Genomic DNA, 57,671 nt, shown 5'->3' on the forward strand with positions numbered 1-57,671 from the left:
TGAAAGCGTTATGAAATAAAGCTCTCCATTGGACCATCTAGATAAAAATGATTACACAAATTATATTTAAAAACTATTTCTTTTTTTAGTGGATTAAGAATTTAATCTCATACGAAAGCCGTTATAAGAAAATCCTAAAAAATATATTTTTAAATTATTGATCAATATTATATTTTAATATTGACAGGGAAGTCTTGTGATAAATTTAAGAGAAATATTTCTTATTTCCTATCTATTTTTAGGAGAAAACAAACAATTGTATGCCAACTAAATAAAATATATAATAATAAATTATTTTACAAAAAATCTCTTTACCAACTCTATGCTGTTGCAAAATGAATATTTCCATTGGAAATACAATTCACTTGGAGCTACAACCTATTAATAATTCAAATAATACATTACATTTATAAAAGACCCGATCTTTAGCTTGAATGATTATTTAATTAGGGTATAAAAAGATGGAGCCAAACACCATCTATCATTACATAAAAAAAGCTGTTTCCTATGAAACAGCCCTATACCTTTTAGTCTTCAATTTTCTATTTTCATTCTTCTTTTTTATCCGGAAAAATAATGGATAAAAGCACAGAAATAATCAATACTCCCCCAACAATACCTAATGAAATTGGCGAAGGAATATGAATCCAAGGAGCGATTAACATTTTCACACCTATAAAAGACAATATAATAGCCAAACCATAAGGAAGTTTACTAAACATATGAATAAAGTTTGCTAATAGGAAATACAACGATCTTAATCCTAAAATAGCAAAGATATTGGAGGTATAAAGAATAAACGGATCATTGGAAATAGCAAAAATTGCTGGAATAGAATCTACCGCGAAAAGAACATCTGTAAACTCAATCACTCCCACCACTACCAATAAAGGAGTAGCCATTTTGATTCCATTCTGAACCGTGAAGAATTTATCTCCATCATAATTATCAGAGACTTTCCAAAAGCTTTTAATAAGTCTTGCCCCCGCTGTATTACTATAATCTTCATCATCATCGTCATCTCCATCTCCCCAAGATTTGATACCGGCATATACAAGAAATAAACCGAAAAGAGCCATTACAATATTGATTTTAACAGGATGTCCAAAAATATTCATTTCCGGTAAATAGGTTAAATTAATTAACCCTACACCCGCAAAAATAAATATAGCTCTGAAAATCAATGCTCCAATAATTCCCCAAAAAAGAACTTTATGATGTAAATATTTCGGCACTTTGAAAAAACCAAAAACGAGAATAAATACAAATAAATTATCCACAGACAACGCCTTCTCAATCCAGTACGCAGCCTGATATTGGGTGAATTTTTCTATTGCTAACGCATGATTTTCAGGACTTCCGTCTGTATTAAAAACCCAATATACCACTCCGGAAAAAATCATGGATAAAGAAATCCATACAATAGACCAAATAGTAGCTTCTTTAGAAGAAACTTCGTGACTTTTTTTATTAAAAACCCCTAAGTCAAGGAGCAACATGATAACTACTGTTACCGCAAATCCCCATACCAAACCAGGATGAAGATCTAAAATACCTTGATGTTTATCCACTTTATATTACTTATTATACGATAAAAGCAATAGTTGTATGGTATACAATTATTGCTAATTTTAATTTATATTCCTAGGCCAAAGCCTATTTTATAATTGATCTGTAATTGTATTACAAATATTTTTGCTTAACTGTTTCTATTGTTTCTTGCAATTTTTTATCTGCCGTAGGATCTCCGATCGCATTAAATTTCCATTCCCCGTTTCTCTTATAAAAAACACCCATTACCATTGAAACATGCCCACTAAAAGATTTATCATTGGCAATATCATACTTAGCAAAAACTTCCTTTACCTGAGTAGCAGTTCCTTCATAAATACGAATTGACGCAAAAGGAATAGTACCAAAATCCTGACCTCTGTAACTATTGAGTACCATTGCTACATGCTCTACATTCGGTTCTAAATTATTAAAATCCACAGTAATAACCTCGTTATCAAGACCATCATCTCCATCCACATCACCTGTAAGATCATCACCACTATGCCTTACCGAGCCATTTCTAGATTTTAAATTACCAAAATACACGACTTCAGTGGCATTTTTATTGGCATCATATAAAATACAGCTTCCATCTAAGTCAACTGCTTCTTTTTTTGTTCCTCCGAAAAAACTTTTTTTCTCAATAGCTCCCCAGTTTATTCCCACACAAGCTTGCGCAAGAACTGCCCCATTTTCTTTTGTAAGATTAATTCTTTGACCTTTTTGTAAGTTAATAGCCATTTTTTAATGTTTATTTGTTTATTTTTTAGATAAAATGCGAAAATATAATTTTATTATTTCGGTTTTATTTAATTATTTAAGTTTAAATTCAACATCGCACGAAGTATATTCGTTTCTTCATTTACATCAAATATAGTGCTCATTATATCCATACTTTCTAAATTATGGAGGTAATCCTTTAAAACAGATCCGACACCATCAGGTAGAGTTCTCTTTTTTTCATGGATAGATTCTTCGAGTTCCTCATTTCGTCTATTCAATTGATTAATAATTGAGAGCTGATTAGATTCATTTTCAGAAATATCCAATTGTAATAGCAATTCATTATCCATCAGATACATTCTTCTCCCTTCAATATCAAAAATAAAATACTCATGGGTTTGAAAAATCTTAAAAAGCTCATATTCATCCCTTTCGAGACGATACCCACATACAAAACGAACCTTAAAATTTTGTATATTGAGTTTACCTAATAATTTCCTTTCGATCTGATAATCCTGATATTCATAAGAAGGAACTGCACCTCCTTTCAGTATATCCTCATGACTATCGGCTCTATAAAATTCCATAGCATACTTCTTCTGAAAATAAAGTACATCATTCCAATTTACATCGGACTTATCTTCTGTAAGATCTTTATATATACTTTTAAGATGTTCAGAAAAAATACCACTGTATAATTTTCTATCGGTTTCAAAGCTCTCAACTTTCTTTTCTTCAAAAGCTGATATATACTGATTGTTGATATTAATCTCATTGATAACAGCTAATAAATCGTTTTCTTTTTTCTTTTTGATTTTATTTAGCAGTTCTATCAGACTATCTGTATATTGAAGATGAAAAAGCTCAAGCTTATGACAATCTAATGTCTTATTTTCTTCAAATAGCTTGTGTATAATATCCGTTTTAATGAAAATTGATATAATATCAACATTTTCAAAAAAATTCGAAAGAAGTTTAAGCTTTGTTAATCTTCTTTTACTTTGAGACATTATATTTACAGCTTCATCATCCACCTTTATATTGTTTTATTACCCTCTAATGTTGGCTTTTAATTCATGCTCCAATGACTGTAAATCCTGATCCAGTTTTCTTCTGTTTTCTGCTCCTTGTTTTTGGATCTGCTTTACTTCATTCAATGTGTTGATCAACATACTTGTTGTTTCTCTCAATGTTTCTGCAGAAACTATAGTCTGCTCATTAGCTTTAGCTACATTTCTCGAATTTTGCCCAAGACGTTCAGCATTCTTTCTTAGAATCTCTTCTGTTGTAGAAGATACTTTTTGTTGAATTTCAATATTTTGTTGCTGTCTGTGCATTGCTACAGCCAATGAAAGCTGATTTTTCCATACGGGTAATGTAGTCGTAAGAATGGTCTGCGCTTTTTCTGCAATAGATACGTTATTATTCTGAACCAATCGGATTTGTGGTAAAGATTGCATCATAATCAAACGAACGACCTTAAGATCTGCCATTCTCCTATCTAACCTTGCAATAAAATCTCTTTTATCGGCTATTTGATAGTCTGCATAATTTTGCACATTCGCTTCCATTTCCGCCAGCTCTTGGCCTGCTCTTTCCATTCTTAGATTTCCGGCTACTACTAAATCTTCAATTTGTTTAATAGAGTTCACATTGCTATCAAAAATAGTTTGTAAAACAGCATTATCCTTAGATGAAGTAATAATTCCGGCATTGACTTTATGAGAAATCTGATCGATGTTATTGATAATCTTATCATATTTTGCGAAAAGATTTTCTACTTGCGTCATCACCTTTTTCATAAATGGTAATCGGCTCAAAAACCCTTTTACTTTGTTACTGTTATTCAACTCGTCTACATCCACATAATTGAGCTCAATTAACAAGTTATTGATCAGCTCTCCTACTTCTCCCGAATTTGATCTTCTTACATTTCCTAAAAAACTATCACTTTGATTCGCTAATGTTTTTTGAAGGTCAGCTCCAAAATTAACAATAGATCCAGGATTTGTTTCATCAATCGCGTTCGCCATCATCTCATATTTCTGGCGTTCTTCTACCTGAAGTTGGGTAAGATTGACATTCCCATCTCTATCCACTAGAGCAGGTGTTGCATTAGGTGTTGGTTGCGTATCCATACTAATTATTGATAAATTGATACAAATTTTTCTAATCCTTCTCTTTGCCCAGAACCTACTGCTTCAAATTTCCATTCCTCATTTCTATTATAGATTCTTCCAAACTCTACAGCAGTTTCAATAGAGAAATCTTCATCCAACTCATATTTTAAAAGCTCTTCATTAGTATCTGTATTGAAAATTCTAATAAACGAATTTCTTACTTGCCCAAAGTTTTGCTTCCTAGCTTCCGCTTCATGAATAGTGACTACCACTATAATTTCCTTAACTGCCGCATCTATTTTTGTCAGATCAATCTTAATTTGCTCATCATCTCCATCTCCATCTCCGGTAAGATTATCCCCGGAGTGAATTACCGCCTTATCCGGAGACTCAAGATTATTATAAAATATAAAATGATTATCTGAAATTAACTTTTTATTATCCGCTAATAAAAATAAAGAAGCATCCAAATCAAAAGCTGTTCCCGTGGAAGTACTATTAGTATCCCAACCTAAACCAACTGTGAATTTAGGAGCATTTATATTTTCTCTCTGTCCTTTTTGTAAGTTAATAGCCATAGTATAATTCGGTTTGTGTTAATATATTTATATTATTTTCGTATTCTTTTATTAAATGATAGTTGTTACTGATTGCTAATTCTAGCAAATCATCCATCTGATCTCGTTTTACTTTAGACGAAAGATACTCAAATTTACTTGATTCTAGGCCTAAAATATATTTCACAATTCTTGTATTAAATTGAAAATCAGATTTCGACATTACTTCAATAATATCTTCATGATTTTTAACGGCATAATAATTGAAAAAATTTTCAATGGTAGGGTCAAGATTGAAGTTGATCAGCTCAGCATAGTATAGAAAAATAAAATCAGCATCTACCTGATATTGCTCCAAAATTTTATTCACCGTATATTCATGGCTACCTGTAATTTTTATATCATCAATAAAAATACAGAGTTTACCTCTTAAAAAATCTTTATCGATATAATAAGTATCATTAGAAATCAAACTTTTACGTTCTTCAAAGTTCAAATTACCATAATCTGTTATGTAGGTATGGTTTCGATTGATTTTTGATAAAACGCTAGATTTTTTTCCTTTTTGGAATAAATAGAAATCCAAATACTTTTTAAAGTAAAAACACAAAAAATTCGAAGCTGTTGGAATGGCCATATACGGACTTGGCAAAACCACAATTTCTTTATTGAGATCTAAAAGTTGATTATTTTCAGCAATAAATCCCTCAAATAATTCTTTTGCAAACTTTTCTGCATAGGAGGTAGCGCCATATTTAAAATAGCTGTATTCTGAAGGTGAAAATGAGAGTTCATCCTCTGAATGAATGTGATGTAAACTATACCTTTTGTTCATACCAATTTAGTGTTTAATTAAGTGAGCATTAAAACCAAAATCTTTAGCACCCTTATAATCCGCAATTGGATTATCTCCTACATGCAAAATTTGATCCTTTTCTAGTTTTTTATGGTTAATTTTTTTATTTACTTCCTGAAAAATAAGTGGATTGGGTTTCGAACAGTGAGTTTCATCAGAATAAATATGAAAATCAATATACTGATCCAAGTTCTCTTCCATCAAAAACTTTCTCATTGTTTTTCCTTTGATAAATCCTGTATTACTGAGAATATTAATCGTTTTTCCTTGATCTTTTATTTCCTTAAAAAAGTCATGTAAATTTTTAAATATAATGATGGGTTTATATTCTAAAAACAATTCTTCACTCCGGATGTAAAAATCCTTTAAAGCCTCCTTATTCACCTCTTTTATATCTACTTGCAAAGAAGCCAAAATAAGTAAATACATTTCAAAAGTATCTATATTTCCTCCTGTCAACTCATTCATATTATTGCATAGATCATCATAATATTTCACCATTCTCGCGACCTCATCTATTGACTTTCTTATTTTGAAAAATGAAGAAAATAGCTCAACTCTTTTTGCTTTAAATTCAGGATGAGATTTGATTAAAGTAAGCCACAAATCAAAAGAAAAATGAGCGTGGTTGTGAATGTCGATATCTGTTTTCAAAATATTACCCTTTAAAAATTTTATTTAGCTCCTTCTTGAAAAAGATGGTAATTTCAGTCATCATTATATGCATTGAATAATTCAATTATTCCCAAAGATAAAATTTTTAAAATTAATGCATGAGTTTGGTTTTATGTTTTAAGATATTTTTATGATTTACTGTGATTTAAAAATAAAAAATCATAAAATTTAAAATTTTGTTTAAATAAAATTCATTAAAAAACTCTCTATTATTTACTATTCTTTGGATCGCATCTCTTCTATAATTCAATATATTAAAACCTAAAAATCAAGGACTGTAAAATAATATTACAGTCCTTGATTGATATTGATAAAGTATAATTTAAGCCCCTTTATTCTACCCTTCCCTCAATGCTATAAGGAATAGGAATCCAAATATATTGTTCACATTCAAACCTCAAATGGCCAAATCCAGGGAAAGAAATATGATTTGCCGCAATCAAATATTTCTCTTGAGCCGCTTTTTCATAAAACTCAAAACGTTTCTTTTTACCTTTATCTAGACTGACGTCAAAATGATCCTCCATCAACGGATCCATAAATTGTACACTTCCTACATGAACCAGATCACCCCAAAACATCATTTTTTCCTTTCCATTTTCTAAAAAATAAGCCGTATGTCCAGGTGTATGACCTGCAATTAAAATTGTATTAATACCTGGTAAGATTTCCATATCAGAATCGAACGTTTTTATTTTTTCGGCTTTAATATAAGGTGAAAGAATATTGATTGCATTTTGAAATGTTTTAGGATTATTACTTACTGCATGGACATCTGCATTTTGCTTATTCTTTTCACTCATCCAATACTCTAATTCTGATTTATTAACATGTATAGTAGCGTTTTCAAAAATTCTCTTTCCTTGTACCGTGAGACCTCCGGAATGATCGCCATGGATGTGAGTTAGCAAAATATCTGTAATTTGAGAAGGTGTGTATCCCGTAGACTTTAAACTTTCCACTATTTTTCCACTAAGCTTTCCTCCAAATAATTCCCCTGCTCCCGTATCTATTAAAATAATCTTAGAACCTGTTTTAATTAAGTAAGCATTGATACTAATCTCCACAGGATTTTTAATAAAAGATTGTTGTAAGAGCTTTGTTGCCTCTCCCTTTTCCTGGTTATAGAGTATATTTTCAACATCAAGACTTATAGTACCATCGAGTAATGCCGTTACTTCAAATTTCCCAAATAGAATTTTATAATTCATTTGTCCCTGAACATAGGAACTCCATAAAAGAAATATATTTAAAATAAATATTCTCGTAATCTGTGTCCGTTTTGTTTGATATTTTTTATTGTACATTATCTTGTAAATTATTTTTCAAAGTTACATGATAAGGCTTAAAAAAACACAGTTTAGTGAAATATTACAATCAATTTATTATGCTAAAAATAAAAAGAGTTAATCACCATTCATTACTCTATAGGTAGGATCCTCCTGAATATTTACCTCAATGAGAGCCTCCGCATTTTTCAGCATTTTTCGGCAATCATCACTTAGATAGCGTAAATGCAATGTTTTATTTTGTTGATTATATCGTTTAGAAAGTTTATCTAAAGCATCTATCGCACTCATATCTACCACTCTACTTTCGCTAAAATTAACAATCACTTCTTTGGGATCATTAATAGGATCAAATTTTTCAAGGAAGGACGTTACTGAACAAAAAAATAAAGGCCCCAATATATCGTAATGTTTTATCCCATTTTCATCCACATATTTCTTAGCCCTAATTCTTTTTGCATTATCCCACGCAAAGATCAATGCAGAAATAATAACTCCTATCAACACAGCTAATGCCAGATTATGCAAAAAAATGGTAATCAAGGCTACAATAATTCCTACAAAAATATCAGACTTAGGCATTTTATTAATAATTCGTATAGATACCCACTGAAACGTCCCTATCGAAACCATCATCATGACACCTACCAAAGCTGCCATAGGAATTCTTTCAATGAAGGGAGCTCCCACAAGAATGATCACTAGAATGGTAATTGCTGCAATAATACCTGATAATCTAGCTCTAGATCCGGCATTAATATTAACTAATGTTTGTGCTACCATTGCACATCCTCCCATTCCCCCAAAAAAACCATTCGCTATATTAGCCACTCCTTGAGCCACAGATTCCTTATTAGCATTTCCTTTAGAATTTGTAATCTCATCTACCATAGATAGCGTGAGAAGGGATTCAATGAGTCCAACTCCTGACATAATTAAAGCATAGGGAAAAATAATTTGTAATGTCTCCCACGAAAAAGGCAGTTTGGGAATATGAAAACGAGGAAGATTTCCACTAATATGTGCAATATCAGCAACCGTTTTAGTATTAATCTGAAAACCAACAACAATTGCAAAAACTACAAAAATAGCGACTAAAGAAGCCGGAATAGTTTTAGTGATTTTCGGAAAAAAATAAACAATTGATATCGTAATAATAACCAATTCTATCATAGTGTATAATGCAGTCCCTTGTAGCCAATTCATACTCCCATCCGTATTTATTATTTTAAACTGTTCAATTTGTGCCATAAAAATAATAACAGCTAATCCATTTAAAAAGCCATACATTACAGGTTGAGGAATCAACCGAATAAATTTACCCCATCTCAGCACTCCGACTCCTATCTGAAAAATACCCGCTAAAATGATCGTTGCAAAAAGATATTCTACACCATGAGTTTGTACTAAAGCAATCAATACCACAATCGTAGCTCCAGCTCCTCCAGAAACCATCCCAGGACGTCCTCCTAAAATAGCAGTTACTAACCCCATCAAAAAAGCAGCATATAAACCTATTAGTGGAGAAAGACCAGCTAAAATCGCAAAAGAAAGCGACTCCGGGATCATAGTCATAGCGACAGTAAACCCAGCCAGTAGCTCATTTTTATAATTCACTTTTTGCGGAAATTTAAATAAACCAATAGAATTTTTCATAGAACAACAAAGGTAAGCAGTTCATATGTCTCGTACAATTTTAATATAATACCATCTTTAATTTAAATGATACATAGATTATAGGCAGCACGGCATACCAAAATCAACAATTATATAAATATTTTACTAAATAAAACAATATTTAAAAAAATATTTAAACATAAAACTTTGTATTAATTTTCTTTTTTTCTAAATTTGAAAAAAATGAGGTAAGTTGACTTATTCATGACTCTCAATCTTTCACTAAAATTTGAAAACGATTTTCTATTTAAGATCAACTATCCTCCCTAAAAACACTCTTACTGAAAGTCCAAAGGGTAAATATTTATCATGGCCTGGCAAATGAAAAAGAATAGGAACAGAACAAAAAATGGATAAATATTTAAAAATGCAGGTACATCTTTAACAATCTTTGAAGTACACTAATAAATATTAAAGTTAGTTTTTAATATTCACATAATTATTGTGAATAATAAGTACAACCCTATTTTTGGTGGCTACACGAATTCAATTTTATGACTGCTCCATCATAGATAATAACAAATAAATAGAATAACGAATGCTATACAAAGAAATACATATCGGGCAATTTATAAAAGAAAGAGTAGAGGAAATGGGAATTACAATGGATAGAATCTGTAATTTCTTTGACAAAGATCCACAATTTATCGAAAGTAATTATAATAGTAAATCAATTGAAGTAGAAACCCTATTACGTTGGTCTAAACTATTAGAATATGATTTTTTCAGAATTTACAGCTCTCATCTCATTCTATACTCTCCTCCTTCCGCAGTCCATAAAAACAACAATGAGAAAACTCAAAAAATACCCTTTTTTAGGAAAAATATTTATACGCAGGAGATCAAGGATTTCATTATTAAAAGGATTCGTGATCAAGAAATGAGTGTTCCTGATATTGTAAATGAATACTCCATTCCTAAAAGTACTATTCATAGATGGCTGCAAAAAACCCAACCAATAAATAAAAACAAAAAATAATGCGTCCTAATTATCATAAGATCTACAAGGATATTATCGAAAAAGAATATCCTGAAAAACTCAATGATCCAAAAATCAAAAATCTCTTAAAAAAGCTCAATACAACAGATGATGTATTGAAAATTAACCATCTTATATTCAAGCAATCAAAAGATACTTTACGAGATAATCAAAAACTAAAAATATATGATAAAAAAACAATTATAAAGCTATTGAACTATCAAAAAAAGCATAATTTTTCCACACAATATATGTCCAGAAAATACAAAATAAGCAGAACAACCATCGCAAAATGGAGAAAAAATTTTCTTGAAGAAATCCATGAAAACAAAAATTAAAAACAAAATTATAGATGAGTCTTCCTTTTGAATGAAAAAGAGCCCATTTATACCTACTTATAATAATTTACCTTAGTAAAACATTACATATTTTTTTAAGACTTGAATGTTTTTTCAATACTTTAAGCTTTTCTTTAATTTGTATATCCATTTGGGATTGATTAAGAATCAAAATCTCATGGTAAATTTCCAACAGCTTATTAAGATTCGTAATAGGACTTTCTATTTGTAATAGCAAACATGCTATCAATTTTTCCAATGCAAAGTTATGATTGTCACTGATGTTGATCATACGGTTATGAATCACATCTACAAAATATCTAAGTGGCGTAAACTCAAATTTCTCGGAGGACCCCATAATTTCTCCTAATTTTGTATTATCAATTTGACCAAGAGAAACATGCTCTAGCCAAATTTCGGAAGCTATATTCCGGACACTTTTATCTTGATCAAGCAAAATAATTCCCAAGAATAAATACCCCATATTATCTAAAGGCCTTTTAATTTGAGCAAAAAGACGACTCATTTGCACAATTAGCTCTTTCTCAAATACTTTTCTCATCCCTGAATGAAATAAGCAACCTTTAATAATTTTTGCTAATATGAAAGATAAATGATTAGGAAAACTCCACGCAAATACATGAAATTCCGAAAATAATTCCTGCTCCGATATTAAATACTCTAAAAACAATGGATTTTTCCGATAACTGAAACGATAAAAGGGAATATCAATGACTAACTCAACGGGATAGTAAGCATCTTTTTTACTTTCAATTATTCTCCAACTATAATCACCGGTCAAAAATTCCTGCAAAATATCTTTATATTCCACAAGCTGATCAAAAGTTTTTGTAATCTTTGGAGAGCGTGTTAAGGATGCTGTTAACCACCAAGAAGGATGCATCCATTCTCCATTGGGATCTCTATTTTTATTAAACAAGAAAAACAATATTTCTTTATACTCGCCCTTTAGTTTTGTTTGTGCCAATTTCAATGCCTCTTCTACATCATCCAAAGCACAACGCTGTAACGCCAGTTGAAAATCTAAATCATAAGGTTCTACATTTTTATTTTGATACTTTTCTAACCTTTCAACCAATATAAGAGGATCAATCCAACAAGGCTCGTGAGTAATTGTTGAGAGCAAAGGATCTTTATTTCCTGATTTTACCTTATCAAAGACCATGGTCGCAATCCCCTGATAGGCCTTCATCGTAAAATTTTCAAAAGTTATATCTTTAACAGCAACAAGTTTCGGATGATAACTACCATATTTCGCTCTATCAATATCCTCTTTTAAAACCTTTTCATACTCTTTTTCAATAATTTTTAATTCAGCGGGAAATTTTTCCAAGAGTATCAATCCATAGTTTATCGTCAAATTACATATAATAACAGAAAAAGGTGAAACCTCCCATTTTGAAATAATTTTACATGCTTTTTGAAATACTGGTATCATGAGCTTTACAGAATCTGATTTTACATTATCTGAGAACTGAATGAAACCCACTAACGCGAGATCATACAAATAAGTATCGGTATGCTCAATAGCTTCTGAAAGAAAATGCATAAAATCTTCAAAATCTTTTAAATCACGAATTTTTGTTTCTTCACTAATCAACTTCCAATTCTTTACAACAATATTATCGACCACCCCCTTTTCTTTCCTTACATATTCTTCTAATTCTAATTGAGTAATGGTCAACATTTGATCTGAATACCCGGAAATTATATTTTTTGATAGGTCAGTTATTGGAATATTATTTTGAATAATTTTAGCTACCTTGATTTGAATACTTTCTTCTTTATTCACAAAAGCAGCACATAAAACCCGGCTTAAACTTTCAACATTAATTTCTTTCTCCTGTAAATAACTCTCTATTAATAGTAAACTAGCTTTAACAATTGTTTTAACTTGCGAACCTAATAATCTTGGGAGGAATTCTAAAAAATTACTAATTTTAAATTTTTCATGTAAAATAATGTTTCTCAAATGAGCTAAAATTGTGTTTACCGCTTTAGATTGCGCAGACCCCAGACCGGCTAATAGCTCATCCTGAAGTTCAATTAACTCTTCCGGAGATGGCTTCAATGCTGTAAAAGCATTCATAAACCACGATGTAACAATTTTATTAAAGTTACGATTAGAACTCAACAAACATTCTCTAAGGAAGCTTTTTCTATGTATTTTTTTTTCTTTGATTAATTTTTTAATGAGAGGAAACCATTCTTTATAATAAGGCAGAGATTTCGACGGAAATTCACAAAAATACCAAAAGTGTGTATTTAAAGCCTCAACATACTTTTTCAAATCAGAAGGACTATGAGTCAATTGATGCCCCCATAGTTGTGGAGTAGGCTTCAAGTAATTATTCTTTGTCCATTTTAAAATATCGCTATAACCAAACCATGTGGATTCAGCATATATAGAACTATTTATATAGTCCGAGAACCATTCCGGACACTTCCATTCTAATATTTCATCTATATATTCTATTTTTCCCGAAAAACTCCCGTAATTTTGTTTAAATTCTTTTTGATCCATACAAACAAAGGATGCAATATCAATAATAGCATGTTGATGTAAAGACCCCGTCGTACTATATGACTTTTTTGTCATTTTTAGTTTTTGGGCATCTTTATTTTGTTTTTTTATTAGAGGAACTAAAGCTTTTCTTTCTTCAGAATTAAGTTGCTTTAAAAAAGGAATTATTTCGTTAATTTGTTCGTCATTGAGAATCTTCTTAAACCTTTCTTTCATTGTTTTCTTAATTTGTTATTTAGTTTTTTACTGCCCGGAGAAAGAATTTTGAAATAAGTGATAGGTGATAAATTGACCACACAAACAATTTCAAAAACTCGAATTCTCACAAAACCCATTAAAAATACAAAAAATAACATCAAAAACAATTAAATAATACATCATAAATCAAAATTAAGTTTAAATTATAATATATTTATAATTATTTAACGATTTTATTTAATCAAAATATACAAAATACGCTTCTAAGCGCTATACTGAAACGTTTAGGGAGAGGAGGAAAAACAAAAAACCCGTTTTACACTTTATGAAAACGGACTTATCTTATATTACAATCATTTTTCTATTTTGCAAAAATTTCTTTTAACTGAGATACAATATTGGTATTTCCGGAAACGGTAATATCTCCAATTTTTTCTGCAATTTTTTCCATATATTCCATTTCTTTCAACTTCCATAGAACTTCATTTTCTTCCATCAATTTTGCCGTATTTAATAAACTTCTAGTAGAAGCGGTCTCTTCCCGACGCATAATGCTATTGGCCTGTGCTTTTTTCTCAGCAATTAAAACCTGGTTCATAATTTCCTTCATTTCTCCGGTCAAAATAACATCCCTAATTCCAGCATCAAACACCTTCAATCCAAGATCTTGAGTTTTATTACCTAAATTTTCCAAAATACCCTCTCCTACCGTATCTTTTTTTAACAACAATTCATCAAGAGTTAAAGCACCTACAAATTCACGTAAAGCCAGCTGCATGATGATGTATAATTGCTTCTCATATTCCTTATTTTCCAATAATGCTTTTTCGACATTTTCAACTTGAAAACGCACATAAAAATTAATACGAAGCATAGCTTTGTCTTTCGTTAAAAGCTCCTGACCTGCAATCTCCATTTGTTGTATACGCATGTCAACATATTTCACCTCCATAGAGACTTCATTATTCCAAAAATAATAAGTGCCCGCTTTTAGAATTTTCACCAATTCCCCATCCATTAGTAAAAGTCCATTATACTCACTCGTCACCACAAACTTTCTTATGAAATTTTTCAATTTTATACTCTCTAAAACGGTTCTGGATACTTCACTTATAAATTCAGTTTTCATCAAATCAATTTTTTGATATTTCCTATTTACCATTCCTTTCCAAAAAGCATATTGGCCTACATGTAACACCTCTTTGAAAATTTCATTTTCAAAAACCAACACCATCTCACCATCTTTTACTTCAACCACTTCAAGCATGGTATTCAGATGCTCATTTTTTAGCAGAAGCGTAAGATTTTCTCCTTCTTTAAATTGATCCTTCATATCATAAACCTCTACGGATTTATTTCCGAAAATCCAATAATTTCCTTCTTTCAAAACACGAATCAAGTTTCCATTTTTAAAAACTAAACCCACTTGATATATTCTAATTTGTATATTTTTTAACATCATTATTTATTTTTATTTGATAATACATTTAAATAAAAGAGGAAAGCTGATATTTACATTCTTAAAAACAGCGGAATTAAAACATTAAAAAACTCAACTCATTTTAAAACATTCGTGTTAAACATTATTTCGATCAGGGTTAGCTCTTTATATACAAATATTTTATTATTTTCTATAAAAAAGTTTCCATGAAAAGACATATCCAACCACGATATGTTTACCCAAAAAGTATTATTTTCTAAAAAGTCTTTTTTTACTGGCTTTTTCAATAGCCGAAAAAATCAAACTTTCCATTGAGAATATTTTTATTGAGAATATTCAAACTCTCCTAAAATAGATTATATACCTATTAAAAAGCTACATCCATAGTGTAGTGCGTCAACCATTCCGCCTTACCAAATAATTGGCAGTGGGATTCGAACCCACACTTTAAAAAACTATTACTCTAACCTAACTGAGTTATATTTCCCATGAGGAAATAGAAGGATTCGAACCTTCGACCCATAGCATGGTGAAATTTTGTGGAAAACTCCGAAACCTTCAGATCAGGCTGAACAGAATAAAATCATGTTTCTCAACAAATTTTTCTGCAATGGTGATATATAGAAACACTCAACATGACCTACCTAATATTTTTTCTAAAATCTTTTTTCTAAAATTTTAGCATTCTCTTATTTTATGATGACAAAATTAGGTACATACTACGCAGTATATTTGCGTAGATATTTTTACTTTTCATTTTTTGAGATAGCAGGATTCCAAATTCACTCCTTTCAATGATTTCTAAAATTTGTCAAAAGAGTTATAATATTCTCCTTTCCAATAGGATTCATTGAATGACAATAAAAATCAGGGAGCATTAATTCATAATCTAAACTATATTCTATTAACCATTTTGCACAGTCATATCCTGTTTTCTCACTAAAGCTATTTCTTACGCGATAATTCATATCTCCAAGATCATGATCAAAAGAAATCATTTCAGGAATCCCTTTTTCCAATATTCGATCAACAAACTGATCATAGCTTCGAACAATACACTAATCTGGACTAAGGAAGAGATCATTACGAGTATATTTATAAACTTCAATGGGATATCTTATATCATCTAAAAACAATAATTCTTTTTTCATATGCGATGCTTTATATTAAATCATTAAACCATCATATCCGCACAATTGGAACTTGCAAATGCAAAAGGTTTTGCCTTAAATACATAACCCATTCCTAAAATATAACCCATGGCATCTTTCATTGCTACATTGGATTTAAAATTAGGATCAGTATTAATATCTGCATGCACCTCCATCTCTACACCATAAGTATCTAAAATTGAACAAATAGTATACGCTATTTCAACGGATTTATTGACTTCATTTAACATTCGTTCTTTAATACTAATAGTTTGCAATTCTTTCTCTTTTCTAATAAATGTAAACGCACCTTTTCCCTCACGAATAAATACAACTGCTGTAGCATAATGAATCATATTACCATACACATGTGAATCTGAACCCACACAAACTTTCAGCCGATGACCATTTGCCTGTTCGCGAATGATGGCTTCTTCTACCAACTGGAGGAGAGAGTTTTGGAAAATTTTTCCATTCATATTTTGCCATACTTGTTGATACGTTTTCATTTTTCTACATTTTAAAATTTGTTTTTTACCCTAGTTTTCTTTACTAAATTTTCGAGAAAATAAAAATTTGCCTTTTTTGTTTGATATAAGAACTTCTGCGCTTGACAAACTTTTATTCTTCTCTTCACCTCATTTTATTTTGAGTTATTTGAGATGGTTATGGGATTCAAACCCACTCAGTTTTCACAATGGTTTTGCAGACCATCCCGACTCTTCCACTTCGGCGAACCATCAGATATATAATACAATCCCCCATCTTCTGCATCTTTCATTTTGTTTTTGGAGTAAAGAAAAAGTTCATCTCTTTTTTGTGTTTTAGTATAAAGATCTTCTGCTCTTGATTCACTTTTTCTTTATCTCTTTAAAAATTATTACTGCTTAATTTTTGTTTGGAAAGCAAGATTCGAACTTGCGACCTCCCACTTCCAAAGTGGGTAAACAACCACCGTTATCTTTCCAGTTTCATAAGTTCACGTATAAATTCTACCTCGAATAATAATCGGAGTTTCGTAAACCTTTGCGGTCTATGCAAGAATCGAACTTGCAGTTCCCAAGAGACAGTTGGGTAGGTTAGCCATTACCTCAATAGACCTTTTTAATGTAATTTATAATGTTGGGTTTTTCCCGGAATCAAACCTTATTCTTTGGTACCACAAAACAAAGCTTTACCCAATAAGCTAAAGAAACCATAAAAAAAGCACCTCTTGGGAAAGGTGCTGTATAATATTGTATATATGAATTAATCCCGTTAGAGATTGGTCATACGCAAACACCTTTTATCTAAAAATTCAATATCAAGAATACATGCACATCCTCTCGGTTGGCTTGTCTGTACCAGTAAACAATGATTAAATATTTTATGTAATTGTTTCATGTTAATTATTCTTGCTTTAAAAAGCTCTTCTATGGTTGAGAAGAACATATTGTTTTTAATTTCTGACTGCAAAGTAAAGATGTTTTTTTCAAATCCACAAACTAAAATAACATATAATAATTTGAAAACCAATAAGTTAAATTCAAAATTAAAAATAAGAATTTCCTGTCCGTAATATTTTACAGATACTCAATCTACCTAAATGACTGTCTCTCATCGGTTTATTTATCACTCTTATTTATTCTATTAGTTATTCATTATTAATTAAAAAAATTCAATTTTCTAGTTATTTTTTTTCATTCTAAATAATTTCTATCTAAAAAACACAAAAAACGCCTCGTTACTCGAGGCGTTTTTGTGTATATCTTGTCTAATTCTTTACTTATTTATAATAAGAAATTTTAAAACAAGCACATCGTACCTCATCAGATATCATACGTCCATATCTAGACGAATCCTTTATTGCTGGACAATAGGATAGAGTTATACTCGTATGTGCTTTTTGTATTTTCATAATTTTAATGCAGCAAAGATAGAAAAAAATAAAAATAGAGGTATTTTGCGCAGAACAGGTATCATAATATCTCTTAAATATAAAAAAGGTAGTTCATTACAACCACCTTTTATATTCTAAAATTAAAAATATACTAAAAAATTATTTTAAATCAAATCTATCTAAATTCATTATTTTAGTCCATACAGCAATAAAATCCTTCACAAATTTTCCTTGTGCATCCGCACTTGCATATACCTCTGCAATGGCTCTTAATTCAGAATTGGAACCAAAAACAAGATCAGCACGAGTAGCGGTCCATCTTTTTTCACCTGTTACACGATCAGTTCCTTCATATAGCTCATTATCATTTGATATTGACTTCCACTGAGTTCCCATATCCAAAAGATTAATAAAGAAATCATTAGTAAGAACTCCTGGTCTATTCGTGAAAATCCCGTGTTTAGAACCATCAAAATTAGTATCAAGAGCACGCATACCGCCTATCAATATGGTTAATTCAGGACCGGTAAGAGTTAATAGCTGTGCTTTATCAATCAGTAACGACTCCGTAGAAACGGTATATTTTCTTTTTAGATAATTACGGAATCCATCAGCAGCAGGCTCCAAATACCCCATAGACTCAACATCAGTCTGTTCTTGTGATGCATCCATTCTTCCCGAAGAAAATGGTACCACAATAGTATACCCTCCATCTTTTGCCGCTTTTTCTATGGCTACATTTCCTCCCAATACAATTAAATCCGCTAAAGAAATTTTCTTGCCACCTATCTGAGATCCATTAAATTCCTTTTGAATATTTTCTAAAACACTCAATACTTTCTGTAATTGAGTCGGGTTATTGACTGCCCAATACTTCTGAGGTGCTAAACGAATTCTAGCACCGTTTGCTCCACCTCTTTTATCACTTCCTCTAAATGTAGAAGCTGAAGCCCAGGCTGTTGACACCAACTCCGAAACACTTAATCCTGAACTTATTATTTTACTTTTTAAGGATTCAATATCTGCATCATTCACCAATTCGTGGTTAACTTCAGGAATAGGGTCTTGCCAAATTAATTCTTCTTTAGGAACATCAGAGCCTAAATATCTTGCCTTTGGTCCCATATCCCTATGAGTCAATTTAAACCAAGCTCTAGCAAAAGCATCGGCAAAAGCATCAGGGTTTTCATAAAAATGTCTTGATATTTTTTCATAAACAGGATCAAGTCTTAAGGAAAGATCCGTTGTTAACATTGTTGGCTTATGTTTCTTAGAAGAATCAAATGCATCCGGAATAATTTCTGCTCCGTTTTTTGCGACCCATTGATGAGCTCCGGCGGGACTTTTAGTCAATTCCCATTCATTCTCAAATAAATTTTTAAAGAAATAGTTACTCCATTGTGTAGGTGTCTCTGTCCAAGTAACCTCTAATCCACTGGATATTGCATCTTGTCCTTTTCCTGATTTATAGTTACTACTCCATCCTAATCCTTGCAATTCAATCCCTGCCGCTTCCGGCTCTTTACCTACATGATCAGCAGGGCCTGCTCCATGCGTTTTACCAAATGTATGACCACCGGCAATTAATGCCACCGTCTCTTCATCATTCATAGCCATACGCCCAAACGTATCACGAATATCTTTAGCCGCTGCAATGGGATCAGGATTTCCATCCGGCCCTTCAGGGTTTACATAGATGAGACCCATTTGTACGGCTGCAAGAGGCTTTTCAAGATCTCTTGAATGGATATCTCCATCCGCATTATCATCACTAGGAAGTACACCATGCTTATCCGGTACTCCATCAGAGCCATGCGCATAACGAAGGTCACCTCCCAGCCATGTTTTTTCTGATCCCCAATATACATCCATATCAGGCTCCCACACATCTTCACGTCCACCGGCAAATCCAAATGTCTTAAAGCCCATCGATTCCAAGGCCACATTCCCAGTAAGAATCAAAAGATCGGCCCAAGAAATGTTACGACCATATTTTTGTTTTATTGGCCATAATAGCCTTCTTGCTTTATCTAGACTCACATTATCCGGCCAACTATTCAATGGAGCAAAACGTTGTTGTCCAGCTCCGGCACCCCCTCTTCCATCTCCTACACGATAAGTTCCCGCACTATGCCATGCCATACGAACAAACAAAGGACCATAATGTCCAAAATCAGCAGGCCACCAATCTTGTGAATCTGTCATTAGTGCATGAAGATCTTTTTTTACGGCTTCCAGATCAAGACTTTTAAAAGCTTCAGCATAGTCAAAATCTTTATCCATAGGATTGGAAAGTAATGAATGTTGGCGTAGAATATCTACTCTTAGCTGGTTAGGCCACCAATCCTGATTTTGTGTACCTCCTCCGGCTACACTTTGCTTTTTCATGGTTCCATTATGAAATGGACACTTACTGATATCGTTCAAATCTTTTTCCATTGTTAATTTAAAATTTTATGTTGACTGATATTTTATATTCTCTATCACAAACTTACCAACCTTTATCAATAAATACAATCTATTAATAAAATTTTCATAATAGTAAAAAACTATAATTAGTAGGTAATTATAACGCTTATCCCATTTTTAATACATAATATATATATGCTGCAATTAAATTAATAAAATTTTAAACTCATTTAAATAAAATCCAATAAAAACAATCATATTTAGAACCATTCAACATAACATTTACATTTTCCTAAATCATAAAATTGGTAGTTAATAAAAATTTTATACCTTTATCAGTCATAAACATAAAGATGATACATATGAAAAAGATATTAGTTGTGATATTGGTAGCTTTTGTAATTATTCAGTTTTTTCCTATTGATAAAAACAACCCTGCCCCTACGCCAGGAATGGATTTTTTAAAAATAAAAAAAACGCCTCCGGAAGTAGCAAAAATCATTAATACATCATGCTATGATTGCCATTCCAATGAAACAAAATATCCATGGTATGCTAATATTGCTCCTGCATCTTGGTATGTAAAAACCCATATTAGTGATGCAAGAAAACATTTGAACTTCTCTACTTTTGCCGTATATGAACCTAAAGTACAAGCCGATAAATTACAAGGATGTGTAGAGTTAGTAGAATCTAAAGATATGCCTTTAGAATCTTATTATCTCGGACATCAAGACGCTAAATTGAGTGAAGAACAAAGACAAATATTAGTAAAATACTTTAAAAAGGTAAAAGAGGATACGGAAAGAGCTGGGGCTTTTTAAAAATTAAGTTATGCTAGAAAATTGGGAGAATAAACATATTGTTTTTTTTGATGGGGATTGCGGAGTCTGTAACTTTTGGGTTCAATGGATTCTTGAAAGAGATAGTAAAGATCAATTCATGTTCGCCTCCCTTCAATCCTCTTTCGGACAAAAATTCTTATCTGAAAGAGGGTTAGATACTAAGGAATTCAATACTATGTATCTTTGGAAACCTAATACATATTATCTGATAAAGTCCCGCGCTGTATTACAGATTGCCAGTTTATTGGGTGGTGCTTATCAACTTCTTTCCGGTATTGGCAAAATATTTCCTCGATTTTTAAATGATAAAATTTACGAGACCATCTCAAGAAACAGAATGAAACTCGCTAATCAGAAATGTTATCTGCCTACACCCCATCAAAGAAAAAAATTTATTGAGATTTAGCTTTTATTGATTTATCGACCAAATAGAATAACTATTTGGGGGACATTGTATCTTTACTCGTTTATCTGTTTCAGTAGTGGGATACCATGAAGAATGACCGGTAAAATCTTTAAGCTGCTTATTTTCCCAATGAGTATCGACCCACCTTTCTTGCCAATTTGAAGAACTATTGATATAAATTATCAATCCCGGATTTCCATTATATCCATTTCTTCTTGCAATATACTCATCCTGATCTACATGAAGAATTGACGTTGTTCCTGTTGCTTTATTATTATGAATCCAAATCAGGTTATTGAGCTTATCCTTATTGAGCCATTCTTCATAATCTCTATAAAAAATAGTAGGATAGCCTTCATGTGATAAGATATATGCATACGCTAACATTTTGTTATTAATAATGTCTGTATCATGATTGGCGACAAAAGTAACGGCTCTAAAAGGATTTCTTTTCCACATCATATCATCCTTCAACGCATTCAAATTTCCATTGTCAAAAGCCTCATCCATTTTATAAAACGCTGCAAAATCAAAAACAGAGCTATTCGCCTTGTTTGCCCACCATTCTAAAGTATCTACATTGGAATCCCATAGCTCTCCTACCGAAAATCCACCTACATTTTTATTCCATGCATTCACTACCCAAGGTCCAAAACCTTTCACATAATCAAATCTCCACCCATCAAATTTCATTACATTTTTATAGTATTTCCCCACAGAATCTTCTCTTCCCCAAAGCCAATCTTGAACATAAGGATTTGCATGGCATAAATCCGGAAAACCTCCAAAAGCTCCTTCATCATTCGTTCCGTGGCTATTTTTATAAAAATCATTATAATTTCGAGGAAACTTCCCAGACGCAATTCCTGAAAAATTAGTCCAAGTATCCGTTCCAGTAAAAGGATTTTTTTCTAATTGCCCTCCACTATTATGATTAATCACTATATCAGCATACACTTTTATTTTTTCCGCATGTGCTTTTGTAATTAAAGCTTCCAATTCAACTCTTGAACCAAAACGAGTTTCTATATTCCCATTCTGATTGTAGTCTCCAAAATCATAATAATCAGTTGGATCATATCCCATGGAAAGGGCACCATTTTGTGCTTTGGAAACCGGCGGTAGCCAGACTGCTCCTATGCCTGCTTTAGACCAATCTGTCAATTTTCCCTTCAATATATTCCACCAATTTCCACCAGCAGGAACATCCCAATAAAAACCTTGCATTAAAACTCCCTCTGTAGAGGCAGCAAAAGAATTTTCATTGCCCAATATATTACCGTCACCAAAAGATCTTCCATCATGAAAAGTAACATCAGTAACTGTATTAATAGTGTTATCTGATTTTAATTTATCCGGAAGAGGCTGAATACAATCATCATTCCCTTGACAAGAGCTTAAAGCCCAAAACATTAAAAAAGTGGTTATAGTATATATATTCTTCATATAATAACAATAGCTAGTAGTCGATCAACAAAAATACAATTTCAATATAAAAAATATCACATATTAGTGATATAATTTAATATTTTAGAATAATCTGAAGTATAAGGAAATGAAAACATCATTAAAAAATCATAAACTTTTAATATTTTCGATACAATTTTCTATTATTCCATATATTTGCACATTATGGAATATAACACCCAAAAAACTCAGCTTCATATGCCAGAGTATGGCAGAATTATACAGCAATTGGTTGAACGTTGCAAAGAACTCCCTTCCAAAGAGGAAAGGAATGAAATGTCGAGGGCGATTATTGATTTTATGGGGCAGAGAAATCCTCAGCTTAGGGATGAAGAAAACTACAATCATAAACTGTGGGATCATCTTTTTATTCTGGCTAATTATGATTTGGATGTAGATTCACCTTTTCCATTTCCTACTATAGAGCAATTATCGGAAAAACCAAAAAGAATGGAGTATCCGAAACTACAGGGTGATTTCAAATTTTATGGGAAAAGTATTCTTCAATTAATTGAAAAAGCGATCGAGCTGGAAACCGGAGATGAGAAAGAGGCTTTGATTGAGGTTATTGCTAATAATATGAAAAAATCATATAATGTATATAATAAAGAACATGTTACTGATGATGTGATTTTTCGCCACTTGAAAGAACTTTCAGAAAACAGACTGGATCTTACAGGAATTGAGACCCTGGAAAAAAGTAAAATTTATTACACCAGCAACAACAACAGAAATAACAATAATAACAATAAGAATAATAACAAAAACAATAACCAGTCTAATAAGAAGCGGCATAATTATAAAAATAGAAAATAATGAGCGGGACATTTCAAATAAGAGGAGGAAAAAAACTACATGGTGAGATCACTCCACAAGGAGCAAAAAATGAAGCTCTACAAATTTTATGCGCTGTTTTATTAACTAGTGAAGAGGTTAGAATTAAAAATATCCCTGATATTCATGATGTAAACAGACTTATTGAAATTTTAGGTGATTTTGGAGTGAAAGTCACTAAAAATAGCCATGGTGATTATACTTTTAAAGCTGATGAAGTTAATTTTGACTACATAAAATCAAAAGAATTTAAGAAAGATGGAGCAAAATTAAGAGGTTCCATCATGCTTTTAGGCCCTATGTTAGCAAAATATGGTGAAGCATATATGCCAACTCCAGGAGGAGATAAAATTGGAAGAAGAAGACTGGATACTCATTTCCAAGGTCTGGTAGAACTAGGTGCTGAGTTCAAATATGATGAAGAGGAATGTTTTTATTCATTAAAAGCCAAAGAATTAAGAGGTAAATTTATTTTATTAGAAGAGGCTTCTGTAACCGGAACGGCCAATATAGTAATGGCAGCAGCTTTAGCAAAAGGTAAAACAAGGATTTACAATGCAGCATGTGAGCCCTATCTTCAGCAACTTTGTAAAATGTTGAATAGAATGGGTGCTAATATTTCTGGTATTGGTTCAAATCTTTTAACTATTGAGGGAGTAGATTATCTTCGCGGAACAGAACATACAATGCTGCCTGACATGGTAGAGATTGGTTCATGGATCGGCTTAGCGGCGATGACAAAATCTGAAATGACCATCAAAAATGTAAATTGGAATCAATTAGGGGTTATACCTAATACTTTTAGAAAATTAGGAATTCAGCTGGAACAAAGCAATGACGACATTTACATTCCAGCTCAAGAGCATTATAGAATACAAAAATTTATTGACGGATCAATTCTTACCGTTTCCGATGCTCCATGGCCAGGATTCACTCCCGATTTATTATCCATTATTTTAGTAGTAGCGACGCAGGCAAAAGGAAGTTTATTGATTCACCAAAAAATGTTTGAATCAAGATTGTTTTTTGTAGATAAATTAATAGACATGGGAGCTCAAATCATTTTATGTGATCCACACCGAGCTACTGTTATTGGTTTAAATCATGAAACTCCATTAAGAGGGACTACATTAACCTCTCCAGATATTAGAGCAGGAAATGCCCTACTTATTGCAGCATTATCCGCTGAAGGTAAATCAATAATTCATAACATTGAACAGATAGACCGAGGATATGAAAATATTGACGGTAGATTGAAAGCTCTTGGAGCTGATATTCAAAGAATTTAAATTCCAATATATGATATTCAAAAAGCGTTCAAAATTTTGAACGCTTTTATTTTATTTTTCATAAAACGGAATTACCAACCACCGCCTCCGCCGCCGCCTCCGCCGCCTCCAGAGAATCCTCCACCACCAGATCCACTTCCGGAACTAGATGGCTGGGTAGAAGCCGTTTGAATAGAATTGGTAAGACTTGAATTCAAAGTATTGGTAAAAGAATAATAGTTCATGGACGTCCCATGATACCATGTATTATTATATTCCGTTGACATTTTCTTTACTATCTCATCAAATTTCTTTCCCCAAATTTCATCAACACCAAGAACCATAGCAAAAGGCAAAAGAGCTTCAAAAATCTGAGGTGTCATTTGAGGAGGGTTATGAAATTTCAACTGTTCATTTTCAGCAGCTCCCATATACATTTTAAACCCTTCAATCAACGATTGTTTTTTTAATTTTTCCTCTGAAGGCCTTTTTATCAAATATTGATAAATAATTAAAGAAACAAACCCAATTACAATAAAAATATAACAAATATTGAAATTATTGCTCACCACTGCATCGTGACCGAAATTGATCATATTACCCATACCAAAAAGCAAAAGGAAAGGTAATGGTATTAGAAATTTCCAGGATAAATTTTTGACTAAAAGGGCAATCACGATAAAGACAACTAAAAAAACAATATATAAAAATCCGCCAACAATTAGTTTTTCAACCTCAGGGTACATCCTGTAACTTAAAAATAATCCAATTATATACACGACAGTAACAAGAAGAAAGGGAAATACAATTTTGCTTCCATTATTACCTTCATTTAAAAATTCATCATGCTGCAATTTTAGTGTTTCCTTGAAATTGTTTACAGCGGTTTCTATTTTTTCGTCATACTTACCATCAAACCTCACTATATCATTTCCCCCTTTGAATAAAGAATTCATTAAATTATGTTCTTCTTTTGGTAAAGATTCACCTGGTTGTTTCAACTTTTTTAAAGTAAAAATCTTCTTATGAAAAAAACCTAAAATACCGGTTTCCTCACTTTCAACAATTTTAATATATCCCTTTACTGCCAAACTAATAATCGATGCCGTAATATATTTATTTTTAAAATTTTCGGTTTTGATATATCCTAAAGAAGCGGGAGATAAATTTTCCGGAATACTGAACTGAGGATACACGATAGGTTTTACAGGATCAACCCCATATTTTCTCCAGGTAGAATAATAATAAAATACCAAAGCTGATAAAACAATAAATCCTCCTATTAGAATCCCATATATTTCAAGAAAAGTAGGAGGTGGAGGTGGTATCATAATTCCTTTCTGAAATCCTGCAGCAATACTTAAACCCTCATTAATCCCTAAATTATAAGCCGACCATTCTATAGAGTTATCAGATAAAATTTTTGAAGTACAATCTCGAGAAGTGCTTCCATATGCTCCTTTATAGCAAGAGTTCTGAACTATTTTAGAGCCTTCGGGAAGTATCACCTTTGCTGAGAGAGAATCAATAGGAAAATCCCAAGCTGTCCCATTTACATTCCAATATAATTCATCATATTTTTCGAAAAAACCTATTTGATGATCTGTTTTGTATTGTATTTCATAGTCGTAATCTCCAGGATCTAAAATAACATCTTTATTTCCTACATAAATTTTCAAAAAACCGTCTTCAATTTTTTCATGATATTCCTCATCAACTCCATTTTTCTTTACAGAAATTATTTCATATTTTACTTTCTGAGTTCTATTATTTAAGTTTCTTGATAAGGGCAATACCCTATAAATTCCTCTTTTAATATACTCACCCAAAGAATGAACTTTAATATTTTCCGTAACGGTGACTGCTGAGTTTTTATCAATGACAAGATCCGAATGAAAATACAAAATCTTTTCGACCTCTATTTTGTCTTGTTCTTGTGCAAAAGTTGTTGCATAAAAAAGAAGATGGAAAAATAACAAAACCTTCTTCATAACCCTAGAATTTCACCGTTGGAACTTCTCGCTCTGCGATATTCTGCAATTCAAAAAATGGAGATTTTTCAAATTTATACATATTGGCTACCACATTACTTGGAAAAGATTCAACTAATGTATTATTCTCACGTACTGTTCCATTATAATATCTTCTGGACTTCTCTATATCATTCTCTATAGAAGTCAACTCATTTTGTAATTGTTGAAAGTTAGTATTCGCTTTCAGATCAGGATATTGTTCTGCTACTGCAAATAAGTTCATCATAGCCTGATTGAGGTTTTTCTCAGCTACTTCTTTAGACTCTACAGAGCTCGCTCCCACAGCTTGGGCTCTGGCTCTGGTTACGCTATCTAAAGTATCTCTTTCATGAACTGCATATCCTTTTACTGTTTCTACTAAATTAGGAATTAAATCATGGCGTTTTTTAAGCATGACATCAATACTGCTCCATGCTTCTTGTACCAGATTTTTCAATTTTACCAAACGATTATATACAGACACACCGTACATAATAAATAATATCGCTAAACCAATTACAATAATTAAAGGTATCATAGTGTTAAAATTTAAATACATCTAAAAATAGTTTTTTTTTCAATACAATCTAAAAAAGGATAACCAAAAATCAGCTATCCCTTTTATAATTAAAACTATATGAATCTCTCTCAAGAGTATTTCCTACAAATGTATTCCACAGTGGTACTCAAAAGTTTATTTTTGGTTAAATAAAGCTCCAGCTCTTGATAGTCGTCTGAATTGGCACTAATATACAACTGTACCGACCCAAAGCTTCTCCCATTTATATATTCCACATTAACTGACAACACCCTATTGCAAATACCAAATTGATGATAAATTGTATTCATTAATTGTTCGAACTTCATTTTTCCATTCAGTTCAATTTCTATTATTAATTCTCTTTTTGGCTGATTCAGTTTATTCAGTAAAATCTGCAAATTCGGATTAGGAGTAATCATAGCTAAACATTTTTGGTTACGTGTATTTTTTCTTCATTTAATTTGATATATTAAATTCTATTTGACAAAAATAAAAAAAATATTAGTCTACAAAATTAATAGACTAATATTTTTTTATTTCTATTTTAATAAATGAAGTAGATAAAAAAATAATTAATCCACTATAACATCAACCTCACCTATATTTCATAATCATTTCAAGCTTATCTGAACCTGCCAAACCATTAGGATTACATCCAAGTTTTCCTTCGGGAATGGGTATATTTTTCTTTTTATAAAAACCCTCCCAAAAACTATTGATCTGCCCTGTCATCGGATCTTTAAAAGTCATAGGCTCAAGCTTAAATATATGCGCATCTCTAAAAGCTCTTTCAACAAAATCCGAACAATAATAAGAGTCTTCATTCAGGATATAAATATCATTATAAGGCTTTCCTAACATAGACTCTGCATTTTTAATCGCTTCAGGAATTATTTTTTCATATCCTTTTTTTAATCTATACACTATAATTTTTTGATTATCACCTTTTTGATTTTTCACAAACTCTTTCAAAGATTGTCTTTGGGAGCCTCCTATAGGAGATGCATGTAAAACAAAGAAATCATTATCTACAATTTCCAAAATACCTATATGATCAAAAGATATATTTCTTTGTCTTTGCGTAACTTTATTAATCGCTCCCGACAAACCAGATTCTTTAGCAGTAACAAAAAGCAAATCTCCGTTTTTTAAATAATTGTTTTTTAGCCCCGTGCATTGAACAACGATTTGCAAGAGAATAAATAATATCCCTATTTTTGAAAGAAAATTATTTCTTAAGATTTGCTTCATAACAATTGATCCAATCTTCAACACTCATTTTTTTACTGATCTCAGCAATTAACTCCAAAGGAATATCATCTATTTTTTTAAAACGGACACATGATTTTCCCATATCCAATTTTCTTGTGGAATATTTCGGGTATTCTGAAACAAACCATTCTAACAATTGAGGTTTCATATACATTCCCATGTGATAAAAGGCAATAAAGTTTTTCTGAGAAGCTAGCGCCATAAAAGGTAACGGAGTATTGGGTGAACAATGATATCCTGCAGGATAGGTTTCTAATGGAACTGCCCAACCTATCATTCCGTAACTTATATTTTCTTTAAAACCTTTGGGTAAATTATCATTAATTGTGTTAACAAGTTTTCTAAATATATCCCTTCTCTCCTCAGGAATTTTTGAGATATAATCGTCCACAGATATCGCAGCAATTTGCATCTTATTTTAATTTTAGTTTCCTAAAATAATCATTTTTTCAGATAATAAATGTTAAAATATTGGGTATTCATAATAAAAACTACCCATACACAAGCCCATATATGACAATAATATCGATTACCCACAAAGAACACTTTCTCTACTCACTCACTATGTAACACATTAAATTTCTGCAAAATAAGAGACATATCCAAAAGGAATCAAAGGACAGTTTAAATAATAATTCCCGATATTTGTCTTTTCAGCAAAAAAATAAGTGTAAAAATTGACTTATCGTCTTTATTTTATTTTTGAAAAATTAAATGTTATTTTTGCCATACAAATTTTTAAACAATGCCGAATATTTCAAACAGAGCCCAGCATATGCCACCGTCGCCGGTAAGAAAACTAGTTCCTTTTGCCCTAAAAGCAAAACAAAAAGGAATTAAAGTATATCATCTTAATATTGGACAACCCGATATTGAAACTCCGGAAACGGCTTTAAATGCATTAAAAAATATAGATTTAAAAGTATTGGAATATGCTCTTTCTGAAGGAAATTTCGAATATAGAAAAGCTCTTACAGATTATTATCACTCATTAGATTTTAAAGATCTTACTCCTGATAATTTCATTGTTACCAACGGGGGATCGGAAGCTCTCAATTTTGCTATTTCTACTTTGTGTGATGATGGAGATGAAGTAATTATTCCCGAGCCTTATTATGCCAATTACAATGGATTCACCAGTACTTTTAATGTAAATGTAGTGGCCGTTCCATCAACGATCGATACCGGATTTGCTTTACCACCTATTGAGGAGTTTGAGAAAAAAATCACAGAAAAAACAAGAGCCATTATTATATGTAATCCCGGTAATCCTACTGGATATCTTTATACACGTGAAGAACTTCAAAAGCTCGCGGAGATTGCTTTAAAATATGATATTGTTGTTATTTCAGATGAAGTATATAGAGAGTATGTATATGATGGTAAGCAACAGGTATCTATGCTTTCATTCCCGGAACTAAGCGAGAATTGTATTATTATTGATTCCGAATCAAAACGATACTCAATGTGTGGGGTAAGAATAGGATGCATGCTTACTCGTTCTAAAAAAATCCATGATGCAGCGATGCTTTTTGCACAAGCAAGACTAAGTCCGGTTCTTTTGGGACAAATTGCAGCAACAGCCGCTCATCAGAATGATGGAGCATATATCCGCTCAGTAAGAGAAGAATATACACATCGAAGAAATATTCTAGTAGATCTACTCAACGCTATTCCTGGGGTGATTTGCCCAAAACCTAAAGGTGCTTTTTATTGCGTAGCAGAACTTCCCGTAGATGATAGTGAAAAATTTGCTCAATGGTTACTTGAAAAATATTCCAATAACAACGAAACTATCATGGTGGCCCCTGCAGGTGGTTTTTACAGTAATCCAGAATTAGGAAAAAAACAAGTAAGGATCGCCTACGTTTTAAAAGAAGAAGATCTAAAAAGAAGTGCAGAACTTTTAAAAGATGCTCTTACACAATACAAATTAGAGTTCAATCTATAAATTACATTCAAAATGTCAGTAATAAGAAATAGTAATCCGAAAACATTTTTTACGGCATTTTTATTACTGACATTTTTTTCTTGTACCCAAAAAAAGAAAACAACGACCAATGGAGCTGAAGAGAAAATAATATCCGTTAGTTTTTCAAATGTCGGAGGAAATGCAGGAAGCTACAGAAAAGTTAAAGTAAACCAAGATTCCCTATATTTAGAAAAAGGAACTGTAAGCAGTAAAGAGCATACAGTATGGAAATCTGCAATCACAGCTGAGGATTGGCATCAACTTACTTCCCATTTTGATATAAAAACATTCAGTACGATTAAAAGCTCGGAAAGCATCCAGGCCCTCAACGGAATAGATGAAACTTTTCAGATTAAAACCTCAAAAACGTCTCATGTCTATGTCAATGCATATACCGATACTATTCACTATAAGCAATTACAAAAATTCAAAGATCAATTAAGCCAAATAATTCCGAAGGAATATCAATAAACCAATGAACGAAAATTTTTCTCTTAAACCTTACAATACTTTTGGAGTAGAAGCCTATGCTAAATACTTTACGGAGGTAACCTCTCTTGACCAGTTACAAGAAGCAATTAACTTCTCACACTCCCATCATGTGCCACTCTTAATTCTTGGAGGTGGGAGCAATATTTTATTTACAAAAGATTTTGAAGGATTGGTAATTAAATTAAATTTAAAAGGAATTACCGAACAAATTTTAGATCAAAATCATGTTCTCGTGTATGCAAAAGCAGGTGAAAACTGGCATGAATTTGTCACCTATTGCCTTAACAAAAATTATGGCGGACTTGAAAACCTTTCCTTAATTCCTGGAAACGTAGGAACCTCACCCATGCAAAATATTGGAGCATATGGTACAGAAATAAAAGATACTTTTGTAAGTTGCACGGTATTAAATAATGAAAGTAAAGAAATCGAAACATTTAATCTTGAACAATGTAAATTCGGATATAGAGATTCTATTTTTAAGCAAGAAGCAAAAGGAAAATATATCATTCTGGAAGTTGTCTTTAGACTCACTACCGCTCACCATACCATAAAAACAGAATATGGAGCGATACAATCCGAATTAGAAAATTTAGGAATTCAAAATCCCACCATTCAGGAGGTTTCAAAAGCAGTAATTAATATTAGGCAAAGTAAGTTACCCAACCCAAAAGAAATAGGAAATGCCGGTAGCTTCTTTAAAAATCCGTCTATATCTTTAAAACAATTTGAAGAGATAAAACAGAAATTTGAAAACATCCCGGGATACTCAAATAGAGAAATGGTAAAGATTCCCGCGGGATGGCTTATTGAACAATGTGGATGGAAAGGCAAACAAATAGAAAATGTAGCTTCACACAAACTCCAAGCTTTAGTCATTGTCAACGCAACGGGCCTTGCTACCGGTAAAGAAATTTTTGATTTTTCTACCCAAATCATTGATTCAGTAAAAGAAAAATTTGGAATTAACCTGGAAAGAGAAGTAAACATTATATAAACTCTTTATCTTCAATATTTTTCTTAATCATTTAATTTCTACCATAATAAATAGAACATGAAAAAATCAAAATTTATTTTAAAACAAAATTTAATTATTTCTTTAGTGAAAATATCACACTAAATATTCATCAATAATAACTCAACTAAATCCATAATATGAAAATTGCAATTCTCGGAGCTGGTAATATGGGACTATCTTTTTCAAAATCCTTTTTGAAATATGAATTGATAAAACCTGAAAATCTACATCTTATTACAAGGAATAAATCCAAAATTTCCAAAATATCAGAAGAGTTTCCGAAATCCAAAATTTCAACTTTTGAAGAGATTGAAGATCTGGATGCCAACTTAGTGATTATAGCGGTAAAGCCACAGGATTTCTCTTATGTTGCTAAAAACATTTATTTTCCTTTCCGAGAAAATCAAATGATACTCTCTATTATGGCCGGAATTAAAATTGAAAAAATTCAGACCTTATTAAACCATCCCTTGGTCGTGAGGGCAATGCCCAACTCTCCTACTCTTTTAGGAATGGGAATTACAGGATATACTGCTGCAGAAGGAATTTCTTTCAGCCAACTTATTAACATTGAAAGATTATTGAATTCAACAGGTAGATCCGTATATCTCGAAGACGAAAATCTATTAGACGGTGTTACAGCCCTTTCTGGTAGTGGACCGGCTTACTTCTACTACATTATCGATGCTATGATTAAAGCCGGTATTGAAATGGGTATTGAGGAAAATCTTTCTCAACTCTTCGTTAAGCAAACAATGTTGGGTGCTTATCATTTAATCAATAATTCTGATAAAAGCCTTGAAGAATTAATAAATGATGTAGCCTCAAAAGGAGGTACAACCGAAGCTGCCCTAAAAATGTTTGAAGAGAACTCTCTCAAAGAGATTTTGAAAAAAGGGATTTTAAAAGCGGAAGAAAGGGCCAAAGAACTCAATGGTTAAAGTTACGTTCAATATACTGCTTAAGATTCCATCCAATATATACTCCAAAAGTATTTAGGATAATATCATCTACTTCAAAAACTCCCATCCTTGTAAAATACTGCATTGCTTCGACTACAACGATGGCAGAAATAAAACTGTAGAGAAGAGTTTTTACCTCTTTAAGGCCAGTAAAAATCCATCCCAGAAAACCAAAAGGAATGAACATTATTACATTTCCTAAAACGATCTTAACAATATCACTCCAAAGAATGGTATTTTGAATAAACCAAACTGTTGAAAAAATAGGTTCTAACCTCACTAAGTTATCTTCATATTGAAATCTGCCCATCCCTAAAAACATAAGGTACAACAAAAATAGAGTATAGGGAAAAATAATTATTTGGTAAAATCTCTTTAACATCAACTGCAAATTTATTCATTTCAAAAACATTAAATTTGTAAACTAAAATATTTTAATGAAATACGTTTTACTTACGCTCATTTCAGCCATGTTATTATCTATATCATGGCCCACTTATGGTGTTCCTTTTTTTATTTTCTTTGCTCTTGTTCCTCTTCTAATGATGGAGCACAAGATCTCTAAATTCTCAAATTACAAAAGAAAAAAATGGATCATTTTTGGGTTATCCTATTTGTGCTTTGTGATTTGGAATATCATCACAACAGGGTGGCTATACGGTTCAAAAAATCCAGATGGATCACACTCTTTAATGGCTGTCATATTTCCTGTTTTAGTCAATTCACTGTTATATTCATTCGTTTTTCAATGCTATCATTGGTATAAGAATGCTCAAGGAACCTATTGGGGGCTCGCATTTTTTATTGCCATCTGGATGAGTTTTGAGAAATTCCATTTAACATGGGAACTTACATGGCCATGGCTAAACTTAGGGAACGTATTTTCAGAATATCCTAAAGTAATTCAATGGTATGACACTCTAGGCTCAACCGGGGGAAGTTTCTGGATTTTAATTATTAATGTTTTCATATTTTATACATTAAGAATTTGGGAGGCTGGAAGAAAAAGAAAAGATCTGATTAAAAATTCATCCATCTTGGCTGCACTCATTGTTATCCCTCTCATTATTTCATTAGTAAAATATTATAATTTTAATGAAAAACCAATAGGCCAAGTGAATGTCTTAATGTTACAGCCTGACCTTGACCCTTATGCTGAAAAATATTCTAAAGACAGCCTAACCATAGAAAACAATTTATTAAATCTTGCAGAAAAAAACTCAACAGGAAAAATCGATTATTATATCGCTCCTGAAACAGCGATTCCAGGAAGAGGTTCCATTTCTGAAACCGCTTTTGAAAAAAGTATGCTTTTAAATAATATTAAAGGATTTTTATCAACTCATCCGAGATCTGTCTTTGCAACCGGAATTTCTTCACACCGGTTTTATACCCATCCTGACAACCTTCCAAAAGCAGCTTACCAGATTAATGCAGGACTTTGGGTTGAAAGTTTTAATTCGGCAGTTCAGATAATACCTAACAAAAAAATAGAGGTTTACCACAAAGGAAAACTTGTTCCCGGCGTTGAAATTTTCCCTTATATGGACGTTTTAAAACCCATTCTAGGAGATGCTATGCTTAATTTGGGAGGAACTGTTGCTTCTTTAGGAACAGATAAAGAAAGAGTGGCCTTTTCAAACCCTTTTAATAAAGGTAAAATGGCTCCCATCATTTGTTATGAAAGTATTTATGGCGAGTTTACCACTGATTATGTAAAAAAAGGAGCCAATTTTTTAGCCATCATCACCAACGACTCATGGTGGGGTGTTACTGAGGGACATAAGCAATTATTATCCTATGCAAAATTAAGAGCGATTGAAACAAGAAGAGAAATAGCTCGTGCCGCCAACAGTGGAATTTCAGCTCATATTAATGCAAAAGGCGAAATTACAGCAGATACATTTTATGGCGATGAAACCACATTATTTGCAAAAGTAAATCTATATGACTCTATGACTTTTTATGCAAGAGCCGGAGATCTTCTTTCAAGAATTTCAATATTTGCTTTAGGATTTCTGCTTTTTTATTTTTTAATTAAGTCATATCAGAAAAAGAAGACCCAATAAGAAAATTTATGGAGTTCAGTATTTATACTTCATTTAAGAATAAAATTTTAAAAAAGCCAGTTATTTAGCTGGCTTTTTCCGTAAACTACCCTTCCATATTCTATACATACATTATCTAAAATTCTTTTCTATAATTGAAAAATTGATAGTTTCTCTTGAGTTTTTTAAAATTTCAACCAAGAACCAAAAATCAAATATTATTCATTGCCAATATATAATTCTTTATATTTTCGGACTATTTGAGAACACAAATATTATTCTATTAATGGCTATATATTTGAGGAGTAAAAAAATTATTATCTCCTTCTTCTTCGCTTCATAAACCACAAATTCAGGTATATTCATCAACGGATTATTTAGAAATATTTTTTAAAAGATTTGCCTATCTCGAAAATTCTTTGTTATTTTGCACACTCAAATATTATAGTACAAATAAGAACATCGAGATATGTCAAGAATTTGCCAAATAACAGGAAAGCGTGCAATGGTTGGTAACAACGTTTCTCACGCTAATAACAAAACGAAGCGTCGTTTTGAAATTAACTTATTGGAGAAGAAGTTTTACCTTCCAGAGCAAGATAAGCACGTAACGTTAAAAGTTTCTGCTCACGGATTGAGAGTAATTAACAAGATTGGAATCGAAGAAGCTCTAGAGAGAGCAGCAAGAAACGGATTTATTAAATAATTAAGAAATCATGGCAAAAAAAGGAAACAGAGTTCAAGTAATCCTTGAATGTACAGAGCATAAAGAAAGTGGTATGCCAGGAATGTCTAGATACATTTCTACTAAAAATAAAAAAAACACGACTGAAAGATTGGAATTAAAAAAATTTAATCCAGTTCTTAAGAAAGTGACAGTACACAAAGAAATCAAGTAATTTATAAAGTATAATTTACCATGGCAAAAAAAGTAGTAGCAACCCTACAAAGCGGTCAGTCAAAAAAAATGACTAAAGTTGTGAAAATGGTTAAGTCATCTAAATCAGGAGCTTACGTTTTCGAAGAAAAAGTAATGAATGCAGACGAAGTAGATGGTTATTTGAAAAAATAACATCCGCTTTATTTACAATATAAAAACTACTCAGCTTTTGGGTAGTTTTTTTGTTATCTTTGCCATAAAGATAGACAACACAACATCTTATATCATACAATTTCTATGAGTTGGTTTAAAAATATTTTCAAAAAAGAAGAAAAGGAAACATTAGATAAAGGATTAGAAAAATCCAGTCAGGGTTTCTTTGAAAAAATGACAAAAGCCGTTGTTGGCAAAAGCAAAGTAGATGATGAGGTACTTGACGATTTGGAAGAAATACTTATAGCATCCGATGTAGGAGCCACCACCACCATCAAAATCATAGAGAGAATAGAAGAACGTGTTGCTAAAGACAAATATGTAGGAGTAAGTGAGCTAGATAAAATTCTTCGCGAAGAAATATCAAACTTATTACTAGAAAACCCTCACAAAGGAACAGGAAATATTGACATCTCCAAAAAACCCTATGTCATTATGGTAGTAGGAGTCAATGGTGTGGGAAAAACAACCACTATTGGTAAGCTAGCCCATCAATTCAAATCAGAAGGAAAAAAAGTGGTTCTTGGAGCTGCAGATACATTTAGGGCAGCAGCTGTGGATCAATTAACCATTTGGAGTGAAAGAGTCGGAGTTCCAATTGTTAAGCAAGAAATGGGATCAGATCCTGCATCTGTAGCATTTGACACGGTACAAAGTGCTGTTGCACAGAATGCAGATATTGTGATCATTGATACAGCGGGAAGACTTCATAATAAAATAAACTTAATGAATGAGCTTTCAAAAATTAAAAGAGTGATGCAAAAAGTAATTCCAGATGCACCTCATGAAATCTTATTAGTTCTTGATGGCTCAACCGGACAGAACGCTTTTGAACAGGCAAAACAATTTACAGCAGCTACAGAAGTTAATGCATTAGCAGTAACAAAGTTAGATGGTACTGCTAAGGGTGGTGTAGTCATAGGAATTTCCGATCAGTTCCAGATTCCTGTAAAATATATAGGCGTAGGAGAAAAAATGCAAGATTTACAATTGTTTAATGGTACAGAATTTGTTGATTCTTTCTTCAAGAAAAGATAATTTATATTATTTTTTCTATAAATAAGACATGAAATTTGTAAAATATTAACAATTAAAATTTAGAACTATGGGAATTTTAACTTGGATCATATTTGGTCTTATTGCAGGAGCAATCGCAAAAATGATTATGCCGGGTACACAAGGAGGTGGTTGGCTAATGACTATCATCTTGGGAATTATTGGAGCTTTCGTAGGAGGCTTTATTGGAAGTATCCTAGGATGGGGAACCGTTGATGAGTTTGATTTTAGAAGTATGCTATTAGCCGTCGGAGGTTCATTGATTGTATTATGGATATTTGGCATGGCCACACGGAAAGCCTAATTAACAAAATAATAAAAAAGCAAAATCCCTGATTGAAATTCAATCAGGGATTTTTAATGTAAAATATATAATTTAGTTTATTTTAAGTTGATATGGCATTTCCATTTTTATTTCTGATTGCAGCTTCTCATTAGTAAACTTTTCCAAAATTTCATAATTAGATTTTCCTATCTTATTTTTGATCATTCTTGCTGAAATATCGTCTTCATTCAAATCTTTAAAAATTTGCTCAAATGGGGACATCTTTTTGGGATATGATTCTACATTATAAGATTTCAAGCCCGCTTTTTGAGCTGCATATTTAACAGCATCATTTAAAGTGCCTAGCTCATCTACCAAACCAATCTGCTTAGCCCTTGTTCCACTCCAAACTCTACCTCCTCCAATATTATCTATTTGCTCAAAACTCTGTTTTCTATTTTGCGTTACAAAATGAACAAATCTCTTATAGGTACCTTCTACCCCTTTTGTAATCATATTAACACCATAAGGAGAAACTCCATTCAAGGAAGAATAGTATTGAGAGTTCGCGTTCGTAGCCACAATATCGGAACGTATTCCATTTTTATTAGCTATCTCTTTAAAATAAGGAATTACCCCAAAAACACCAATAGATCCAGTAAGAGTATTAGGCTCTGAATAGATTTTATCAGCTGCCATAGCGATATAATATCCCCCTGAAGCAGCATAATCTCCAAAAGAAACAATAAGAGGTTTTTTCTTTTTCAACTGTTGGAGTTCAAATAGAATTTCATCAGATGCATTAGCACTTCCCCCAGGAGAGTTAATTCTAAATACGACTGCCTTTACCTTATCATTTTCTTGTAATTCTTTGATGTATTTAATATATTTTTCAGAGAAAATATCATTATACTGATCTCCATTGTAGATTGCTCCGGAGGCATACAATATAGCCACTTTATCCCCGGACTTATCTTCGCTTGAATAAGAAGCAATATATTTTCCCAAAGAAATTTTATTGAGTTTTTCTTTCTCTTTTAAATTTAATTTTGATTTTATTAATTCATCATATTCCGTTTTCTGAATTAATTTATCTGCTAATTTATACTGTAAACTCAGATCTGGAATCATTCCATACAAACTATCAACAACCGTTTTAAATTGAGTTGAATCTATTTTTCGGGAAGAAGCCATTCTCGATGAAGCATTTTTCCAGATATCATTCAAAAGTGTACCAAGTTGTTCTTTATTTTCAGGAGAAATATCATTTCTCAAAAAAGGCTCTACAGCAGATTTAAACTTACCATGACGAATAACTTCTATTCCAATTCCAAATTTATCAGCAAAATCTTTAAAAAATGTTACTTCCGTAGCCATTCCTTTTAATTCAATCATTCCTGCCGGATTAAGATAATATTTATCCGCAACTGACCCTAAATAATAGGCTGCTTGAGACACGTTATTTCCATAAGTATATACAAACTTTCCACTTTTCTTAAAATCATCTATTGCATTTCGAAGGTCATCAATTTGCGTTAATCCTGCATTGAGCTCATCAGCTTCAATACTAATTCCTTTTATATTATCATCATTCTTTGCTTTATTTATTGCTTCAAGGGCCTCATAAATTAGCACATTTTTATTCTGACTATTGATATTAAATACATCAGTATGTTCTTCTGTAGGGCTATCAATTATATTTGTTTTCAAATTAATTGTCAATACTGAATTTTTCTTCACAACAACTGATTTGTCACCACTCATAGAACCAAATATGAGCACTATAACAAAAAAGAAGAAAAATAAAACACAAATTATGGCAATTGCTACTATATTTGCTAATACATTTTTAAAAAAACTTTTCATAAATCAATCATTTTTTCCAATATGTCGCAACATACAGTAGTTTTGTTACTAGGAAGTAACCTTGGAAATAAAAAAAAAAATTTAGAGCATGCTCTTGAAAAAATTAAAGAGAATGGCAATCAAATATTAAAAATCAGTGAATTTTTGATAACAAAACCTGTAGAATTTGCCAGTTCCAATATTTTTTGTAATATTGCAACAATAATATCAACTAATCTTTCTCCAATTCAGTTGTTAAATTTTGTTAAAAAAATTGAAATTGAGATGGGAAGAGTTAATGATTCAAAAATATATGATGGTTATCATGACAGGATTATAGATATTGATATCGTTAAGTATAATGAATTATTATTTCTCTCAGAAAGATTGGAAATCCCTCATAAAAAACATCTTTTTGAAAGGGACTTTTCAAGGCTATTATTAAAGGATTTTATTTAAAAATAAAACAAAAAACATATTGTATGAAACTAGGTTTATTATTATTAGCTGCTTTACCTATTGCTACTTATGCACAGGATAGTATTTCTGTTAATTCCTCAAAAGAATATCCGAATACTTTTACCTCAGGTTCAGCCAATGTCCAAGCTTTCAACAACTCAACCAGAAGATTTAACGACTGGTCTGTTTCAATCGGTGGTGGTTCAGCCCTTATGGTTCACTCCGATTTAAAATCGATCTACGATAAAAAAATCAACTGGGGGTACAACGCGTATGTCAGCGTGGATAAACAAATTAACCACATCTTTGGATTAAGTCTCATCTATCAAAGAGGAGAAACAAAGCAAAAAGGTCAGCTAGAAGGTGCAGCAGGTATTGCTGCAGGAGTTGCTACTGCTACTACGAAGTATAATCAGGTTGCTTTAATGGGAGATATTAACTTTTCTAACATATTAAGAAGAGTTGATAACCATTCACCATACAGGTGGGCGCTTCATGGATATGCTGGAATAGGTTTGATGAATTTCAATACTTCTTTACATGACAATGATCAAAACAGATGGAGTACAGTTCCCGCAAGATCTCCTCTATTCATTGATCAAAAGCTTGATATTAATTCAGTCTATTATCAAATGGGTATCGGTCTTAAATATAAGGTTTCGAGACTTATTGATGTTGAAGCAAGAACAATGTATGTCATTAGTGGAGATGATGAATTTGATGGTGGTGGATTTGCCGGCCCTAATGATTATGACCCAACTTCAACAACCCCACACTATAACATGTTAAACAAAAGAAGATCGGATAACATGTGGACTGTTAATTTGGGAGTATCATTCAAACTAGGAAAACATCTATCACATCTCGCATGGCATGATCCTTTACAAGAAGCTTATTATAAAACAAGTGTTCTTGAAAATGCTTCTGCAGATCTTGTAGTATGTGAAAAAGGAGATAACGATAATGATGGAGTTTGTGATGATTGGGATAGAGAGCTTAATACTCCTGCAGGAGCACGAGTTGATGGAGCTGGTGTAGCGTTAGACATGGATCTTGATGGTGTAATTGATCTTTATGATAAATGTGTAACTGTGCCTGGACCGCCAGATAATAATGGCTGCCCTATTGGAAAATAAAAATCAATTAATTAACAATACATAAAACACTATGAAATTAAATTTAGCAATTGTTGCATTTGCTTTAGCTATGCCTACTTTAAGCTATGCACAAGATTCAATAGCCGTTTCTTCAACAGGAGAGTATCCAAATACATTCTCTTCAGGTTCTGCTAATGTTTCCCCATTTACGTCACAATCTAGAAGATTTAATGACTGGTCTATATCAGCCGGAGCTGGTACGCCTTTAATGCAATCAGCTGATTTAACATCAATAAAAAATGGTAATGGTAAAAACCTATTTGGTTATTCCGTTTACTTCAGTATTGATAAAGCAATTACTCATGCATTTGGACTAAAATTACAATACGATAGAGGTGAAACAAGACAAGGATGGTTTAATACTAAAGATCCGGTTCCTGCAAACATTCCTTATCAGCAAGTTGCTGCAAGAACTCAATACGATGCAATCTCTATATTAGGAGATATTAACTTTTCTAACTTACTAAGAAGAGTTGATAATCATTCTCCTTATAGATGGGCGTTACATGGATATGCGGGTCTAGGTACTATCGCTTATAGAGCTTACCAAAAAGGGCCAAACGGAGTACAAGCTTTAATGACAGAAATAAAGCCATTCCAATTAGGATCTATGTTTGCTCAAGCAGGTGCTGGTCTTAAATTTAAAGTTAACAAAAGAATCGATGTTGAAGGTAGATTAATGTATGTAGTAACTGGAGATGATGAATTTGATGGTGGAGGACCAAACTACAGTGCTATCAATCAACGTGAAGAACAAGTTTCTGATAACTTCTTTAACGCAACTTTAGGTCTTACTTGGAAGCTAGGAAAACACGAATCTAACTTAATGTGGCATGACCCATTACAGGAAATCTATTATAAACTAGATGTATTGGCTAATAAAAAACAAGACATTGAAGTTTGTAAAAAAGGAGATGCTGATAATGACGGTGTTTGCGATGATTGGGACAGACAACTTGATACACCTGCTGGTGCTAGAGTTGACGGTGCTGGTGTTGCTCTTGATACTGATCTTGATGGTGTTATCGATCTTTACGATAAGTGTGTTACCGTTCCTGGACCAGTGGAAAACAATGGTTGTCCATATGCTAAAAAAGACAATAACGAAGTAGCAAAAGATGTTGAAAAAGAATTAAAAGATGTATATTTTAATTTCAATAAAGCAACAATAAGACCTGAATCTAATCCAAAATTAGATATGGCTGCTGACGTGATTAAGCAAAGTGGAGGTACATACCTATTAACTGGTCATACAGATATTAAAGGAAATGCTGCATATAACTTAAAATTATCTAGAGAGAGAGCTGCGGCAGTAGTGAATGCTCTTGAAGCTAGAGGAGTTACAGCAAACTCACTTAAATCAAAAGGAGTTGGTTCTGCTGAAGCTAGAATTCCTGCAACGGCTTCTGATGCTGAAAGAATGGCCGACAGAAAAGTGACTGTAAGATATATTGAGAATGCTTCGGAATGGAGCGCTATGGAAAAGAAAGATTACACAGACACTCCTGTTACCAAAGCAAAAGCTGGGAAAAAGAAAACAAAATCAAGTAAAAACAACAAAAAATAATTTTGTTATAATTTTATAAAACCGAAATTATTTTCGGTTTTATATTTTTATTAACTAATTTTGTATATAATATTAAATTGGACTGAGATTTGATATATCGAGTGGTAAAAATATGATTTTGTATGATACCACATTTTGTTAATCTAAATAGAATATCTCACTTCATCATAATTTAACTAATTAAAATATACACTATGAAATTAAGTTTAACAATTGCTGCACTAGCTTTAGCTTTACCTACGGCTCTCTGTGCGCAAGACTCAATAGCAGTTTCCTCAACTGGAGAGTATCCAAATACATTCTCTTCTGGTTCTGCTAATGTTTCCCCATTCACTTCCCAATCTAGAAGATTCAATGATTGGTCTATCTCTGCAGGTGTAGGAACACCTTTAATGCAATCAGCTGATTTAACGTCAATAAAAAATGGTAATGGTAAAAACCTATTTGGTTATTCGGCATACTTCAGTATTGATAAAGCAATTACTCATGCTTTTGGATTAAGTCTACAATATGACAGAGGTGAAACAAGACAAGGATGGTTTAATACTAAGGATGCAGTTCCCGCTAATATGCCATATCAGCAAGTTGCTGCAAGAACTCAGTATGACGCAATCTCTATATTAGGAGATATTAACTTTTCTAACTTACTAAGAAGAGTTGATAATCATTCTCCTTACAGATGGGCATTACACGGATATGCGGGTCTAGGTACTATCGCTTATAGAGCTTATCAAAAAGGGCCAACTGGAGCGCAAACTCTGATGACAGAAATAAAGCCATTCCAATTAGGTTCTATGTTTGCTCAAGCAGGAGCTGGTCTTAAATTTAAAGTTAATAGAAGAATAGATATCGAAGGTAGATTAATGTATGTAGTAACTGGAGATGATGAGTTTGATGGTGGAGGACCAAACTACAGTGCTATTAATCAACGTGAAGAACAAGTTTCTGACAACTTCTTCAACGCAACTTTAGGGGTATCTTTAAAACTAGGAAAACACGAATCTCATCTAATGTGGCATGACCCATTACAGGAAATCTATTATAAACTAGATGTATTGGCTAATAAAAACCAGGACATTGAAGTTTGTAAAAAAGGAGATGCTGATAATGACGGTGTTTGCGACGATTGGGACAGACAACTTGATACACCTGCTGGTGCTAGAGTTGACGGTGCCGGTGTTGCTCTTGATACTGATCTTGATGGTGTTATCGACCTTTATGATAAGTGTGTTACCGTTCCTGGACCAGTGGAAAATAATGGCTGCCCTGTAGCCACTACCGGACCAGTAACAGAAGAAACAAGAACCTTAGAAGGTATTGAATTCGATTTAAATTCAGATAGAATATTACCTTCAAACACTCCTATACTAAATAATGCCGTTAATTATATTAATTCTTCAAACGGAGCTTATAATGTAATTGGAGCAACAGATACAAGAGGTACTGATGCTTACAATCAAAAATTATCTGAAAGAAGAGCTAATAACGTTAAAAGTTATTTACTTAAAAATGGAGTTCAATCTGGAAAACTTAACTCAATAGGTAAAGGTGAAAAAGATCTTAAATACCCTGAGTGTGAGCCTGCTACTAAATGTCCTGAATGGAAAAATAGAGCAAACAGAAGAGTTTATTTTGAAGCTAAGTAATATAGTTACAATACTCAATTATATTAAAGTCACGCTACAGCGTGGCTTTTTTTATTTACTTTCACTATTTTTACTCCATGATTTCCCAGCAAGATTATCAAAAACTAAAATATGAAACCCTAAAGTATTTTTGGGGCTATAACCAATTCAGAGACTCGCAAGAAGAAATAATAGACTCTATTCTTAATGAAAATGATACTTTGGTTTTATTACCTACCGGAGCAGGAAAATCACTTTGCTATCAACTTCCTTCGCTTCTTAAAGAAGGTACGTGTCTCGTTATATCACCTCTATTGGCTCTCATGAAAGACCAAGTCAGTCAATTGAAATACAGAGGAATTGAAGCTGAATATTTATCCTCTGAACTTGACGAGTATGATGCGGAAACCATTTATGGGAGATGTAAGGAAGGGCTCACCAAATTACTTTATGTCTCGCCTGAAAGATTAACCAATAAACATTTTCTACAAAATATAGAGGAAATTCAACTCTCTTTTATTGCTGTGGATGAGGCTCATTGTATTTCAGAATGGGGACAGGATTTTAGACCTAGTTATCAAAACATTAAAAATTTTAGAAAAAATAACCCTAAAGTTCCCTGTCTTGCTTTGACAGCAACTGCTACTCCAAAAGTTTTAGAAGAAATCAAAAATAAGCTAGAGCTCAAAAACCCTACAACATTTCAAAAGAGCTTTAAAAGAGATAATATTAGAATCTTCACTGAAGAAGTTTCAGATAAATTTCAGCGTATTTTTGATATTTTAAAATGGGCAAATGAATCGGGAATTGTATATGTAAGAACCAGAAAAGAAGCTGAATTATTAACCGAATTTTTACACAAAAACCAATTAAAAAATGTTGACTTTTTTCATGCAGGTCTTACCACTAAAGAAAAAAATGCCAAACAACATATTTGGAGTCAGAGTAATAGTCACGTTCTCATTTCTACCAATGCATTTGGAATGGGAATCGACAAAGATAATGTGCGCTTTGTCATTCATTATTCGCCCTCACCTTCTATTGAAAATTATTATCAGGAAATTGGAAGATCTGGAAGAGATGGTCAAAAAAGTTTCGCATTTCTTTTATGGGATAAACAAGAAATGGCCAACTTTGATCAGATTTTAAAAAATCAAATTCCTAATAAAGCAGAGTTTATAAAAATCATTACCTATCTCTACTCTATTTTTCAAGTTGCTGAATATGAATTGCCAGAAAAAGTTTTTCAATTCAATATTAACGGAATAAAAAAATTTACAAACCTATCTATCTCTAAAATTCAAAACACATTAAATTTCCTTCACAATCAGGAAATTATATATTTAAATAATAACAAAAGTTTATCTTCTTTACAATTACTTATGGAGGCAGAAGATATTCATCAATTGCCTAAAAAAGATGCTTACTTTATTGAACTTTTACTCCGTACTTTATCCGGTATCACTACCCATAAAACAATGTTTAGTGAACTTCAGGTAAGTAAGAAAATTGGCGCAAGTCCTCATTTAATAAAAGAGAGATTAAAAGATTTACAAGAAAAAAATTATATAGAATATATAGATGGAAGTTTATCGAGTGTGAAGTTTTTAAAACCAAGAGATGAAAGAGCACTTCATGGTTTTTATTGGAAACTTTTTGAACACATTCAAAAAAATAAGATCCAAAAATGGGAAGAAATGAAATTCTATATTGAAAATACTCAATATTGTAAAATGAAGCTTATTTTATCATATTTTGGAGAGAAAAAATCCAAAAACTGCGGAAAATGTTCTGTTTGTGAAAAGAGTAAACAATCCATATTTGGTAAAAATATATCTACACAAATCATTAATTTATTGACTACAAAACCCTCTACAATTGAAGAGCTTTCTATTCAACTCAACTATTATTCCAAAGAAAATATATTGGAACATCTTATCTTCTTATTAGACTCAGGAAAAATAAAAATGTTAAATTTTAGGACATATGCTCTTGCATAATTATTGTACGGAGTACCTAAGATGATAACAAATACTCATCTTTAATATAATCATCACCAAATTTTTAAATCTACAAAGTTTATCTTTGTAAAATGAAATCATTGAAAGTCGTTTTTTTAGGTACTCCGGAGTTTGCGAAAACTTCTCTAGAGGCAATTCATAATTCAAACCATGAAGTGGTGGCTGTTGTAACTGTTGCGGATAAAGCAAGCGGAAGAGGTCAAAAAATCAATCAATCACCAGTAAAAATTTTTGCTGTAGATCATAATATTCCTGTTTTTCAACCTGAGAAACTCAGAAATCCAGAATTTTTAGAAGAATTAAGAAAACTGAATGCAGATGTATTTGTAGTGGTAGCATTCAGAATGATGCCAAAAATTCTTTTTGAAATACCTTCAAAAGGTACATTTAATCTCCATGCATCTCTTCTTCCTGATTATAGAGGAGCAGCACCAATTAACTACGCTGTAATTAATGGAGAAGCAAAAACAGGAGCCACGACATTCTTTATTAATGAAAAAATTGATGAAGGAAATATTTTATTGCAGGAAGAAATGGATATTTTACCCAACGAAAATGCAGGAAGCCTTCATGATAGATTAATGAATATGGGTGCTAATCTGGTTGTTAAAACACTTGATGGGCTCTCTGAGAGTTCTATCGAGGAAAAGCCTCAACCCGAAGTTAAACACCCCAAAAATGCCTATAAAATTTTCAAAGAAAATACAAAAATCGAGTGGTCCAAAAGTTCAAAAGAAGTTCATCAATTTATTTTGGGAATGTCACCCTATCCCACAGCTTTTACTACCCTAAAAATTGGTAGTGAGGAAAAAGGATTAAAAATATTTACCGGAAAATTTGAGATTCAGCCTCATGGCAAACCCATTGGAAGTTTAGATATTTCAAAAAATACATTTAAGATCTATACAGCGGATGGAATTTATTATCCATTAGAGCTGCAATTAGAAGGAAAAAAAAGAATGGATATCAAAGATTTTTTGAACGGTTTCAGAAATTTTGAAGAAATCCAAATGGCTTGAGTACTCAAGCCATTTGTATTTATATAAGGTAGATAAAAATGATTTACGATAAATCATTTTTTCTTTTATAATTGTACCATTTCCGTTACTTCCACATCATATCCTCCTACATGAGGTTTGATATTTGGATTCTGTGTAATAACTTTAAATTTATTAATTCCTAAATTTTTTAAGATTTGTGTACCAATACCATAATCTCTGTAATTAAAGGCTAAAGTAGGATGTATCTCCTGACCATCTTGATAATTTAAAAATTGTTGTAATTTTCTTAGGGTATTTTCAGAGTTTGATACATTATTGATGAAAATAATAGCTCCTTTTCCAGCCTCATTAACCATATTTGTCACCCTTTCTAATAATGGCTTTTCCCCATTATTCAATCTAGATAATACATCAAAATAAGAATCAGATGACTGAACTCTTACTAAAACAGGTTCATCCACAGTCCAAGTTCCTTTTGTCAATGCAAAATGAATTTGATCGGTTGACGTTTCTCTAAAGGCACAAAAATCAAAATCACCATAGGCGGTTTTCACTTTTCTTTCTTCCAGCCTTTCCACAAGATTTCCTTTTTTAAGCTGATAATGGATCAAATCTTCAATAGAAACAATTTTAATATCGTGTTTCTGGGCAAATTTGTGTAATTCCGGTAGACGAGACATTGTACCATCTTCATTCATGATCTCACAAATTACCCCTCCTTCTTTCAATCCGGCCAAATGAGTTAAATCAATAGCTGCTTCCGTGTGCCCTGCTCTTTTTAAAACACCTCCTTTTTTGGCGCGAAGTGGGAAAATATGTCCCGGTCTCATAAAATCTGTAGGCTTAGAGGTTTCAGCCATTAAAGCCAAAATAGTTTTTGCTCTGTCTCCAGCAGAAATTCCAGTAGAAGTGCCATTTCCAAGAAGATCAACAGATACGGTAAATGCTGTTTCTTTTGGATCACTACTACGACTTACCATGATATCTAGACCCAATTCATCACATCTTTTTTCAGGGAGAGGAACACAAATAAGTCCTCTTCCGTGAACAGCCATAAAATTAATCATTTCAGGTGTTGTAAGCTCAGCTGCACAAAGAAAATCTCCTTCATTTTCTCTATCTTCATCATCTACCACTATGATTATTTTACCATTTTTAAGGTCTTCAATAGCCTCAGGAATAGTATTTAATTTAATCTCAGACATTTTTACTTTAAATTTGCGCAAAGATACTCATAAAAAAATGCATCTTCCAATTAATGTATAGAGTTTGTTAATCTTAGGATATACAGTCTTTTGCTTTTCTGAAAATTTCATAAGACTCTAATCTTTTCTGATGATCGTAAATATGAGAATTAATCATTAGTTCATCCACATCAAATTTTTCTTGAAAATTTTTTAATTGATCTTCAATTTCGGTTTGATTTCCTATAAAAGTATATCTCAATTTTTGCAAAACCATTGACTTTTCCATGGGAGACCAAATCTCATCCATATCATCAACAGGAGGAGCAAAGGGCTTTCTATCATTCCTGATAATATTGATAAATGCCTGAAATAAAGTAGTCGCCATTTTTTGAGCTTCCTCACTAGTTTGGGCTGCTACCCCATTTACACAGGCTATAATATAAGGATTCTCCAATTGCTCAGAAGGTTTAAAATGTTCGCGATAAATGTTGAAAGCCATTTCCATTTGTTCAGGAGCGAAATGTCCGGCAAAAGCATACGGAAGTCCTAATTCTGAAGCCAAAAATGCACTATCCGTACTAGAACCTAAAATATATAAAGGAATGTCCAACCCTTCACCAGGAATAGCACGAACTAAAGCCTTCGCATTTTCTTGGGAAAAATATTTTTGTAATTCACTTATCTGTCGGGGAAATTGTTCATTAATGGTCGCAGGATTTCTTCCTAACGCTTGAGCTGTTAAGCCGTCCGTTCCCGGAGCTCTTCCCAAACCAAGATCAATTCTTCCAGGAAAAAGGGATTCTAATGTTCCAAATTGTTCTGCAATGACTAATGAGCTATGATTGGGTAACATAATACCGCCCGATCCTACTCTGATTTTTTTTGTTCCATGGGCAATAAAACCAATAAGAACTGAAGTTGCAGAGCTAGCAATGCTTTCCATATTATGATGTTCTGCAAGCCAAAATCTTTTATAATCCAAATTTTCTACATGATTGGCCAAAGATAAACTATCCTGAAAGGTATTATGAATACTTTTCCCATGCTTAACAGGAGCAAGATCAAGAACCGATATTTCAAAGTTTTTCATATCGTAGTATTTATTTAAAGGTGATATAGAACCTTTTTTTGATTTTATGATTTTATATAGTAAGACTGAAAAATCAAACAAATGTAAAACATATAAATTGCATTAGTTACTTTTGGTAATTGATAAGGCTGATTGATGTATTGAGAAAAAAACTATTAAAAAATGGCAAATAATATTTATATTTTTTGTAGAAACGTACTATTTGAGCATTTAATACTTCTAAGCCATGCTGCTATAACTAATGATGAAAATCAAATAAAAATAAATTCAATAGCAAAAACAATTATTTTTCTTTTTCCTTCTGATAATTATAATGATTCAAGAGTATCCTTATTTCGTTAAATTCAAAATTACTTGGTAATGAATTTTTCCATTTCGTTAAAGTTTCATGAACATTTTTATTAAACTCATTTTCAAAAGCCTTAATCTTATCTGAAGTAATCACTCTTGAAATATCCAATAAACCTTGTTCAGCAAATTTTGCCAAATGACCAATCACCGTTTCCTTTACCAATCCCCTTTCCAATGCTATTTCGGCAATAGTTTTTCCTTGCTCAAATAATTGAAAAGTGAGAACTTGAGACGGAACTTTTGCCACCTTCATGCTAATTTCCTTATTATTTTTCTCTTCCAAAAGTTTCGTTTCCAACAAATGGATTTCTTTTAAACTATTCAAATACTCTTCAATATCTTCTAGCCAAATTCGAAATTCCTCGTTATATTGTTTTAGTCCCTTTGCCCCTTTAACTTCAGCATACAACTCTTTTAAGGGATTGAAAACTTTATCTTTAATTTCAGTAAAAAAGAAATTAACAGCTCCTTTTACCTTGCTCTCAATTTCTGACCATTCTTCCTTATTATCTATAAAATTATTTACCTTTTGAGAAATTACTCTTTCTAATTTTTCGAAAATTTTACCTAAATTAATGATATCATGTTTCAATTGAAGGTATAGCTGATTAGTTTTCACATGATCTATACTTTTTGCAGTAAGAGAGAGTTTATTCCAATCTTCTAATTCCTTTAAAAACCATAGACAATCAACGGTACGAAGAACTTTTCTGATACTATAATCATATTTTTCTTGACTCAAAATGGACTCCACATGATCATTGGCAACGGTATCTGTATGAAAATTTAAAATTCTATTATCTTTAAAAATAACTTCAGGAGTAATTTTAGATTTTAAAACAATTCCTTCCAATGTTCTGCAACGTGATAATGCTACATATACTTGTCCCGCAGTAAAACTTTTTCCTGCATCAATGATTACTTTATCAAATGTTAATCCCTGACTTTTATGGATAGTAACCGCCCAAGCTAGTTTGATAGGAAACTGTTCAAAGCTTCCCAAAACTTCCTCTTTAATATTTTTATCATGATCTAAAAAATATTTTTTCTGTTCCCAAACTTCACGTTTTACTGTAATTTCTCTTTCACCACCCTCTAAAATAACTTTAATTTCGTTTTCCTCTAAACCTGAAATTTCTCCCAATTTTCCATTGAAATATTTCTTTTCACCGGAAATATCATTTCGAATAAACATGATTTGCGCTCCAATCTTTAATTCTAAAAATTGTTCATTGGGAAACTGATTTTCTTTAAATTCTCCAAAAAGTTTGGCTTCATATATTGTAGGATCAACTTTTATTTCAGTCAATTCTTTTTGATTGATTTCATCCGCCATTTTGTTATGGGAACATAAATATACATAAGACTCCTTCCCCATTTCAAAATTCGGATCATATCTTTCATTAAGATAATCAAAATCAATGTTAGCAATATCGCCATCCCGAATCGCATTTAAAATATCTAAAAACTCCTCATCAGATTGTCGATACACTTTTGTTAACTCAATGGTAATCAAAGGAATTTCTTTAATAGCAAGACTATCAAAAAAGAAAGGTGAAGGATAGAACATTTTTAAGATATGTTCATCTCTTACCACAGGAGGAAGCTGGTATAAATCTCCGATAAACAACATCTGAACCCCTCCAAAACGTTGAGCATTTCTCCTGATAAACCTCAAAGAAAAATCCATCATATCCAATACATCTGCCCTCAACATCGAAACCTCATCAATGATAATAATCTCAACCTCTCGTAAGAGTTTAAGTTTATCTTTTCGATACTTAAAATGAGGCATTAAATCTGCAATATTATTGGCTAAAGTGGTATCAATTCTTTCTGTTGTAGGCAAAAACGTTCTTAAGGGCAATCCAAACATGGAGTGAATGGTAACACCACCGGCATTCATTGCAGCAATTCCAGTAGGAGCTACTACAATATGTTTTTTTCTTGTTCGTTTTACAAAATCATTTAGAAAAGTAGTTTTTCCTGTTCCTGCTTTTCCTGTAAGAAAAACACTTCTGTTAGTATGCTCTATTAAATCAAAAAAATGGTTGTTCATCGTCGTCAAAATTACGGAAATGAATTTGTTTTTTTTATCTTAGCATCAGTTTAAAAAAATTATTGATCAGAAATAGAATATCTATGAAAAGTTCATTAAAACATATTGCAATTTTAACATTCTCCTTAATTTCTTTCTCTTCATGTAACACACAAAAAATAGCCAATACGAATCTTCCACAAGATATTTCAGAAAGACCCATTGATGAGAGCAGTAAAAAATACGATGAAGCTCAACTAGATAAACTTAAAGCATCCATTGAAGGAGAAATTTCAAAAGAAAAATGTACTAATGCTACTCAATGGACATTTGCCCCCATGGGAGCAAAATCCTGTGGTGGCCCTCAATTATATATAGCATATCCAAAAGATAAGGAAGCTACTATCTTACCTAAAATTAATGATTATACAGAAAAAATAAAAACGTTTAATGACAAATATGATATTGTATCTGATTGTATAATGGTAATGCCTCCCACCTCAATTAAATGCAAAAATGGTAAAGCAGAACTTATTACTTCATAAATCAAAAAGCTCTATTGTAAAAAATAGAGCTTTTTCAATGAGCTTACAAGCCCATTTATAGATATATTACATGATTACCCTTCCACCTCTTTCACATTCTCTTTATACCAAGAAGAATATTTCACATAATTATTGGCAATCCTGTTGACTTCTCCTTCCAGTAATTGAGCAGAAATATCTTTAATTTTTCTTGCAGGAACTCCCCCCCATACTTCTCCGGATTTTATATGGGTCCCTTGAGTAACTACAGAACCTGCCCCTACAATAGAGTTTTCTTCTACAAGACAATCATCCATCACAATAGCACCCATCCCAATCAAAACATTGTCTTGAATAGTACATCCGTGAACAATTGCATTATGACCAATAGAAACATTATTCCCAATATTTAAGGGGTGTTTCTGATAAGTACAGTGTAACATGGCGTTATCCTGAACATTTACTTTATCTCCCATTTTAATGTAATGAACATCTCCTCTAATCACCGCATTATACCACACACTGCATTCTTTGCCCATAGTCACATCTCCAATAATTGTCGCTGTTTCAGCTAAAAAGGTACTTTCACCAATTTGGGGTACCTTACCTAAAAGTTCTTTTATAAGTGCCATATTTTAATTGTGATAAGTGATATTTTTGAAAAATTAAATTTAAAATATCATAATTTTTTAATTATAATGATAGCAAAAATCTAATTTCCACTTTCTAACTACTAACTTCTAATTGCGTATTTTTGTAATTCAAATTTAACGAAAAAATGCGTACCATACTTATTGAACCAACTGAAAACCCAAAAGTGATGAAATTTGTTGCAGATTACAACTTAATTCCAGGGTCTTTGGAGTTGGACAGAGAATCGGATATTTCGGAAATTCCCTTAGCACAGGAACTTTTCAATTATCCTTTTGTAGAAAGAATTTTCATTACGGCTAACTTTGTGGCAGTAGCAAAACAAGATACTGTAGAATGGGAACATGTAGTAGAAAGCCTAAAAAATGTGATTGAAGATGAATTACTCGCTAATCCCAGAATTTATCTCCAAAAAAAGAAAGAAATGTATCAGATTTACGCTGAAATGACGCCAAATCCAAATGTTATGAAGTTTGTTTCTAACCAACTTCTTTTGGAGGGTTTTGTGGAAGTAAAATCAAGAAATGAGGCTGAGGAAGTTCCATTAGCTCAAAATATTTTTAAAGATTTTGATTTTGCTACTGAAGTTTTTATTTCTGATAATTTTGTGGCAGTAACAAAAGATAATTCTGTAGAATGGCATCAAATAATGATGGCTGTTCGTGCGTCTATTGCGGACTATCTTCAAAACGGAGGTAAAATTTCAAACCTTGAACCTCAAAAACATGAAAATCCTGTGGAAAAAATAATCAATAGAGATTATACGGAGGATGAGCAAAAAATTTCTGATATTTTAAATGAATATGTAGCGCCTGCCGTAGAAAATGATGGTGGAAAAATTTCATTAATGGAATACGATCAAGAGCACAAAACCGCTAAAATGCTTTTACAAGGAGCTTGTTCGGGATGCCCAAGCTCTACAGCAACATTGAAAAATGGAATTGAAAATATTTTAAAACAATTCGTGCCGGATCTGGTTGAAAAAGTAGAAGCCGTTAATGGATAAACATCAAATATGAAAGTATATTTCCTTTTAATTGGCATCAGCCTCTTTTCATGTAGCAATAGACAGCAGCTTAATGATGGTATTCATGCCGATCTTATCGAAACAGGTTTAGCAAAAGACAGTATCCAAAAAATGGATATTGTTTTGGATAAATTAAACAAAAAAAACACTACTTTTCTGGATTATTATTTTCATAATTACTATGAACTAGATAAAGAGGTTGGGAACGAAATTAAAAAAGTAAAAGGAGAGGAATTTGTTTATAATGCTAATGAGGAATACCAAGAGCTATTCACAAAATTAATGATAGAAAAAGGAAACCAATATTTAAAATCTTTGGATTTAACTGAAGATGAAGAAAGGTTGGCTCTGGAGGTATATATTTTACATTTAAAACAGAAATACGGTTCAGTGATTGATGAACGATTGAAAAATTTAAATAAATAATGAAAGGAATTCTATTAGTAAATCTTGGTTCGCCGAAATCTACGGCAGTAAATGATGTAAAAGAATATCTAGATGAGTTCCTAATGGACGAAAGAGTAATTGATTATCGATGGATTTTCCGTGCTCTACTCGTTCGTGGAATTATTTTGAAAACACGACCTGCAAAATCCGCAGAAGCCTACAAAACCGTTTGGACGGATGAAGGCTCTCCTTTGGTTGTTATCACAGAAAAAATTCAGAAAAAGCTTCAAAGGCTAGTGGATGTTCCTGTCGAAATAGGAATGAGATATGCAGAGCCAAGTATTGAAACGGGAATACAGAAGCTTGTCGATAAAGGGGTTTCTGAAATTGTACTCTTCCCACTCTATCCTCAATATGCTATGAGTACCACGGAAACTGTGATTGAGAAAGCAGAAGAGGTAAGAAAAAAGAAATTTTCGAATATAAAAATTAACTATATTCAACCCTTCTATAATAGGGATATCTATATTAATTGTCTTGCGGAAAGTATCAAGAAAAAACTTCCGGAAAGTTTTGATGCCCTACAATTCTCTTATCATGGAGTTCCTGAACGGCACATTTATAAAACAGACCCATCCAAAACATGTAAAATTGATGAAGCTAATTGTATCAATAGCCAAGTAGACACTCATAACGCTTATTGTTACAGACATCAGTGCTATAAAACTACAGAAGCTGTGATTGCAAAAATGGGGATTCCGAAAGAAAAGTCAATTGTTTCTTTCCAATCCAGATTAGGGAAAGATAAATGGATTGAGCCTTATACGGATGAAACATTCGAAACCATTCCTAAGAAAGGAATAAAAGACTTAGTTGTTGTTTGTCCTGCTTTCGTTTCTGATTGTTTGGAAACTTTAGAAGAAATTTCGGTGGAGGGTAAAGAGCAGTTTCTCCATGCAGGTGGGCAAAACTTCCATTATATCCCCTGCCTTAACGATGAAGATGACTGGATTGATGTCATTAAAACCTTATGTCAGGAAAAATTAAATGATTTTTATTTAGTATAAAAATATAATAACCTTCGTTTTGAAGGTTATTTTTTTTAATTTCACTTTATATCAAAAATAATTTTCCTAATCGCATTTCTATTCATCTTATACTTTCAATTCTCTTTTTATAATGTTAGAATTAGTTTGTTATATTTGTATAATATAAGATAATGCATTATTCTTATGAAGCCATTTTACATTCGAGGGATTATCATAATACCAAAATCCACGACATAACGTTCCTTATGTAGAACCTACTCCGGCTACTCCTGAATTGGCTGTGTTAAAAACAATAAAGCCATCATAAAAAGTAGGATAGTTGTTAGCTATTCCAAAAGGTCCTTGCGAAAAATTATCAAATAAAGTTAAATCTATTCTTGGAAATAATAACCCTTTCCTACGTTCGATGTAGCATTATAAATAGGATTTGACGAAGCGCCAATAAATGCAGAGCTATGGGCCGCTGATGAATTAGCAGTACTATTAGCTATTCTTACTTGACTATAAAAATAACTTCCCGAGGCTAAAAGAATTAATAAGATAACCTTCTTTGTTTTAATAAATATATTTTTCATTTCTAAAATATGTGTTTCATGTTAAGATTTAGAATCCGGAAACCCAATCCCATGATCCATTACTTGTACCTCCTAAATACACCAATATTCCAGAGTCACCAGCAATTACCTGAGTAGTTGAAGTGTTTCTAAGAGCAGGAGAAATATCCATATTGTTCAACCCAGTATTGGAAACGTAAACTTTTTTATCTATAGAAATTCCCCTTCAGAATAAATTGAAGATTAGTCCTTTATCTCTTAAATTAAAATGTAAAGTCTAAATAGAAAATATGGATAAATAGTTTTCATATCAAAATAGCACAAAAACACAAATAAATAAGAACCACCCCTAAAAAAAACAATAATAAATTGAAAAAATTATAAAAAAAACAACAATACCCTCTTTTTATTTTAAAACAAAACTGAAATTATAATATTTTTTCGTATATTTACCCTATGAAATAAAATTTATTAATCTTAAAAATTAAAATAATGAATACAACTATTGAAATTTTAAAAAATAAAATTGAAAGTTTTACTCCAGAACTTTTGGAAGCATTTGTAAAAATGGTAGAACGTTTTGAGGTTAAAAGAGAATTTATAATTCCTCAATTTCAATTGGATGAAGTTTTATATAGGATTCAATTTCATGATGAAAACCCTAAGACTAAATTAGATTTTTACGAAAATATCACAGAGCTTCAAAAAGATTGTGCATAAAATGAAAGTATTTCTCTCTTCCATTGCAAAAAATGACATAAGACTTCTTATGAGGGTTTTTAATGCAGAAAAAACATACAAAGGGATGGATTTCCTCGAGGGCTTAAAGGAATCGATTGGCCAAATTCTGCAATATTCGGAAACCCCGGAAAAAAGATGTAGAAAAGTTACTGTCAATAAAATGCAAAATTTCCCCGTGAATATTCATTATATTTTTGAAGATGAAGAGAGTCTTTTAGTAACCGCTATTTTTAAAGAAAATTAAGGATTAAAGTGAGAAAGGGGCATTCCTCTCTTTTAATTATATTATTTGAATAAATATTTGATCAACCTAGACCTATTATTACACAATGCCTATTGGCAATAACCTTGTAGAGTGCTTCTATAAGGTTTTTTAATCCTATTTTTCACCTCACAGGAGTTCTAAACTCTCCATAACCCAACAATCCATCATAGTTTCTGCCGAAAGGTTTGTA

Annotated in this window: 57 protein-coding genes and 1 tRNA gene (2 of these 58 cut by a window edge); 29 read left to right on the top strand and 29 right to left on the bottom strand. The window is 32.1% G+C overall.

The genetic code is table 11. The annotated features are described in order from the left end of the window. Nucleotides 1–19, top strand: partial view of a site-specific integrase gene (locus CHRY9293_RS05890; RefSeq protein ID WP_162032074.1) — the end only. 1,223 nt of this gene lie to the left of the window's left edge; only the last 19 of its 1,242 coding nucleotides appear in the window; its start codon lies off the left edge, out of view; it ends in the stop codon at nt 17–19. Nucleotides 20–548: 529 nt separating this feature from the next. Here CHRY9293_RS05890 and CHRY9293_RS05895 read toward each other — a convergent pair. The 9 genes from CHRY9293_RS05895 to CHRY9293_RS05935 all read right to left on the bottom strand — a co-directional run bounded on the left by CHRY9293_RS05895 (nt 549) and on the right by CHRY9293_RS05935 (nt 9,430). Next, complete coding sequence (locus CHRY9293_RS05895; RefSeq protein ID WP_162032076.1) at nt 549–1,571, bottom strand: TerC/Alx family metal homeostasis membrane protein; 1,023 nt, start codon at nt 1,569–1,571, stop codon at nt 549–551. 112 nt (nt 1,572–1,683) lie between these two features. Continuing rightward, entirely contained in the window at nt 1,684–2,295 is a 612-nt protein-coding gene (locus CHRY9293_RS05900) for a TerD family protein (RefSeq protein WP_162032078.1), read from the bottom strand. A 68-nt stretch (nt 2,296–2,363) separates the two neighbouring features. Next, complete coding sequence (locus CHRY9293_RS05905) at nt 2,364–3,311, bottom strand: hypothetical protein (protein ID WP_162032079.1); 948 nt, start codon at nt 3,309–3,311, stop codon at nt 2,364–2,366. Nucleotides 3,312–3,326: 15 nt separating this feature from the next. Then, nucleotides 3,327–4,415 (bottom strand): toxic anion resistance protein, encoded by a 1,089-nt coding sequence (locus CHRY9293_RS05910; protein WP_162032080.1) that lies wholly within the window; start codon nt 4,413–4,415, stop codon nt 3,327–3,329. Nucleotides 4,416–4,420: 5 nt separating this feature from the next. Next, nucleotides 4,421–4,975: a TerD family protein gene (locus CHRY9293_RS05915; protein ID WP_162032082.1), complete on the bottom strand. Its 555-nt coding sequence runs from the start codon at nt 4,973–4,975 to the stop codon at nt 4,421–4,423. Further along, nucleotides 4,965–5,789, bottom strand: a complete 825-nt coding sequence (locus tag CHRY9293_RS05920) for a phosphoribosyltransferase family protein (RefSeq protein ID WP_162032084.1) — start codon at nt 5,787–5,789, stop codon at nt 4,965–4,967. Before CHRY9293_RS05920 ends, CHRY9293_RS05915 begins: the two co-directional genes overlap by 11 nt. Before the next feature lie 6 nt (nt 5,790–5,795). Continuing rightward, nucleotides 5,796–6,464: an HAD family hydrolase gene (locus tag CHRY9293_RS05925; RefSeq protein ID WP_162032085.1), complete on the bottom strand. Its 669-nt coding sequence runs from the start codon at nt 6,462–6,464 to the stop codon at nt 5,796–5,798. Between the two features lie 353 nt (nt 6,465–6,817). Further along, nucleotides 6,818–7,792 carry an MBL fold metallo-hydrolase gene (locus CHRY9293_RS05930; RefSeq protein ID WP_162032087.1) on the bottom strand — a complete coding sequence of 325 codons (975 nt, stop codon included), beginning with the start codon at nt 7,790–7,792 and terminating at the stop codon, nt 6,818–6,820. A 99-nt stretch (nt 7,793–7,891) separates the two neighbouring features. Further along, entirely contained in the window at nt 7,892–9,430 is a 1,539-nt protein-coding gene (locus tag CHRY9293_RS05935; RefSeq protein ID WP_162032088.1) for a SulP family inorganic anion transporter, read from the bottom strand. Nucleotides 9,431–9,989: 559 nt separating this feature from the next. On the opposite strand from CHRY9293_RS05935, the gene CHRY9293_RS05940 reads away from it, so the two are divergent. Both CHRY9293_RS05940 and CHRY9293_RS05945 read left to right on the top strand, forming a co-directional pair. After that, on the top strand, nt 9,990–10,430 hold the full coding sequence (locus tag CHRY9293_RS05940) for a transposase (RefSeq protein WP_162032090.1): 441 nt from the start codon (nt 9,990–9,992) through the stop codon (nt 10,428–10,430). Beyond that, nucleotides 10,430–10,768, top strand: a complete 339-nt coding sequence (locus CHRY9293_RS05945; RefSeq protein ID WP_162032091.1) for a helix-turn-helix domain-containing protein — start codon at nt 10,430–10,432, stop codon at nt 10,766–10,768. The genes CHRY9293_RS05940 and CHRY9293_RS05945 overlap by 1 nt, the downstream gene beginning before the upstream one ends. A 67-nt stretch (nt 10,769–10,835) precedes the next feature. Here the strand turns inward: CHRY9293_RS05945 and CHRY9293_RS05950 are convergent, their stop codons facing one another. The 6 genes from CHRY9293_RS05950 to katG form a co-directional block, all read right to left on the bottom strand. Next, entirely contained in the window at nt 10,836–13,529 is a 2,694-nt protein-coding gene (locus tag CHRY9293_RS05950) for a DUF6493 family protein (protein ID WP_162032093.1), read from the bottom strand. A gap of 343 nt (nt 13,530–13,872) precedes the next feature. Next, nucleotides 13,873–14,970 carry a slipin family protein gene (locus CHRY9293_RS05955; protein ID WP_162032095.1) on the bottom strand — a complete coding sequence of 366 codons (1,098 nt, stop codon included), beginning with the start codon at nt 14,968–14,970 and terminating at the stop codon, nt 13,873–13,875. 773 nt (nt 14,971–15,743) lie between these two features. Further along, nucleotides 15,744–16,007 (bottom strand): cyclic-phosphate processing receiver domain-containing protein, encoded by a 264-nt coding sequence (locus CHRY9293_RS05960; RefSeq protein ID WP_162032188.1) that lies wholly within the window; start codon nt 16,005–16,007, stop codon nt 15,744–15,746. A 119-nt stretch (nt 16,008–16,126) separates the two neighbouring features. Beyond that, nucleotides 16,127–16,612, bottom strand: coding sequence for a ribonuclease H-like YkuK family protein (locus CHRY9293_RS05965; protein ID WP_162032097.1), 486 nt, complete (start codon nt 16,610–16,612; stop codon nt 16,127–16,129). Between the two features lie 388 nt (nt 16,613–17,000). Further along, nucleotides 17,001–17,072 (bottom strand) — tRNA-Pro (locus tag CHRY9293_RS05970). Between the two features lie 1,069 nt (nt 17,073–18,141). Further along, entirely contained in the window at nt 18,142–20,421 is a 2,280-nt protein-coding gene (gene katG, locus CHRY9293_RS05975) for a catalase/peroxidase HPI (protein ID WP_162032098.1), read from the bottom strand. Between the two features lie 332 nt (nt 20,422–20,753). Between katG and CHRY9293_RS05980 the strand changes: the two genes are divergently transcribed. Beyond that, nucleotides 20,754–21,215: a heme-binding domain-containing protein gene (locus CHRY9293_RS05980; RefSeq protein ID WP_162032100.1), complete on the top strand. Its 462-nt coding sequence runs from the start codon at nt 20,754–20,756 to the stop codon at nt 21,213–21,215. 10 nt (nt 21,216–21,225) lie between these two features. Beyond that, nucleotides 21,226–21,642, top strand: a complete 417-nt coding sequence (locus tag CHRY9293_RS05985; protein WP_162032102.1) for a thiol-disulfide oxidoreductase DCC family protein — start codon at nt 21,226–21,228, stop codon at nt 21,640–21,642. A 3-nt stretch (nt 21,643–21,645) separates the two neighbouring features. Here the strand turns inward: CHRY9293_RS05985 and CHRY9293_RS05990 are convergent, their stop codons facing one another. Continuing rightward, complete coding sequence (locus CHRY9293_RS05990) at nt 21,646–23,088, bottom strand: alpha-amylase (RefSeq protein ID WP_162032104.1); 1,443 nt, start codon at nt 23,086–23,088, stop codon at nt 21,646–21,648. Nucleotides 23,089–23,274: 186 nt separating this feature from the next. Between CHRY9293_RS05990 and CHRY9293_RS05995 the strand changes: the two genes are divergently transcribed. Together CHRY9293_RS05995 and murA are read left to right on the top strand one after the other, a co-directional pair. Next, complete coding sequence (locus CHRY9293_RS05995; RefSeq protein WP_162032106.1) at nt 23,275–23,925, top strand: DUF4290 domain-containing protein; 651 nt, start codon at nt 23,275–23,277, stop codon at nt 23,923–23,925. Then, nucleotides 23,925–25,232 (top strand): UDP-N-acetylglucosamine 1-carboxyvinyltransferase, encoded by a 1,308-nt coding sequence (gene murA / locus CHRY9293_RS06000; RefSeq protein ID WP_122548234.1) that lies wholly within the window; start codon nt 23,925–23,927, stop codon nt 25,230–25,232. The genes CHRY9293_RS05995 and murA overlap by 1 nt, the downstream gene beginning before the upstream one ends. A gap of 71 nt (nt 25,233–25,303) precedes the next feature. On the opposite strand, the gene CHRY9293_RS06005 is transcribed toward murA, so the two are convergent. The 5 genes from CHRY9293_RS06005 to CHRY9293_RS06025 all read right to left on the bottom strand — a co-directional run bounded on the left by CHRY9293_RS06005 (nt 25,304) and on the right by CHRY9293_RS06025 (nt 29,448). Beyond that, on the bottom strand, nt 25,304–27,202 hold the full coding sequence (locus CHRY9293_RS06005) for a DUF2207 domain-containing protein (RefSeq protein WP_162032107.1): 1,899 nt from the start codon (nt 27,200–27,202) through the stop codon (nt 25,304–25,306). Between the two features lie 4 nt (nt 27,203–27,206). Continuing rightward, on the bottom strand, nt 27,207–27,761 hold the full coding sequence (locus tag CHRY9293_RS06010; RefSeq protein WP_162032109.1) for a LemA family protein: 555 nt from the start codon (nt 27,759–27,761) through the stop codon (nt 27,207–27,209). Between the two features lie 110 nt (nt 27,762–27,871). Continuing rightward, entirely contained in the window at nt 27,872–28,183 is a 312-nt protein-coding gene (locus tag CHRY9293_RS06015) for an NIL domain-containing protein (protein ID WP_162032111.1), read from the bottom strand. Nucleotides 28,184–28,358: 175 nt separating this feature from the next. Beyond that, nucleotides 28,359–29,036, bottom strand: coding sequence for a YiiX/YebB-like N1pC/P60 family cysteine hydrolase (locus CHRY9293_RS06020; protein ID WP_228455479.1), 678 nt, complete (start codon nt 29,034–29,036; stop codon nt 28,359–28,361). Beyond that, complete coding sequence (locus CHRY9293_RS06025) at nt 28,993–29,448, bottom strand: DUF1801 domain-containing protein (protein ID WP_162032115.1); 456 nt, start codon at nt 29,446–29,448, stop codon at nt 28,993–28,995. The genes CHRY9293_RS06020 and CHRY9293_RS06025 overlap by 44 nt, the downstream gene beginning before the upstream one ends. A 333-nt stretch (nt 29,449–29,781) precedes the next feature. Between CHRY9293_RS06025 and CHRY9293_RS06030 the strand changes: the two genes are divergently transcribed. The 4 genes from CHRY9293_RS06030 (at nt 29,782) to proC (ending at nt 33,459) form a co-directional block, all read left to right on the top strand. Continuing rightward, entirely contained in the window at nt 29,782–30,987 is a 1,206-nt protein-coding gene (locus CHRY9293_RS06030) for a pyridoxal phosphate-dependent aminotransferase (RefSeq protein WP_122637291.1), read from the top strand. Nucleotides 30,988–30,999: 12 nt separating this feature from the next. Next, a complete protein-coding gene (locus CHRY9293_RS06035; RefSeq protein ID WP_162032117.1) occupies nt 31,000–31,479 on the top strand; it encodes a hypothetical protein in 480 nt (159 codons plus the stop codon). A gap of 4 nt (nt 31,480–31,483) precedes the next feature. Continuing rightward, entirely contained in the window at nt 31,484–32,497 is a 1,014-nt protein-coding gene (murB, locus tag CHRY9293_RS06040) for a UDP-N-acetylmuramate dehydrogenase (RefSeq protein ID WP_162032118.1), read from the top strand. A gap of 158 nt (nt 32,498–32,655) precedes the next feature. Next, nucleotides 32,656–33,459, top strand: a complete 804-nt coding sequence (gene proC, locus CHRY9293_RS06045; RefSeq protein ID WP_162032120.1) for a pyrroline-5-carboxylate reductase — start codon at nt 32,656–32,658, stop codon at nt 33,457–33,459. Here proC and CHRY9293_RS06050 read toward each other — a convergent pair. Then, the gene (locus CHRY9293_RS06050; protein ID WP_162032123.1) at nt 33,449–33,862 is read right to left on the bottom strand and encodes a VanZ family protein; all 414 of its coding nucleotides are present in this window, start codon (nt 33,860–33,862) and stop codon (nt 33,449–33,451) included. The two genes, proC and CHRY9293_RS06050, sit on opposite strands and share 11 nt — an antisense overlap. Before the next feature lie 55 nt (nt 33,863–33,917). Here CHRY9293_RS06050 and lnt point away from each other — a divergent pair, with 55 nt between their 5' ends. The 6 genes from lnt to CHRY9293_RS06080 all read left to right on the top strand — a co-directional run bounded on the left by lnt (nt 33,918) and on the right by CHRY9293_RS06080 (nt 37,981). After that, nucleotides 33,918–35,549 (top strand): apolipoprotein N-acyltransferase, encoded by a 1,632-nt coding sequence (lnt, locus tag CHRY9293_RS06055; RefSeq protein WP_162032124.1) that lies wholly within the window; start codon nt 33,918–33,920, stop codon nt 35,547–35,549. Between the two features lie 448 nt (nt 35,550–35,997). Beyond that, a complete protein-coding gene (rpmB, locus tag CHRY9293_RS06060; protein ID WP_121460143.1) occupies nt 35,998–36,234 on the top strand; it encodes a 50S ribosomal protein L28 in 237 nt (78 codons plus the stop codon). 10 nt (nt 36,235–36,244) lie between these two features. Then, nucleotides 36,245–36,427: a 50S ribosomal protein L33 gene (rpmG, locus tag CHRY9293_RS06065; protein ID WP_062649719.1), complete on the top strand. Its 183-nt coding sequence runs from the start codon at nt 36,245–36,247 to the stop codon at nt 36,425–36,427. A gap of 20 nt (nt 36,428–36,447) precedes the next feature. Then, on the top strand, nt 36,448–36,600 hold the full coding sequence (locus CHRY9293_RS06070) for a DUF4295 domain-containing protein (RefSeq protein ID WP_002976755.1): 153 nt from the start codon (nt 36,448–36,450) through the stop codon (nt 36,598–36,600). A gap of 105 nt (nt 36,601–36,705) precedes the next feature. Next, nucleotides 36,706–37,659 (top strand): signal recognition particle-docking protein FtsY, encoded by a 954-nt coding sequence (gene ftsY, locus CHRY9293_RS06075; RefSeq protein WP_162032126.1) that lies wholly within the window; start codon nt 36,706–36,708, stop codon nt 37,657–37,659. 67 nt (nt 37,660–37,726) lie between these two features. Then, the gene (locus CHRY9293_RS06080; RefSeq protein ID WP_122548246.1) at nt 37,727–37,981 is read left to right on the top strand and encodes a GlsB/YeaQ/YmgE family stress response membrane protein; all 255 of its coding nucleotides are present in this window, start codon (nt 37,727–37,729) and stop codon (nt 37,979–37,981) included. Nucleotides 37,982–38,053: 72 nt separating this feature from the next. Here CHRY9293_RS06080 and sppA read toward each other — a convergent pair whose 3' ends face one another. Then, nucleotides 38,054–39,808: a signal peptide peptidase SppA gene (gene sppA, locus CHRY9293_RS06085; RefSeq protein ID WP_162032127.1), complete on the bottom strand. Its 1,755-nt coding sequence runs from the start codon at nt 39,806–39,808 to the stop codon at nt 38,054–38,056. Nucleotides 39,809–39,829: 21 nt separating this feature from the next. Here sppA and folK point away from each other — a divergent pair, with 21 nt between their 5' ends. From folK to fmt, 6 genes are all read left to right on the top strand, one after another. After that, nucleotides 39,830–40,246, top strand: coding sequence for a 2-amino-4-hydroxy-6-hydroxymethyldihydropteridine diphosphokinase (gene folK / locus CHRY9293_RS06090; RefSeq protein WP_162032129.1), 417 nt, complete (start codon nt 39,830–39,832; stop codon nt 40,244–40,246). Between the two features lie 23 nt (nt 40,247–40,269). Further along, complete coding sequence (locus tag CHRY9293_RS06095) at nt 40,270–41,382, top strand: outer membrane beta-barrel protein (RefSeq protein ID WP_162032131.1); 1,113 nt, start codon at nt 40,270–40,272, stop codon at nt 41,380–41,382. Nucleotides 41,383–41,413: 31 nt separating this feature from the next. Continuing rightward, nucleotides 41,414–42,970: an OmpA family protein gene (locus CHRY9293_RS06100; protein ID WP_122548314.1), complete on the top strand. Its 1,557-nt coding sequence runs from the start codon at nt 41,414–41,416 to the stop codon at nt 42,968–42,970. Nucleotides 42,971–43,164: 194 nt separating this feature from the next. Continuing rightward, nucleotides 43,165–44,616: an OmpA family protein gene (locus CHRY9293_RS06105; RefSeq protein WP_122637302.1), complete on the top strand. Its 1,452-nt coding sequence runs from the start codon at nt 43,165–43,167 to the stop codon at nt 44,614–44,616. A gap of 77 nt (nt 44,617–44,693) precedes the next feature. Next, complete coding sequence (locus CHRY9293_RS06110; RefSeq protein ID WP_162032133.1) at nt 44,694–46,595, top strand: RecQ family ATP-dependent DNA helicase; 1,902 nt, start codon at nt 44,694–44,696, stop codon at nt 46,593–46,595. Between the two features lie 92 nt (nt 46,596–46,687). After that, complete coding sequence (gene fmt, locus CHRY9293_RS06115; protein ID WP_162032135.1) at nt 46,688–47,635, top strand: methionyl-tRNA formyltransferase; 948 nt, start codon at nt 46,688–46,690, stop codon at nt 47,633–47,635. Nucleotides 47,636–47,700: 65 nt separating this feature from the next. Here fmt and ribB read toward each other — a convergent pair whose 3' ends face one another. The 3 genes from ribB to CHRY9293_RS06130 form a co-directional block, all read right to left on the bottom strand. Beyond that, entirely contained in the window at nt 47,701–48,822 is a 1,122-nt protein-coding gene (gene ribB / locus CHRY9293_RS06120; RefSeq protein WP_162032137.1) for a 3,4-dihydroxy-2-butanone-4-phosphate synthase, read from the bottom strand. Between the two features lie 73 nt (nt 48,823–48,895). Continuing rightward, on the bottom strand, nt 48,896–49,894 hold the full coding sequence (locus CHRY9293_RS06125; RefSeq protein ID WP_162032138.1) for an LLM class flavin-dependent oxidoreductase: 999 nt from the start codon (nt 49,892–49,894) through the stop codon (nt 48,896–48,898). Between the two features lie 283 nt (nt 49,895–50,177). Continuing rightward, nucleotides 50,178–52,304: a helix-turn-helix domain-containing protein gene (locus CHRY9293_RS06130; RefSeq protein WP_162032140.1), complete on the bottom strand. Its 2,127-nt coding sequence runs from the start codon at nt 52,302–52,304 to the stop codon at nt 50,178–50,180. An 83-nt stretch (nt 52,305–52,387) separates the two neighbouring features. Here CHRY9293_RS06130 and CHRY9293_RS06135 point away from each other — a divergent pair, with 83 nt between their 5' ends. Beyond that, nucleotides 52,388–52,828: a hypothetical protein gene (locus CHRY9293_RS06135; RefSeq protein WP_162032142.1), complete on the top strand. Its 441-nt coding sequence runs from the start codon at nt 52,388–52,390 to the stop codon at nt 52,826–52,828. A 74-nt stretch (nt 52,829–52,902) separates the two neighbouring features. Here the strand turns inward: CHRY9293_RS06135 and CHRY9293_RS06140 are convergent, their stop codons facing one another. After that, entirely contained in the window at nt 52,903–53,439 is a 537-nt protein-coding gene (locus CHRY9293_RS06140; RefSeq protein ID WP_162032143.1) for a gamma carbonic anhydrase family protein, read from the bottom strand. A 146-nt stretch (nt 53,440–53,585) separates the two neighbouring features. Between CHRY9293_RS06140 and CHRY9293_RS06145 the strand changes: the two genes are divergently transcribed. Genes CHRY9293_RS06145 through hemH form a run of 3 tightly spaced genes read left to right on the top strand, consistent with a single transcriptional unit; the run spans nt 53,586 to nt 55,939 of the window. Further along, a complete protein-coding gene (locus CHRY9293_RS06145) occupies nt 53,586–54,464 on the top strand; it encodes a NifU family protein (protein WP_162032145.1) in 879 nt (292 codons plus the stop codon). Nucleotides 54,465–54,473: 9 nt separating this feature from the next. Continuing rightward, the gene (locus tag CHRY9293_RS06150; protein ID WP_162032146.1) at nt 54,474–54,911 is read left to right on the top strand and encodes a hypothetical protein; all 438 of its coding nucleotides are present in this window, start codon (nt 54,474–54,476) and stop codon (nt 54,909–54,911) included. Continuing rightward, a complete protein-coding gene (gene hemH, locus CHRY9293_RS06155; protein ID WP_162032148.1) occupies nt 54,911–55,939 on the top strand; it encodes a ferrochelatase in 1,029 nt (342 codons plus the stop codon). The genes CHRY9293_RS06150 and hemH overlap by 1 nt, the downstream gene beginning before the upstream one ends. A gap of 585 nt (nt 55,940–56,524) precedes the next feature. On the opposite strand, the gene CHRY9293_RS18865 is transcribed toward hemH, so the two are convergent. Beyond that, the gene (locus CHRY9293_RS18865; RefSeq protein WP_262887690.1) at nt 56,525–56,647 is read right to left on the bottom strand and encodes a hypothetical protein; all 123 of its coding nucleotides are present in this window, start codon (nt 56,645–56,647) and stop codon (nt 56,525–56,527) included. 320 nt (nt 56,648–56,967) lie between these two features. Here CHRY9293_RS18865 and CHRY9293_RS06160 point away from each other — a divergent pair, with 320 nt between their 5' ends. Continuing rightward, nucleotides 56,968–57,195, top strand: coding sequence for a hypothetical protein (locus CHRY9293_RS06160; RefSeq protein WP_162032149.1), 228 nt, complete (start codon nt 56,968–56,970; stop codon nt 57,193–57,195). A 1-nt stretch (nt 57,196) separates the two neighbouring features. Next, complete coding sequence (locus tag CHRY9293_RS06165) at nt 57,197–57,460, top strand: hypothetical protein (RefSeq protein ID WP_162032151.1); 264 nt, start codon at nt 57,197–57,199, stop codon at nt 57,458–57,460. 142 nt (nt 57,461–57,602) lie between these two features. Here the strand turns inward: CHRY9293_RS06165 and CHRY9293_RS06170 are convergent, their stop codons facing one another. Then, on the bottom strand, nt 57,603–57,671 hold the final stretch of the coding sequence (locus CHRY9293_RS06170; protein ID WP_162032153.1) for a type IX secretion system plug protein. Its footprint extends 1,143 nt past the window's final position; 69 of the gene's 1,212 nt are visible here — the last part of the coding sequence; its start codon lies beyond the right edge, outside the window; the stop codon is at nt 57,603–57,605.

Origin of the sequence: Chryseobacterium potabilaquae (genome assembly GCF_902728265.1) — a bacterium.
GTDB lineage: Bacteria > Bacteroidota > Bacteroidia > Flavobacteriales > Weeksellaceae > Chryseobacterium > Chryseobacterium potabilaquae.

Bases quoted from the DNA above. Each gene is read 5' to 3' on its own strand.
- CHRY9293_RS05900 (WP_162032078.1), bottom strand. From the start codon at position 2,295: ATGGCTATTAACTTACAAAAAGGTCAAAGAATTAATCTTACAAAAGAA.
- CHRY9293_RS05910 (WP_162032080.1), bottom strand. From the start codon at position 4,415: ATGGATACGCAACCAACACCTAATGCAACACCTGCTCTAGTGGATAGA.
- CHRY9293_RS05915 (WP_162032082.1), bottom strand. From the start codon at position 4,975: ATGGCTATTAACTTACAAAAAGGACAGAGAGAAAATATAAATGCTCCT.
- CHRY9293_RS05920 (WP_162032084.1), bottom strand. From the start codon at position 5,789: ATGAACAAAAGGTATAGTTTACATCACATTCATTCAGAGGATGAACTC.
- CHRY9293_RS05930 (WP_162032087.1), bottom strand. From the start codon at position 7,792: ATGTACAATAAAAAATATCAAACAAAACGGACACAGATTACGAGAATA.
- CHRY9293_RS05935 (WP_162032088.1), bottom strand. From the start codon at position 9,430: ATGAAAAATTCTATTGGTTTATTTAAATTTCCGCAAAAAGTGAATTAT.
- CHRY9293_RS05940 (WP_162032090.1), top strand. From the start codon at position 9,990: ATGCTATACAAAGAAATACATATCGGGCAATTTATAAAAGAAAGAGTA.
- CHRY9293_RS05945 (WP_162032091.1), top strand. From the start codon at position 10,430: ATGCGTCCTAATTATCATAAGATCTACAAGGATATTATCGAAAAAGAA.
- CHRY9293_RS05950 (WP_162032093.1), bottom strand. From the start codon at position 13,529: ATGAAAGAAAGGTTTAAGAAGATTCTCAATGACGAACAAATTAACGAA.
- CHRY9293_RS05955 (WP_162032095.1), bottom strand. From the start codon at position 14,970: ATGTTAAAAAATATACAAATTAGAATATATCAAGTGGGTTTAGTTTTT.
- CHRY9293_RS05965 (WP_162032097.1), bottom strand. From the start codon at position 16,612: ATGAAAACGTATCAACAAGTATGGCAAAATATGAATGGAAAAATTTTC.
- katG (WP_162032098.1), bottom strand. From the start codon at position 20,421: ATGGAAAAAGATTTGAACGATATCAGTAAGTGTCCATTTCATAATGGA.
- CHRY9293_RS05980 (WP_162032100.1), top strand. From the start codon at position 20,754: ATGAAAAAGATATTAGTTGTGATATTGGTAGCTTTTGTAATTATTCAG.
- CHRY9293_RS05985 (WP_162032102.1), top strand. From the start codon at position 21,226: ATGCTAGAAAATTGGGAGAATAAACATATTGTTTTTTTTGATGGGGAT.
- CHRY9293_RS05990 (WP_162032104.1), bottom strand. From the start codon at position 23,088: ATGAAGAATATATATACTATAACCACTTTTTTAATGTTTTGGGCTTTA.
- CHRY9293_RS05995 (WP_162032106.1), top strand. From the start codon at position 23,275: ATGGAATATAACACCCAAAAAACTCAGCTTCATATGCCAGAGTATGGC.
- murA (WP_122548234.1), top strand. From the start codon at position 23,925: ATGAGCGGGACATTTCAAATAAGAGGAGGAAAAAAACTACATGGTGAG.
- CHRY9293_RS06005 (WP_162032107.1), bottom strand. From the start codon at position 27,202: ATGAAGAAGGTTTTGTTATTTTTCCATCTTCTTTTTTATGCAACAACT.
- CHRY9293_RS06010 (WP_162032109.1), bottom strand. From the start codon at position 27,761: ATGATACCTTTAATTATTGTAATTGGTTTAGCGATATTATTTATTATG.
- CHRY9293_RS06015 (WP_162032111.1), bottom strand. From the start codon at position 28,183: ATGATTACTCCTAATCCGAATTTGCAGATTTTACTGAATAAACTGAAT.
- CHRY9293_RS06025 (WP_162032115.1), bottom strand. From the start codon at position 29,448: ATGCAAATTGCTGCGATATCTGTGGACGATTATATCTCAAAAATTCCT.
- CHRY9293_RS06030 (WP_122637291.1), top strand. From the start codon at position 29,782: ATGCCGAATATTTCAAACAGAGCCCAGCATATGCCACCGTCGCCGGTA.
- CHRY9293_RS06035 (WP_162032117.1), top strand. From the start codon at position 31,000: ATGTCAGTAATAAGAAATAGTAATCCGAAAACATTTTTTACGGCATTT.
- murB (WP_162032118.1), top strand. From the start codon at position 31,484: ATGAACGAAAATTTTTCTCTTAAACCTTACAATACTTTTGGAGTAGAA.
- proC (WP_162032120.1), top strand. From the start codon at position 32,656: ATGAAAATTGCAATTCTCGGAGCTGGTAATATGGGACTATCTTTTTCA.
- CHRY9293_RS06050 (WP_162032123.1), bottom strand. From the start codon at position 33,862: ATGTTAAAGAGATTTTACCAAATAATTATTTTTCCCTATACTCTATTT.
- lnt (WP_162032124.1), top strand. From the start codon at position 33,918: ATGAAATACGTTTTACTTACGCTCATTTCAGCCATGTTATTATCTATA.
- rpmB (WP_121460143.1), top strand. From the start codon at position 35,998: ATGTCAAGAATTTGCCAAATAACAGGAAAGCGTGCAATGGTTGGTAAC.
- rpmG (WP_062649719.1), top strand. From the start codon at position 36,245: ATGGCAAAAAAAGGAAACAGAGTTCAAGTAATCCTTGAATGTACAGAG.
- CHRY9293_RS06070 (WP_002976755.1), top strand. From the start codon at position 36,448: ATGGCAAAAAAAGTAGTAGCAACCCTACAAAGCGGTCAGTCAAAAAAA.
- ftsY (WP_162032126.1), top strand. From the start codon at position 36,706: ATGAGTTGGTTTAAAAATATTTTCAAAAAAGAAGAAAAGGAAACATTA.
- CHRY9293_RS06080 (WP_122548246.1), top strand. From the start codon at position 37,727: ATGGGAATTTTAACTTGGATCATATTTGGTCTTATTGCAGGAGCAATC.
- sppA (WP_162032127.1), bottom strand. From the start codon at position 39,808: ATGAAAAGTTTTTTTAAAAATGTATTAGCAAATATAGTAGCAATTGCC.
- folK (WP_162032129.1), top strand. From the start codon at position 39,830: ATGTCGCAACATACAGTAGTTTTGTTACTAGGAAGTAACCTTGGAAAT.
- CHRY9293_RS06095 (WP_162032131.1), top strand. From the start codon at position 40,270: ATGAAACTAGGTTTATTATTATTAGCTGCTTTACCTATTGCTACTTAT.
- CHRY9293_RS06100 (WP_122548314.1), top strand. From the start codon at position 41,414: ATGAAATTAAATTTAGCAATTGTTGCATTTGCTTTAGCTATGCCTACT.
- CHRY9293_RS06105 (WP_122637302.1), top strand. From the start codon at position 43,165: ATGAAATTAAGTTTAACAATTGCTGCACTAGCTTTAGCTTTACCTACG.
- CHRY9293_RS06110 (WP_162032133.1), top strand. From the start codon at position 44,694: ATGATTTCCCAGCAAGATTATCAAAAACTAAAATATGAAACCCTAAAG.
- fmt (WP_162032135.1), top strand. From the start codon at position 46,688: ATGAAATCATTGAAAGTCGTTTTTTTAGGTACTCCGGAGTTTGCGAAA.
- ribB (WP_162032137.1), bottom strand. From the start codon at position 48,822: ATGTCTGAGATTAAATTAAATACTATTCCTGAGGCTATTGAAGACCTT.
- CHRY9293_RS06125 (WP_162032138.1), bottom strand. From the start codon at position 49,894: ATGAAAAACTTTGAAATATCGGTTCTTGATCTTGCTCCTGTTAAGCAT.
- CHRY9293_RS06130 (WP_162032140.1), bottom strand. From the start codon at position 52,304: ATGAACAACCATTTTTTTGATTTAATAGAGCATACTAACAGAAGTGTT.
- CHRY9293_RS06135 (WP_162032142.1), top strand. From the start codon at position 52,388: ATGAAAAGTTCATTAAAACATATTGCAATTTTAACATTCTCCTTAATT.
- CHRY9293_RS06140 (WP_162032143.1), bottom strand. From the start codon at position 53,439: ATGGCACTTATAAAAGAACTTTTAGGTAAGGTACCCCAAATTGGTGAA.
- CHRY9293_RS06145 (WP_162032145.1), top strand. From the start codon at position 53,586: ATGCGTACCATACTTATTGAACCAACTGAAAACCCAAAAGTGATGAAA.
- CHRY9293_RS06150 (WP_162032146.1), top strand. From the start codon at position 54,474: ATGAAAGTATATTTCCTTTTAATTGGCATCAGCCTCTTTTCATGTAGC.
- hemH (WP_162032148.1), top strand. From the start codon at position 54,911: ATGAAAGGAATTCTATTAGTAAATCTTGGTTCGCCGAAATCTACGGCA.
- CHRY9293_RS18865 (WP_262887690.1), bottom strand. From the start codon at position 56,647: ATGGATATTTCTCCTGCTCTTAGAAACACTTCAACTACTCAGGTAATT.
- CHRY9293_RS06160 (WP_162032149.1), top strand. From the start codon at position 56,968: ATGAATACAACTATTGAAATTTTAAAAAATAAAATTGAAAGTTTTACT.
- CHRY9293_RS06165 (WP_162032151.1), top strand. From the start codon at position 57,197: ATGAAAGTATTTCTCTCTTCCATTGCAAAAAATGACATAAGACTTCTT.